This is a genomic window from Microcoleus sp. bin38.metabat.b11b12b14.051 (assembly GCF_013299165.1).
Lineage (GTDB): Bacteria > Cyanobacteriota > Cyanobacteriia > Cyanobacteriales > Microcoleaceae > Microcoleus.
Genome location: NZ_JAAFKD010000018.1, coordinates 1 through 57671 on the forward strand (window position 1 = coordinate 1; position 57671 = coordinate 57671).

Here is a 57671-nt window from a genome sequence, read left to right on the forward strand (position 1 = left end):
ACGCGAGCTCTTCTTCAGGCTATAAATATTTGCCTTTTCAGTACATCGGGGGTTAGCAGTCGTTTCCAACTGTTGTCTCCGTCCTGAAGGTAGATTCTCACGCGTTACTCACCCGTCCGCCACTAAAGTATTTCTACTTCCGTTCGACTTGCATGTGTTAAGCAGACCGCCAGCGTTCATCCTGAGCCAGGATCAAACTCTCCGTGTTGGATTGTTTTTTTTGGCTTAGAGTCAAGGTCTCAGAGTTTTGCATTTCTGCTTGCTCTTGCCCTTGACTTTTTTCTCGTTGTTTGTGATATTAAGTATCAGCGATGCTTTTACTCTCAATCCTTCATTTTTTTGACGAGGTTAATAGTGCTTTAAGCTTTCAAACTATTCTTTTTTCTAGGTTCAGTTTTTCTGTGCCTTAAGTCCGCGGTGTGAACCGCCTTCTCTCTGGCGCTTTATTAATATACTTATTTCGCAAGGGGTTGTCAAGCGTTTTGCGAAAATAATTTTGAGTTTTTTTGAAGGCTATACACCGTAGGGGTTTGAGCTGTTAATGGATGCTCCGGTCTCCGATCGCCCACTTTTCTTTAGGGGTTGGGGCTGCTTTTTGACCGGGAAAGGGGGTTTTTGGTAGCGGTCTGTCATGAAGGGTAGGTAGAATCCTTCAGAGGTGAAAGATGATGCGGGTTACTCAGAGGTAAGGCTTTCCTTAGGGTGTGAGGCTCGATCGCCCGCTGCGCCACCAGACAGTCTCGTGATTGCTGAATCCGAGTCATATATATAAGTAGTGTCTGCATTCGCTAGACTTGACGCTCAAGAAGGTTGCGTAGGTCATCGATCCGCCTGATAGATCGCCCGCGTGCAAGTCCTTGCTGCATCAATCGCCCGCGTACAAGTCCTCGCTCCCTAACAAGGAACAGTTCCGACAACCCCGCTCAGGTACTATAATTCGCCTCACGGTTCGGGCCTGTGTCCAAAAGAACTCAAAGCCCAGACGCAAGATCGATCGCCCGCAACTACACTCTCGTTAATTACAGCAACCCCCACACACCTTCAGTTACCCCAGCGATCTGCCTTTGAGGCTCATCGCGAATTAGTCTCCTCAACATCTACATCTAAAAAGTGCAAGTGAGTCTCGGACTCAGTATTGGCAGCAATCACCAAACCAGTATTTCCCCAGGGGGCGATCGCCCCTTGTGCGACGGGGCTGCTAAAATTGCCTACTTGAATCCCTTGACTGTTTAAAACGAGAATCTGCCCCGCAACATCAGCCACAACCCATCCCCAATTAGTCACACAAGCAGACACGGGCAAACTTTCAAGGGGAATTCGCGCTACCTTGAGCGGCCACAATTTCATCAACAGCACCGCCGCTTTGCCACCTTGGGGAATTCCCAGCAAAGTATAAGGCTCAGGTGTCAACAGCATCTGTCCGATGCTCGCCGACAACCGTACAGAACCCACTGGCGTGCCGCGGCGAGTGTAAACTCTAAAAATAGTTTGGGGATTTTTGGGTTCGTTGTCCGGCCAAACTGCTAAAACGTGTCGCCGATCCAAAAACATTAATTCTGGTAAATAATGTTCCGGTAACGGCACAGTCGCGATCGGCTTCAGGGCTTTTTCTCGATCGCCCGCAGCGCCTAGCGCAGCTAAAGCATAAAAACGCAGTTCCCCCGGAACAGCTACTGTCAACCAGCGGCCGTCAGAATCAACAGCAGCTTTAAAAGCATCGGGGCCTTGCCTTAAACCAATATCAAGCAAGCACTGAGGCTCCCAAGAGCTATAGTTGAGCCAGTATAGTTTTTGCTGAGTGAGAACGCAGCAGCCACCGGCAGCAGGTAGAATGCCGCGTACGGTCTCCGGCATTAAGATAGAAGTCGGCATTTCTGCTGTAACCGGCTGTTTTCCCGGCTGACACCAAACCTTCACCTCATTACGTACAGCAGCGTAGAGATAATTTTCAGTGGCAATTAAAGCCGTCAGCGGTGCAGGAAGTATCAGCGGCTTGGGCTGCGAAGCCGAATAGCGCACAGTCCGAAGTAAATTAATAGTCGGTTTTGATGCTCTTTCATCTTCAACTTCCTGCAAAGACTCAGTTTCCGGATTCGGAGTTTTAGCGCCGCTCGTTGCCAGGTTTTCCCAAGGAACAATGCAGTCCCCCAATTGCCTGACAGCAGGATCGTACATGATCAGCCGCAGAGCTTGAGCCATTTGGGAAGCACTGGCAAAACGGCGGGCTGGCAGCTTTTCCAAGGATTTTTTGACTATTGCTTGTAAAGGTTCGGGGATGGCGTCGGGAAGTTGCAAGCGTTGATTCAGATGTGCCCATCTCAAGTCCCCGGGGGTGCCGCCGAAAGGGCGGTAGCCCATTAGCAACTCAAACAGCAGAATTCCCACTGCATATATATCTGACATGGGGGAATAAAGACCGTAAAACCGCTCTGGGGCCATGTAAGCGGGGGAACCTACGGTAGCGTCGGGAGAAATTTCTTGGTGGAGGCGAGTTGTACCGATTTCTGGCAGCCTGCGCGCGATACCAAAGTCAGACAGCCTGGGGGACCAACCTTTGGAGCCTAGAGTTAGGAGGATATTTTCGGGTTTGATGTCGCAGTGAACTACACCTCGGCGGTGGGCGTAGTCTAAGCCTGCTAAAAGTTCCATGACTAGCTGCAAACCTTCGAGCAGCCGCAACGGGCGGTCTTGTTTGAGCAAGTTGCGGAGGGTTCCTCCCTCGCAGTAGTCCATCACCAAGTACCTGCCTGTAGCTGTGTGTTCTAGAGCTCGGCACGTTACTATGTTGGCGTGCTGCAAGGTGATCAGAAACCACAACTCTCGCAAGAATTCGCTCGTTGGGGCTTTTTGATGGCTGAGTTCTTTGAGAGCAACCAGTTGGCTGGTAAGACGGGAGTCCTTAGCTGGACTTTCTCGAACGCTGGCACAAAAGACTCGACCAAATTGCCCTTGTCCGACTAGCCCTAAAATGCGGTACTTAGAATGTTGCATCAGTCTAATTATAGGAAATGCTTGAGCTAGTATTAAAATATGTAAAGAATTCTGACAAAAATTCAATTTTTTGAATCGATCGCCAGGTACAGCCTATGTTATCTCAGGTTCACTCTCAGCCTCGCACGAGCGATCGCACCGTCGCACCTACTAAAATCCTAGAGTTTCGGAGTCAATATCAATCTTGCCGGATTCGGGTGCCGGATCTGGAACTACCTGTGGCTGCTATTTTAGTCGATCGCGAGTATTACAGTTTTTTCAAGGCTGTCCAAGAACCCTCTAAGGTTTTAGCCATCGTGGCAAAGCTGGGGAATCGGGGCGACTCAACAGCGATTACCAAAACAGCTAGCGGTTATGCAATCTGGGTTCTAGAACCCGAAGCCGACGCCCTGAAGCCATCTTAACTTTTTTGAGTGAAGACCGAAAATTGTTTTAGCTCTCAAAATCTCACGCTTGCTAGCATATAGAACTCGACAAAATGAAAAATCAATATGGTTAAAATTATTAGACTAGATCCAATTGCTGAAGAAATGGCAGTGGAAACCCGATCGAATATCCTGGCTGCTTTACTTTCCAAAGACTTAGACGTTCTTAAAGAATGCGGCGGGCGGGGAATGTGTGCTACCTGCCACGTTTACATTAAAGAGGGTATGCAAGGCTTGTCGGACATGAACCGCCGGGAGAGGAGGACGCTCGAAGTCATTACTACAGCTAAAGCCAATTCGCGACTTGCTTGTCAGGCTCAAATCATGGGCGAGGGTGTGGTTGTACAGATACCTGCGGGGATGTACATTAATGCTATTGAAAATGTAGAAGCTCTGATTGGCCGTCGGGCGCAGCAAGATTTGTTGCACCCAATTACGGGTCAAGTGGTTGTGGAATCGGGAAAGTTGATCACTCGTTCGATCGTTACACAGCTTAATGAAACCCGCTTCCAAGTAGGACAGTATTTAGTTCGGACTAAAGAAGCTTGAACTATCAACGCCAATTATTAATATAGTTGCGGATGGGGGGATGGGGCGCCAATTCAGTTAAAACTTGATATGTTGGATTTGAACTGATTGTTGCCCAAAAGAAAAAAGTCATATGTTGAGCCAACTTGCACGTTTGAGCACGGAAGCAGACGGACGCTACGCCACCGCTGACGAGCTCCAATTTTTGAAAGACTATTTTCAGTCTTTGAATCACCGGATAAGTGCTTATAAAAAACTTCAAGCCTCTGAAAAAGAAATTATTCGGCAAGTAGAAGCACAAATGCAATCTCTAGATCCGAGTTTATTTCGCCGCGGCTCTCAAGATGTGACGGCTAAGTGGCGCGTCGATGCTGTGCGCGTGTTGAGGCATTCGGCGACAGCACTGTTAATTAATGATACTGAACGGTTGCGCGATCGGCTGCTGCTTTGGTTTCAAACTATTTTAGGCGCTTTTCAAGCTCGAAATAGTTCTGCCGTAACCTACGATGTGATGAAAAAGGTACTCAAACAATATCTGACTGCTGAAGAAGTCAGCCTATTTTTTCCAATTCTCGACATCAACCGCACTGTACTCGGCAAATAATCGACGAGGATGTGATACCATTCGAGATTTTTGACGGGAATGACTGATTGTATCCAAGGTTGGAACAGGGGGCGACAGTTAGTAGATTATTTTGGGGAACTGGTATCATCTTAACGGTGATAAATTGTGCCGTTAGGAAGAATCGCTCCCATCAATTTCGCTCCTCTCAAATCTGCCTCGCCCAGAATGGCTCCGCGGAGGTTGGCTCCTGTCAAGTCAGCTTTCCGCAAGTTGGCTTTACTCAGGTTAGCTTTGCTCAAGTCAATTTCATGTAGGCAAGAATTAGAAAGGTTGGCATTGATCAGGTAAGCCCCGCTCAAGTTAGCTTTGCTGAGGTTAGCGCCGCTCAAGTTAGCTTCCATCAGATAAGCACCGCTCAAGTTAGCTTCGGTTAATAATGCCTCCGCCATGTTGATTCCCGTTAAAAGTTTGCGGCTCAAGTCTACACCACCCAAATCTGCCCCGCTGAGGTTGACACCGCTTAAGTGGCAGCCATTCAAACTAATCTTTCTGAGGTAGGTTTTGCTCAGGTCTGCTTTGCACAAATTAGCTCTGTCCAAGCAAGCTTCGCTGAGGTCTGATTCGCTCAAACACGCGCCGTTTAAATAGGCTTGATTGAGGTTAGCTCGCCTGAGGTTAGCTTTCAACAAGTTGGCTTTGCTGATGTTGGTTTTCGTTAAGTTGGCTCCGGCTAGGTTGGCTTTAGACAATTCGGCGCCGATAAGCTGTGCTTCGGTCAAGTCTGCGTCTTTGAGATTCGCTAGAGTCAAGTCTGCATATTTCAAGTTTGCCCCGCTGAGATTGGCTTTAATCAGATAGGCTTTACTGAGATTTGTCTCGCCCAGATCGGCTTTGGTAAGGTTGGCGGTGCTCATGTCTGCTCCGATGAGATTTGCCTTGAAGAGAATGGCTCCAGTTAGGTTAGCCCAGTTAAGGTGAGATCCGGCTAGGTTGGCGTCTGTGAGATTGGCTGCTGTGAGATTGGCTCCGCTGAGACTGGCTGCCATCAGGTTGGCGCCGGTCAGATTTGCTCCGCTGAGGTCTGCTTTGCTGAGATTTGCTCGACTCAGATGGGCTTTGGTGAGGTCGGCTTGACTGAGGTTGGCGCCGATTAAGTAGGGTCGGTGCTGGTGCTCGTTGAGGTTTGCTAAACGTAGAGTTGGGGCATCGCTGGAACGGTATAAATCGATCGGACTCAACACAATGCCGCGCAGGTTTGCCTGTCTAAAGTCTCTTTCGCCTGCTGCATATCGATTTAGAAGTTCATTGGCGTCCATTAAGTTCGAGCAAAAAGTTTGAAGTTGTGATATTTTTATATTTTTGGGAGTTACTCTGGTAAGTTAAGAATTTTAGAGCTGCGAGTTTCGATTTTTTTATAGCTAAAACCCTTTTAAAAACTGGTAGCTTTTTGATAATTTAACTCACTATTTTGATAGTATGGTAGCTGTAATGGTTGCGGGACAATCTATCTGATACCTGTATTCCAAAAAATTAACTTTAGGCCTGTGTTCCCGACCATAGGCGTAATCATACCATGTCCGCTCAATTCCGGGCAATTTGCATAGGTTTGTAGTGAGAACTAAAGTCCTCAGTGCCAAATAATTTTATTATTATAGTCGTTTTCTTTCGACAGGTTCTGTCATTTCCGTCTAAAATTTAAAATCAAGAATGGTTTGACAGCTATTAACAACATATTAATAGCTGTCAAACAACTCAACTTTTTTGGCAAAGTTGACTGAGAATCGCTTCGTGATCTTGTCCTTCTTCGACCAGAGAATCTGCTAGTTGGAGGCGATCGCGCAGCCCTAAAATAAAGCGGTTGCAGTCGGCACCCAAGGATTCGCAGGACGTTTGGATGCAGTGCAGTTCTCGACCTGTAAGCTGACTGAAGAAGGAACTTAAGATGCCTGCTTCTAGAAAACAGGCGGGTCGCTTCGATTTTGGAGCTGTTTTAGCAAACAGAGAGTTGCCAATTTTTACTATTAAAAATCCCTGGTCGGAGTGGCTGGGGTCAAAATCAAATGTACCCCAGCCGTGAGTTTTCCAGCACTGTTGCAAAGACTGAAGAAATTCTACCATTTCCATTTCGGAAACTGGCTGACCGTAGTATTCGCTGACTTCTTCACAAAAACGCACGTAGAAGTTTTTCCCCCACCAGCGACCGCAGTTGAAAAGCACGAGGCGGGATGCTTGGCCGGTTTCTTGTTCTAAACCGATATAAATGGCTTGAATAAGGGTTTCTGGCAGTGCTATGAGCCGATCGCCCCGGCGGTTTTCCAGCAGACCTAGTTCGAGGTCGCCTCGGACGTAGGCATCGCTGGCAAAGTAGTTTCCAGGGAGTCGGGGCTGTTTGAGCAAGTCGGCAATATTAATCATCGGTAATCGTTAATCGGGAATTGGGATGTTGAAGGAAGAAGGAAGTTTGGCAACGAGCGAGGTACGGGATGTAACGGATAGAAAAAAAATGTAAATTCTAGTCGTTCTTCTAGATGATTGGTAATTGGTAATTTCCCAAAAAATAGCGGTATGGGTTAATTTGAAAATGATATTTTTAGTGATAACTCATAATTTACCTTGTCTAAATTACCACTTTTTTGATTAATTACCCTTGCCTATTCTTGAGCATTGCTGTCAACAATCATGGACTTTGCTTGGTCTAAAAATGGTTGCAATATAGCCCTAGCTTGCTCCGAAAGCAATTCTTTTAAACGAGTTTCCAGCAGAGTGCAAACAGTTGCTTCGACTTTTTGAGTTTGGTGGGCTTCGACTATGCCAGAAACCCAGTCTTGGAGTCGCTGTTCTAGAAAATTTAGATCGTTGAGCAGCATCGCCATAGCGCAGTACCGCAAGACTAATACCCAGTGTTTGAGCGATCGTTCTAAGGTTTCTTCTTTTTGGTTAGGGAAGCTTTCTTGTAGCTTATTGGCTACTGGTTGGAAGATGGTTGCTTCCTTCTCTCGCAAAAATTCGTAAATTTTCAAGCGCTGGGCAAGGGTTGCAGCTTGACGCTTAAAAGCTATGATTTCTTCGCCTTTTAGAAAGCGGGTTTCTGCCTGATCCAGCAGCGCCTCAATCTCAGGGTGCATGATTTTAACTAATTGGTAATTGATAAAAGGAAGGAAGGAAGAAGGAAGAAGGAAGAAGGAAGAAGGAAGATGGTAGATGGAAGATGGTAGATGGAAGATGGTAGATTGTAGAAGAAAGAAGGAAGATGATAGAACGAAGATGGTAGAACGAAGATAGTAGATGGTAGATGGAAGAAGGAAGAAAGAGGATGAGAGACAGCCCTATTTTTTGTTTTGGATTTCCACAAAAATTAGAAGAGGTCAAATAAATCGTCAATAGTGACTTCTGCTGGTTCAGAAATAGAAATTGCTGGCAAGGGTGGCGGTAGGGGTAAGGCGCCCACTTCGGGAATTCCTTCCCAAGAAATAGCTTGAAAAAAGTCTGCTACTGGCCGGGTTAAAGTCAGCACTTGACTGTGGGTTGAGCCATTTTCGGTTTCTAAAGGTTTTCCCAGCCAATTATAGTAACCAAAGAAGTCTTGGACAGACTTGTCCAACCATGAAGTTTGACTTTTCATCTTTCTTCCTGCCTGGAGAACCCCACGATTGAGTTTCGCACTGGCGAAATTAGTGGGAGGAAAGGCAGGGCAGGGGATGTGCCTTTCCAGGTTGTTTATCGCAATATTTCACCGTGTTGCAGTCGATTTTGAATATCGCGGGCGTTGGCACCTTCGTTGAGCCAAAATGCTGCTGCATCAATTTTATCTGGGTTGCCGAGGAGGAATTTACAATAGGTTTCTCCCATCGAATAACATTGGAGTTCTATACAACTCAGAGGCTTTTTGACTAGAGCTCCGAAGAAACCGGCGAACAATCCGGCGTATAGGTGACAAACTGGTTTACCTACATCGCCTAAGGTACGAGCAACTGCTGAGTCAAAGAGGTTGATGAAGATGCAGCCGTGTTTGCGATCGCTCATGTCAACTTCCCAGCGTCCCCAACCTTGAGCAGTGAAAGGCCACCACCAAGTTTCTAGCAGAAACATCAGATTCGACTGGCGAATGTTCTGGCTGAATTCGGCGCTAAACCATTTTTGAAAGAATTCGGAATCTTGCAGCCCCCACTGGCAACCAATAGTATACATGATGACAGAGGAAGCCGGGCCTACTTCTTCTTCGAGTCCCTCCACCAAACCGATAATGAAGTCTTCGCTGGTAAAAATGTTGCGCGACTCATTCCAGTCCTTAATTGTACCAATCTGGCGATCGAAGGCAAAAAAGTCCTGAAACCTATAATGGTTGTGACTTTTAGGATACTTTTGCTTCAGTAGCGATTCGCTGCCGACGGAGATTTCTTTTTGGGCGGTAGAGACCATTGGCGGGTTACTCCTATTTTGTGTAGTTTGCGGAAAATTAGGTTCACATAGAACAAATAGACCGGCCTGTGTATTCAATTTAACGTCATTTTTCTGAATGCAGGCACAGAGATATTTTTTTTCTTCTATATAAAAAATGCCCGTTTTACAGCCCTCCATTAGGGCGATGGTTGGGACTTCTACCTAGGGACAACAGCTATCTGACTGCTGGCGAAAGTGGGTATAACGTTAAACGACTATGTGTTATCGTTTTGTGCAAGCTGTCCACTATATATATAGGGCATATGGGATGAAACATCACGCTTGTATTGCAATAGGGATCAATCAATATCAGTTACTCCAGCCTTTGAGTTATGCCCAGGAGGATGCAGAAGCACTGCACACTTTTTTGGTTGAGGAGGCGGGTTTTGCGACGGATGGATGTCTGCTGATGACCGATAGCTCGCCATCGCTGTGGGGTCAATCTACGTATCCGAATCGGGAAAATATTTTGAGGTTGACTCAAAGCCTGTGCAGGGATCACTTGCAACAGGGAGATTTACTCTGGTGTTTTTTTAGCGGCTACGGTGTCAGCTATGAAGGTAAGGATTATTTGATGCCGGTTGACGGGAATCCGGCTGACATTCAGGGTACGGGGATTCCGGTGGAGTTGTTGTTGAATACTCTGAAAAACGCTCCTACCGAAACGGTGTTGGTGCTGGTAGATATGAACCGCAGCCAGATTGTGAAAGCGGGGGAAACGATCGGCACTCAAACGGCCGAGCTGGCGCGAGAACTGGAAATCCCGACGGTGCTTTCTTGCCGCCCAAATCAAGTTTCACGGGAAACTTCGGCTTTGCGTCAAGGATTTTTTACGACAGCGCTTTTAGAGGGGTTGCGATCGGGACAGTGTTTGACGATTAAGGGTTTAGACCGTTTTTTGAGCGATCGGCTCCCGGAACTGTGCGACCATCATTTGCGCCCGAAACAACAACCTTTGATGGTGGTCAATCCTCCAGGAAAGACTCATTTGGTGATTTTGCCGGATGCTGTTGGGGTGCCGGCTGCTGCGTTGGCCGGACGCAACGGGAATATGACAGTTGGTGCGGCCGAGGGGATCGAACACCCGCAAATGGTGGCGGCACAGGCTCGCACGGATTTGCCTGAAGCTACTCGCAACGCGGTTGATGCGCCGGTGCAGAAGCCGCCGCTTGATCGGTCGAATGCTGTCGCGCCGGATGGTGGGGGCGATCGACCGAACTTGCCGCCTCGGGAGGATGTCGATAGCGCGGGTTCTGACAAATCGTTTGTACAGCAGCTAATTTTGTGGAGTGGAGCTACGGCTTTGGTGTTGCTGTTGGGTGTTTTTGTCACCAACAGATCGATTTTTATGGGTCAGCAGGAAGGAGACCCCCGATCGCCTGCTGAGAATGCTCAAAACCCAGGTCTGCAAAACTCTGCTGGTGGTGGAGTGCCAAACCAACCGCGGGCGGTGCAAGCAGGGAGTGGAACCAAGCAGGCGCCGTCGAGCCAGCAGGTATGGGCTGAGGCGAAAACTTTCCTCAAGGGTGGTTCGGCTTCTAGTTTTAATAGAGCGGTGGTTAAGGCTAGAACGATTCCGCCTAGCGATCCGTTCTACCCGCGGGCTCAGGAGGATATTGAGCGCTGGAGTTTGACGATTTTGGATATAGCTAACGGGCGGGCTGCTCGGGGCGATTATCAGGGGGCGATCGGCGCGGCTAAATTGATGCCTGATGTAAATAAGGCGGTTTACAATCAGTCGAAAGAGGCGATCGCTCAGTGGGATAATTTAGCCAAAGAGCAGCAAGTAAATGCTACTTTGCTATCGGCGGCGAAGAGTCAAATTAAGCGCGGGGCAGCCTCATCTTACAGTAAAGGCATCCAGCAAGCGAATAAAATTAAGCCCGGTCAGCCCAAGTATGAAGAAGCACAGCAGTTGATTGGAGAGTGGAGCGACACGATTCTGAAAATTGCTCAGTTGCGGAGTTCTCAGGGAAGGCTGAAAGAGGCTGTTGAAGCTGCTTCGCTGGTGCCGTCTGGTACCAAGAGTTATCAGACAGCACAGGCGGCGATCGCCACTTGGAAAACTAAGCTGCAACGCCAGAAAAAAGGTTGATTGAGTTGATAATTTCCCGGCTTCCCACCGGGAAATTATCTTAGGTATAAAGTTCTGATCAGATCCGTAGCTCGCTCCCTACCTCTTAACACTTCAATATAAGAGCGATACATCCAATTTGTTAAAGCAATAACTTCAGGCACCATTTTCCCTCCCCACAGCCAGCTTCAGGCGATTTAATCTGTCTGGTCGATGCGTTTTTGGAGAATTAAAGCTCTCCTAGCTCCGGGTTGATTAATATCTTTAAACCAGATACCCGATCTCGATAAACCTGCCAGTCCTAAGTCAAAAACCTGGTTTTTTGACCGCAAGGATGGCTGGCTAGATATTTTCTGCCTAAAAATCACTAACAAAATTTTCAATAAAGTTTAGATATTAAGTAATAAAAATTTGGTGCTTTATTACTTAAGGTTATCAAGTTAAGTAATATGAGATATAAACTTTATTGACTAAAAGATTGGGATAGATAACTTCTATTCACCACCCCGACGCAGACAAAATCCCCACTTTTCAGGTGACGGGCCAGGGATTACCGCATTAATTTTTTTGACTGATATTTTGGGTTGTTAGGAACGAGTAATAGATGGAATACTTGGAGAAATTATGCGGTTTTTACATTGTGAGGATAAACTGCTCTGTTATAAATTATACAAAATGAGCAGTTGCTGGTAATTCTCCTGTGCGATCGTTCCCAATTAATTCCCAAAACAGATTCACCACTACGGAGCGCAAAATTTCGGGATTCGCCAAGTGCAAGTTTTGGTTGGCGCGGACATCATCAAGCTGTCCTAATTAACACCAACCAGGGATTTGCAACAAAAACAAAAAATATATGATTGACAAAAAACAATCAAAACTTGCTGGCTGATGGTAGCCCACGTAACAATACGTATACCTGAAGTTATAGGCGACAGCCGGCACTAGGGACGGATTGAAATTAATAGGGTGATTTGAGAGTGTGTGCGTGTCAAGGGGGCGATCGAACAGGAATGTTCGGCGATCGATCCCTTCCCAATGGGGGAGGCTAAAACCTAGGAAACCAAGGATCGGGAGACAATGCTGAACTTTCGGACTATAGGAAAGTAGCTTTAGCACTAAACTCTGCATTATTGTGGGAGGTGCGCCAAATTTGTAACAGTTCTTAACTATGAATAATTATGGCAAAACTGCTAGCATAGTGACACTTTTGCTAGCAAAAACAGATAAAGTAAATAAAGTTGGCTAGCTCTAGACGCCCCGATCCCCATATAGGGGATGTTGAATCAATTTGATTCGTACCAAGTGCTTTTAGAGTTACAATTGGAATCAAAGCATCGCTATTTAACTGAGTTCTTTAGTTACTTTTACTTTCAGCTATGAACGTGGATTTTATCAAAGCCCAAGTCAGGTTGCTACAGGGTGCAAGTTCATCGGAGCGAGAAACCCTGATTAAAAACATCGGCGTCTGTGCAGGCGTGATCAGACCCGGAGAGTACGTGACTCCACAGCGGAAGCACGCCATCACTCTCTGGCTGCAAACAAATGCGGTGCGGCTCCGGCTTCCCCAACTTCCTTTGGATTTATCGGGTCAAAAGCCTTCACACGGAAGTAATTAAGGACTAGCGACTTCCATCACATAAATTAGTCAATCTTGCTTAAAAGTGCTTTTTTATTGAGCTGTACGGCATCAATAAGACACAATTGAGATTGAAAAAATGTTTCTACGGAGAGTTGCGCCCCAAAAAACGCCTGCGGACAACAAGCGGCCGATCGCTCTGGTACCGGCGGGAAGTGAACCCCAAACCTGCTCGCAAAGTAGTTTTGACTGAGTTTCACAGAACGGATTATTGCACACAACTATAACCTGGGTTATTTGCTTTTAGATTTGAGATTCACGATTTAGCTAGTGCTGCATAAATTTGCTATTTGTGGAGCGGCGGAAAAATCAACCCTATTCAATAGGTATAACTAATTACAGGGGCAGTCACTGAACTGCCCTTAATTTTGACCCCCAGGGCGTAACGGCTACCAGTGACAATAAACGCATCTACTTGTGGATAGAGCTTAGCTGTGATGTTAGAGGGAAAGAGCACAGGAGGAGAGTTGACAGTTGACAGTTGACAGTTGACGGTTGACAGAAGAGTCAGCGACCTTTACCTGCAAGGAAGAGGATTGAAGCAACGAAAAGTCTGATTTTAATTTCTCCCTTACAGGGATTGGCTTTAAACCAATTCTTTCTAGTAAGAGTGTGAACCAGGCAACGCTCTTTACCACTAATTGGCTATAAAGGTTGAAATTGGGAGCAATTTTTATTTATGATTAATACCATCAAACAGAACGAGTTATGACAATTAACTTGCTTTCTCATATATTTTTTGTCAAAATACTGTGCCTAAAAAACAAAAATTTCCTTATTTAGTTGGTTCCCGATGGACTTCCCACCAAAAAACTTGGGGCTGGCGCCACTTTCAAGTAGTCAACCGCAAAAACGAAGGTAAATGGGTATTTGCAGAAATGGTGGCATCTTGCGATCCGAATGTCCGTTTTTGGATGAACGCCCAACAGCTTAAAGACCGATCGCTCTGGCAAGCTGGATGGCAGTCTACACAAGAATTAGAGGATTTAGAAGCTGTAGAATAAAAGAAAGTGCTTTGAGGTAAGGCTTGGTAATCGGTCGTAGCAACAGGTAAGATCGTGAAAAAAAAAGTTGTGTTATTGGTGTGTTTGCTAATTAGTGCTGCATTGGGCCGTGCAGTTGGCGAAGAGCCGATCGCAACTCCAGTTCGTTCTAAGACCAATCACCTCTGGGCCGATATTCCATAACCCGCAGCGGACTTGTAAAACCTAGTCCTAGCTTTGGAAGACTTACCCCCGGGTTTTACAAACATACCAGTTGACGCTCTCAATCGATCGCAATAATTGATACCAAAATACCTATGACTGCTGCTGTTTCCCTGCAAAATGCCTGCAAAATATACAATAAAATCCCTGTTGTCAATGACCTTTCGTTCGCGATTGAATCCGGAGAAATGTTCGGGCTGCTGGGCCCCAACGGTGCTGGAAAATCGACGACTATTCGGATGCTGACTACCCTGACTAAACCCAGCAGCGGTCAAATTGAGGTAGCTGGATATGACGTGATGCGCCAAAGCTTGCAAGTGAAACAGTCTATCGGCGTTGTGCTCCAACAAACCAGCGTTGATACTGAGCTTTCAGTCTGGGAAAATATGGAGTTTCACGGGCGGATGCACCACATCCCCAACCCGAAACGGCAACAGTTGATTAAACAGTGGTTGGGATATGTAGAATTAACAGAAAGGCGAGATGATTTAGTTAAAACTTTGTCGGGCGGAATGAAGCGGAGATTGCAAATTGCCCGAGCGCTTTTGCACGAGCCGCAAATCTTATTTTTGGATGAACCAACTGTAGGGTTAGACCCGCAAACGCGGCGCCGGTTGTGGGAAATTATTCTAGACTTGAACAAGCAGGGAATGACGATGCTGTTGACGACGCATTATATGGATGAAGTTGAGTATTTGTGCGATCGCATCGGGATTATGGACGGCGGTAAGTTGATTCAATTGGGAACGCTGGCTCAACTGCGACAGGAACACGGTCAAGGATTGGTGATGAAGCAAATAGGCGATCGCTGGGAATACAAGTTTTTTCCGACTTTGGAAGCAGCTAATTTATATCTGGATGCCAAAGAAGATAAGACGGGGATGATGGTTCGTCCTTCTAATTTGGAGGATATTTTTGTAGAACTGACTGGACGACAGTTAGATTGATTGCTAATTGTTGACAGCCAGAATGCGCCAATTTTAACCTGCCAAAATAGGTGATTGCCAATTGAAATTGAAGAATCAGAAATTTGGTAAATAAGTGGTTGAATGTGCTAGTTATAATGCTAAGGTACGCAGTGCAGACCCTGCGGATAGAGGTGCCACGATTGTCATAAAACTGAAAAGTTTTGGTTTAATTACTTTACTGATCGACACTCTCGGTGGTTGGTGTAACCGTTGACAGTTGGCAGTTGATAGTTGACAGTTGACCCAAGAACCCCCAGCTTCGGCTACGCTCAGCTACCGCGCAGTCGTTGGGTTGACACCTACCTCTGGTAAAATGAAGAGGATGAAACAGTGAATAATTTTGTTTTATTTCCCCCTAAAAAGAGGAGGTTTTTAACCCATTATTCTTAGTAAGGAAGAGCTGTTTTTTTTCTTGTGACTTCGGCGCTCTGCTTTCTTTGTAGTCTGTCCGTTCTTCCTTAAATGTTTCAATTACCAATTTTCCAATGACTCGCTTAGCCACAACCATAGAAGCTATACTTTACCTCAAAGGTCAGCCGGTGTCGATCGCAGAAATTTCTGAGATTGCCCAGTGCGATCGCTCCGACGCTGAAGATGCCATTATCGAACTGATGTCTGACTCCGGACGCCGCGACAGTGCCCTAGAAGTCGTGGAAACGCCGACGGGATACAGCCTGCAACTGAGAGAAGAGTTTGCCAGTTTAATGCAAACTTTGATACCTCCAGAATTAGGTGTGGGAGCTTTGCGGACGCTGGCGGCGATCGCCCTCAAAGGCGGCATCGCGCAGCCAGATTTAGTTAATTTGAGGGGTTCAGGAGCTTACCAACAAGTGCAGGAACTGGTGGAAATGGGTTTCGTGCGGAAGCGGAAGCCAACAGAGGGGCGATCGTATTGGCTCCAAGTGACGGATAAGTTTCATCGGTACTTTCAAGTGGATCAACTCCCAAAACAATTGCAAATTGACTTTCAGGCAAATTTGTACCCAAGCAATGACGAGTAGTTTGAAGTAGAATGTAGCAAGCCAGAAATTAAGAATCGCCAAATGGTTTTTCACCCTGACTTTGAAAGTTCCAATGCCCAACAAACCGCAACCAATCCACTTCTGAAGTACCTCCAACACCAATCTCCGGAGGTTCTAGCCCGCATCGCCAAGTCCGCCAGCCCAGAAATCAAAGAGATTATCTCTCACAACGTTCAAGGACTTGTCGGTGTCTTGCCTTCAGACAATTTTAACGTTCAAATTACCACAGACCGCGAAAACTTAGCAGGTTTGCTAGCTTCAGCGATGATGACAGGCTATTTTCTCAGACAAATTGAGCAGAGGATGCAGCTAGAAGAAAATATAGCAAGCACGAGTTCGATTCAACCAAACTCTTCCAAAGAAAAGTAAAAAAATCAACGAGTTCCGGAAGAGAGAAAGATGAAGGTTGTTCAAAAAACAAACAATCCTGAACGGACAGGGAATTAAAAAACCGGGTTTTTAATCACAGACATCCGAGCCATAGAGGGAGGATTTCGATGAAAAAAACCCGGTTTCTGCGTCCAAGACTATCCTGCATGAGATTCATCTTCGCAAAGCTTAGGCTGCTACCTAACCACCGGCGGGGCTACCGGATAAGGGAAAAGCCTCTGGACGTACTTTAAGTTTCTGAACTTGACCAGAACGGTTAATTTCTACTTCGAGTTCTTTGCCCACAGCGGTGTTTTCCACCCGTTCCTGCACGTCTCCGGGGCTGTTAACCGCAATTCCGTCAACTTTTTGAATTACGTCTCCGGCACGCAGGTCGGCTTTTTGAGCGGGGGAATTTTCCACGACTCGCGTCACGGCTACGCCTTTGTCGATCGTAATTTTATTGTCGAACTGTTTGTTAACTTCTGCCTTGGTGGCGGGAGTCAAGCTCAGCATTTGAATGCCGAGATAAGGATGTTCGGCTTTTCCTTTGGCGAATAGCTGGTCGGAGACTCGTTTGGCGGTTTCGATCGGAATTGCAAATCCCAAGCCTTGAGCGTCGGCGCGGATGGCTGTATTGATGCCAATGACTTCGCCTTGGTCGTTGAGCAAAGGGCCACCGGAATTGCCGGGGTTGATGGCGGCGTCGGTTTGGATGAACCGGACTCGCTTGTCGGGGATGCCGACTTGAGAACTGGTTCTACCGGTGGCGCTGATAATGCCCACAGTCACGGTATTGTCGAGACCTAAAGGATTGCCGATCGCGATCGCCCACTGTCCCGGTACAATATTGTCCGATCGACCCAAAGCCACCTGCGGCAATTCCTTACCATTAATTTTCACAACAGCCACATCCGTCAGCGGATCTACGCCCTGCACCTTACCCTCAAACTCGCGGCCGTCTTTGAGAGTCACCTTAACAGTATCCGTCCCCGAGACGACGTGAGCATTAGTCACGATGCGTCCGTCAGGAGTGAGAATAAACCCCGAACCAGTACCGCGCTTGACTCGTTCTTCCGGCTGCGGCAAATTGTCCCCAAAAAACCGGCGAAACAAAGGATTTTTGAAAGCTTCGGGCACTTGATTCGTCACCTTGCTGGATGCGTCAATGCGCACTACAGCCGGGCCGACTTTTTCGGCTGCTTCAGCAATAAAATTGGGATTGGTGCGATCGACTGGGCGATTTTCCTGAATTGGAGGAGACGCATAGGGCGGGATTTGCTGGCGCACCACAGGTAAAACAGATCCGGTTTCTAGATTGTTGGAGTCTTGCAGATAGCGATTCCCCAACCAGCCGATGCCTCCCCCAATTGACAGCAAAGTCACATAAAGGGTCAACTGCTTAAAAGATAAACTCATATTTAACAACTCCGGCTGAATACCTCATCCCCGCAGACACCTTCGGCATCAAGCATTTTTGTCTTGGCGACGGTTCGGAAGCGGGGCGGGGCGTACCGCTTCCTCTCCTAACATAGCTAGGGGCGTCACGGGCAAAAATTGCCTGATTAGCCAAGAGCCACAAAAACTAATAATTCTCATCCTAACTTGGCCGGGGCTGTGATTTACAAGTCACAGCCCCGGCTCAAGCTCTCAAATATACGCTTTCACTAGGCTATATAGTTGTCAATTGCCCGAAATGAATAATTTTTTTTGTACGTAATGACTTTTAAACGTTGATTTGTGGTGATTTCTCCATTCCTCAAGGTCGATCGCCCCTGTTGGGGAAACGGCGGCAAATCTTCCTTCTGGCGCAGCTCGATCGAGCTTTGATCCGAGTGGCGACTGTCTTATTGGGGGCGATGTGTCGATCGAGCCGCCACACTAAAAAACCCTAGGAACAACCTACGGGCGAGATGAGGGAAAAATGAGTGGAAACCGTTAACGAGAGTATTGAGTGAGATTTCTCAATGGCACAGCCATCATGGTTAGAAAAATAAGCCCGTGGCGAGATTTGAACTCGCGACTTCCTCCTTACCAAGGAGGTACTCTACCCCTGAGTTACACGGGCATAAAAGATTAAAAATCCTCAATTAAAGTTTTCAACTTTTAATTTCTAACTTTTAACTTTTATGTGAATTGTGGTGGGCCGGGCTGGATTTGAACCAGCGTAGGCGTAGCCAGCGGATTTACAGTCCGCCCCCATTAACCGCTCGGGCACCGACCCATTTGTACCCACAGTTAAACACCTTAGCACCTTCTTCTGGTTTTGCAACATGATATTTGAAACTCTATTCACTAACAACGGAACGCATAAGTTACATTTATGATTAGCCGCAACATAGAGCTTTCAAGGCTAGGTTCGTAGTGCGGACTTCAGTCCGCAGCTTAAGAACGGACTGAAGTCCGCACTACGAACCTAGCCTGTGGTTAATTGAGCGGAGGCGATATGATGCACTCGGACTGATGAAACCCGGTTTTTTACGGACGGACGCCAGGACGCACTACGAACCTGTGCTTATTGCACCCGAAGTCTGGAAGCGGGGGGAATTCCTACTTAATTAATTCGCCGGTTTCTTGCAGCGAGTGCAGGCGGCGGTAAATGCCTTTTTGGTTCAGGAGTTCGTCGTGACTGCCGACTTCGACGATTTTACCGCCGTCGAGTACGACGATCGCATCGGCTTCGCGAATTGTACTCAGGCGGTGGGCGATAATTATGGTGGTGCGCGTACCCAAGATGTTCTGCATGGCTAGCTGGATCGATCGCTCCGACTCGTAATCCAAACTAGAAGTAGCCTCGTCAAAAATTAACACATCCGGCTCCACCAACAGCGCCCTAGCAATCCCCAACCGCTGGCGCTGACCGCCGGATAACCGCATTCCGCGTTCCCCGACAACGGTATAGTAACCTTGGGGCAACAAGTTCACAAATTCGTCAACTCTGGCGATGCGGGAAGCTTCCTCAACTTGCGCGAAACTTGCTTTGGGATTTCCATATTTCAAATTTTCCAGCAAAGTACCGTTAAACACGTCTACTTCTTGGTGGACAATGGCTAAACGCTTGCGGTAACCAGTGACATTTAAACTGGAAATATCTTCGCCGTCGATCAGAATGCGGCCGGAGTTTGGCTCGAAATACCGAAACAGCAGTTTCACTAATGTTGATTTCCCCGAACCCGATCGCCCGACTAATGCTATGGTTTGACGGGGGATGAATCAATAAATTTACATCCTGCAAAACAGGTTTTTGCCGATCGTACCCAAATGTCAGCCCGCAAAACTCAATTTTCCCGCTAAATCTATAGGGCGACGCGGATGCAGCATTTTCTGTTGCTAAATTCACCGCATCTATACCATCTGGTAACTGGATAAACTCGTGGAATCGGATCATTGAAGAATAGCGGCGGGCAAATAATTCGGCGATACTGCTAATCGGACGCAGTTGGGAATAGGCCATACTTGCCAAAGTGTAAACCGTCACAAAATATCCCAGAGATATTTTACCTGCGACTGTGGCGGCTAGGCTAAAACCCAGAACTGAAAACAAGCAAAGCTGGACGATTGTTTGTCGGTATATCCCCAGGATGATGTATCCTTTGTGAATGCGGTTTATTACAACTTTCAATTCGCGATCGAGTCTGGTTGTTTGCCTTTTGAGTTCTTCAGTTTCAGTGGCGAAAGCTTTGACTGTTTTAATGTTGGTGATAATTTCCGAGTTGCGGCTTTCGGTATTTTCGATATATTCATCCAAAATTTCTTCGCGCCGCGTCAGCCCTTGGAGGCCTTTGAGAGTGAAACTGAGGATAAATAGGAAGGAAACTGAAATTAATAAGCCGATGCGCCATTCAATTAACCAGATAACTGCAAAGATGCCGATTAAGCGCACAACTTCTGGGATGAATTCAGCGGCAATTTCTGGGTATGTCCAAGTATGGTTGGTGATGCCTTTGGCGATACGACTGGAAATCCGACCGGCGTTGTTTTCGTCGTAGAATTCTAAGGGTAAGGTGAGCATTTTGCCGATCGCTCTTTTCATCCAATCCCGCCTTGCTCTCAGGGGGACTACCCAATGAAACCAATATCCCGCCCAAATTTCTATGGGTGCTTTGGCGACTGTTACAAAAAAAATCAAGCCCAGCAAGACGGATAACGAGAATATTTTGCTGGGTGACTGTTGGGTAAGTGAGGCGATCGCAGCGATCGATTTTTGGGTTATTATGTCTGGAGGTTGACCCGACAATACGTTTAAGAGTTGCCCGATCGCGTAGGGTACAGCTAAATCGGCGATCGCAAACAGGCTGGATGCACCGATGCTGAGAGCTGAGATTTGACTGTAGCGGGTGTAGTATTTAAGGATGTCCCGAAAACTTGCCATAAATTTCTGTTGCGATACAACCCTTGTAAACACTTGAGTCTGATAACTGCGCGCGATGGCGCTCGCATTACAAGTATACTACAAAAGTAGTCGCTCGGGGAAATCTATGGGACGCTCTGAAGCAATTGAGCTAGCTCAGGAGTGCGATCGCTGATTGATTGGGAGTAGATATAGCCGAGTCTCAGAAAGATGAGGTACTATCCGGCATAAGGCATGGGGCATAGGGCATAGGGCATAGGGCATAGGGCATAGGGCATAGGGCATAGGGCTATCCTCACCACGCTTGAGAACCGCTATATGATTGGGAAGGGGCGATCAAATGCAGCAGATTTATCGATCGTCGGCAATGATATTTCAATCGTTGATGCAGATAGAGGAAACCGCAGATTAACGCAGATAGTTTCAAAAAGAGCGATCGAACTTAACGCAATGCCGAACTTAGTTGTGGCGTCGCAGAATTATTTGTGCTGGTACTTTTGGGCAACAATTGATTTAGCGCACCACACAAGTATTTCTTCACAGTGTCCCTGCTGGCACCCACCCCACTCGGAAGAGTAAAAATCATCTCTACATTTAATAGATTGCCATCTTGTGAGGCAAATACATCGATCGGCAAAGCACGCTGAAATGCTGTTGCAGGATTTTCTGCTTTCATCGTACCCATACTTACATCGGTGCTGACAGTCTTGATGCCCTCGCGGGCTAAAATGGGTCGCAATTGGGAAAATGCTTTCTCTACCGTTAACCCCTCAACCTGAACACGCGCCGAAAATGCAGCGCCATTGAAAAAGTCCCCTTTTTTTTGAAAGCTTTCTTCGCAGGTTGTGCCAAAAGCAGGGGTGGCTAAACAAAGAAGAGCTACGGTTGAGAGAATCGATCGCATATTAACTAAGTTACGAGTATAAAACCGTCATCAAGACCAGGATAAACACCCTACAACTGTTTGGCAAGCGCTGTCTAATGGCCAAAAAATACAGAAGACAGAATTTGCTTATATTCTGTCTTCCGAGCAATGCTTTCTAATTTTTAGGTTTGAGCAGTCTGTTAGCTGAAGGCGTAGGCTGATTGCAGCGCCCACCAGATGAGGCAGCCGATTCCGCCAGCAATGACGATCGCCGAAATGGCGATGACGATCGGGCTGTCAGCTCCCTTGAACTTCATGATTCCGCGATTTAAGTCTGACATGAGCAGTGTTCTCCCACAATTGCAGCTCGATTGTAGCTTTGCCCTGTGCCGGATGGCGGTCAAAACCAATGCAATTACTGATTTATTTAAGAATCTGGGCCAGGCAATTTCAGGCTGGGAGGGGCATTGAGGCGCTTTGACTGAGTTTCTGAAAAAAACTTACAAAAAACACTTGACAAATCCTCAGAACTAAGAGAATATTGTTAAGACCGCAGGAAATGCGGGTGTAGCTCAGTGGTAGAGCGTCACCTTGCCAAGGTGAATGTCGCGCGTTCGAATCGCGTCACCCGCTTTAAAAAGTCGAGTAAAATAAAAAAGCTCGCAAAGTAGATAGAGAAGCTGTGCGACATACTCCTAACGGTTGTTGAGAATAGCTCAGTTAGTGGTAGAATTGAAACCAGAACTTGTAAGTGAAAATTGCCGATCGGGCGATCGCTCGCCACAGGCAGTTGAAAGCCTGAAAAAAGCAGCACAGACAAGTTTGATTTAGTCGATATGTTAACGATTATTTTTGCACAAACGCTTTTTTTATCTGATCGCTCGTGCCATCTCAAAAAGCTCTAAAAATTGACTTGAACGATGAGTACCCCTGCCCTTGCCGGCGCCGGGGCCGTATCGTTCCCATCACGCTTACAGAAGCCTTTGGCTGCAACCGCTGTCAGCAAATATTCGTATTGGACGAAAGCGGACACGTCATCGAGCAACTATCAACGAACTATCCTTACAAGCAGGCTTGGCGGTGGACGGGGAACCAGTGGCACAGGGCGCATCCGGGTTTGAAGGCGCACTACTTGCCGCTGGCTCTGGGGATGATTTTGGTGCCGCTAGTGATTTGGTTGCCCCTGGCGCTACACTCGCCGGGCCCGAATGTGATACTGTGGGCGATGGTCGCCGTGCTGCTAGCCATGCTGCCGGCGCTGATGGTATGGCTGGCTTACAGGCGTTAGCTAGATGATAATACAGGATTTTAGTCATTCATCAGATGGGGCAAATGTCGCCCGCCGCGCTTATCAAGCTTCTTTGGAGTTGGCGGCGACAAAGAGTGGCGATCGCGCTGCTGCTTTGCAAGCGATGGCGATCGCGCTCAAACGCCGACAAAATGACATTTTAGAAGCGAATACTCTGGATCTCGAAGCCAGTCGCGATATGGCGATTCCCGAGTTGATTGTGGACTGGCTGAAGCTGACACCGGAACGGATTAAGACAACTGTCCAAATTCTGCAACGCTTGGGGGAAATGCCAGATCCGATCGGCAGGGTGATCAATGCTTCTTATCAAGTTGATCGCTGTCAAGTGTACTGTCAATCGCTGCCGCTGGGCGCGATCGCCTTAATTTACGAGGCGTTTCCCGAGTTAGGGGCGATCGCGGCCGGTTTGTGTCTCAAAAGCGCTAACAGCTTGATTCTCAAAGGTGGCAGCGAAAGCTGGCAAACTAATGGTGTAATTGGAGAAGCTTTGATGTCGGCGATCGATGAGGTTGGTTTGCCCTCAGGATGCTTGCAGGTACTGCCGCCGGATCGGGGCGCTTCGATTCGGGATTTAGTCACTCAAGACCAATATCTCAATTTAATTATTCCCTACGGCAGGCCGAGTTTGGTGCAGCAGGTGGTGAGGCTGTGCACGGCGCCCGTGTTGCGATCGGCAATGGGCAATTGCTACCTGTATTGGTCGCCGACTGGTAGTTTGGAGATGGCAAGGTGGATGATTTTGGACAGCCATCAAAGCGTCCCCGATCCGGTAAATGCGATCGAGAAAGTCCTGATCGATCGCAATCAAAAGCCTTCTTCCTTAGTCAGGCTGTGGAACAGTTTAAAAGAAAAAGGCTTTCAAATTAGCGCCGACGCCGATTTGATAGCAGATTTCCCCGAGTTGAAGCTGGCTGAACCTTACGAGTGGACTCAACCGTATTTAAACAAAACCATCGCCTTTAAAGTTGTCGATAGTTTAGAAATTGCGATCGGCTGGATCAACCGCTACAGTAGCGGCCACGCTGACGCCATCGCCACAGAATCTTACCTAGAAAGCCGCCAATTTGCGTTGGATGTGAACAGTGCCTCAACATTCATTAATGCCTCGCCTCGGTTTTGGCGCTATCAAAATCGCGGAGATGCGATATTTTTGGGAATGTCCAACCAAAAAGGTTATCGTCGGGGATTAATTGGTTTAGATACACTCACAACAATTAAAGAAATTGTTCAAGGAAACGGACTATTTTAGTGACTTACATCCGGCGGCTTTGCTGTTGAATATAATTTCAGGCATGGCATCTTTATTTGATAATTTTTGTCGTAAGGAACGATATCGTGTTCGAGCGATTAACCGCAACAAAATTCGAGATCCGTCTGTGTGATGGTAATTGAGCGGACATAAGATCAGAGATGATATTATACCAAGCGCGAACAATCTATGTAACAATATTCGTAGGGTGTGTCGTCGCGATTAATAGCAAAAAAATACGAAAAATAGACCCACCGACGCACCAGCGCGACATAATTTGACTAAACCTTCCTCAATTAAGATTATTGTAGCAGGGATTTTTTTAATTGGTATTATCTGCAAAATCTCTAAGAATAGGAGATTTTGTGGCGACTAGATTTGATTGCTATCAAAATAGATAATAATTACAATTTTTTACTAATTACGTTTTTAGGATAGGGAAAATATTCGGAAAAAACTTGTATTTCTCCTAAAAAATTTGCTCGTTCTAAATTATCCCAAACCAGATATAATTAAAACAGGAAAAACAATCTGACTGAAATTACGGTGTTATTAGCAAACAATGAATTCTGAACAAACGCTCATTTCTTTAGACGAGACAGTCGATCGCGAAACGCTAATTCACCAATCGGCATACATTAAAAAATTGCGTCCGCTGCTGCCGCCAGAGGCCTTTGAACCAGACTCTAGCAAGTTAGCAATCCTGTTAATCAATCTGGGAATTCTCTTGCTGGGATGGGGAATTGCCGACAATCTCGATCGCTGGCCTGTCTATTTTTTATGGCTTTACTTACCTTTAGCCGCGATTATGGGCAATAGTATCATAGTTTTGCTATTTAGCTCCCACGATTTGATGCACGGCAGCGTTCAGAAAAAGTCTGCCCTGACTTATCCGATCGCCTTTTTGGGCCTAAGTATGCTATTGATGCCACCTACTCAGTGGAAATCGCTGCACAACCTAGTACACCACAATACCACCAATTCCCTAGCAGACCCCGATCGCAATTACCTGCACCAACAGCCGGATACTTGGGGAAAATGGATTCAAAATCTATTTGTACCCTCGGTAGAAGTCAATCCGCTGTGGTTGATTGTCGGGATGGCTGGATCGTGGGCGGTGCATAACTTCCGCAACGTGTCCTCGGTGTTGTTATTCAACGATAAATCTGTGGATTACGTGCCGGCTGCCTTTACAGTTAGCAAAAAAGATAGATTGACGATCGCCCTAGAGTGTTTGGGCATCTTGGCAATTCATCTGTGCATCTTGTTCTACCTAGACTTTAACCCGATTAAAGTTACTCTGGCATACATTTTGCCGATCGCGATCGGTCATGCAGGAGCAATGTTTTACATCTTTACCAACCATATGGGTTGTCGGATGACTAGCATTAACGATCCGCTGATCAATAGTGCTTCGTTGCGGGTTCCTAAAATATTTGACCTGCTGCACTTCAATTTCTCTTACCACACAGAGCACCACATTTTCCCCAGCATCAACTCAAACTATTACCCAATGGTGCAAGAGTTGTTAGAAATTCACTATCCCCAGCGGATGAATTTAATCGATGCTGGGGAAGCTTGGCGGTTGCTGAGGGAAACGCCGCGGCATTACAAAGATGAAGTTACCTTCACTGATTCCCTAGGAAAAATATCAGTTAATTGCAGTATTCTGGAAGAATACAAAGGCTAATTTAACGATGTTTAAAAAGCCGTAGGTTTGCACTGCACACCTACGGCTTTTACACAGTTATATTATGTTTTAATATTGGTTTGTACTGACAAATGATAGTCAAGCTTCATGGATGCGGACGCCAGGACGCACTACAAACCTTTTTTACGGAATTGAGCTGTATATTGCAATACGGTTCACTTAAAGTTTTTTTGTCATTGCGAGCGTACCCGCGAAGCAATCGCAGTGTTTATTTTTCACATGATTTTATAGACTGAACAGTCTTAAGTAAACCGTATTGCTGTATATTGGGTTTGTCGTGAGGACTAATAGTCAAGGTTGATGAATGCGGACTGAAGTCCGCACTACAAACCTTTTTTACGGAATTGAGCGGAGATAATATTCTCACGTGAAAAATTACTGAGGTTGATCTATGGTTTTTCACGCAGATTCGGTATTAGATGCTGATGCTATTGATCACTAAAGAAGGTTTGAGAGCAACATATGGCACTAATCGCTTTTTATTGTTGGCATCAATTTTCTGTTCGGCCACATTCAAATCTTGCTGGAATTGCCTGACCAACTGTGGGATCGGAGTTCCATCAAAAACCTCGTCGAAGGTGGCACGGTAGAGGTCTCGAAAAGAGCGATCGTAATAACCCAAGCGGTCATATTTATAAGCTGACAGAGTAAACAGAATCCGCAGTTGTTCGGCAGCTTTTTTGAATGGTGGCAGCAACTGGAGAATATTTATTTCCGTAATTACTTCCGGAACACCTGACTTGGTAATTCCCGGAATGTCGCGGTAGGCAGCCAAAGGCATATTGGCGGCAAAACTCATGTATTGATGCTGGGTATAATTCACAGCAGAATGCTGCGGCCCGCAGGTGAAAATCACTGTGGTGGCAATATCAATCAATTGTTGAACATCGTCAATGCGCGGCGGCATTCCTTTGACTTTACCTCCAGTCTTGGAGGATAATTCTTGCGCCCAGCGTTGCAGTTCGCTATCATCAGTAATTTTCTGTTTTGTCGGGTAAAAGAATTTGAGATAGCCGGAGACAAAGGTTTTAATCGCGTTCCACAGCAGCAATCCGTCATCTCGGTAAGGATAGTGAGGCAATTGAGTTGTGTTTTCCATGCCGCGATTTTTTAGTTCCGCCGGGAAGGCAAATTGATCTAGGCTCCAGTTAGTGCAAGCTTCTCTACCTATTTCTATTGTCTCTGGCAAGGTTCCTGCCAGCAACTCATCGACGGGGCCTCCAGGGGCGATCAATTGAGTGCGTGCGAGATTGTTGTTGGTCAACATGAAGCGAAAGTGGGGTTTGAGCAGTAAGCTGAGGGGATGATTTTCAGCTAGCTGTCGGGCTGTGACGATCGCGATCGGTTCCATAACCAGATGAGTTCGACCTAAATGCGAGCTCATTTCGTGGTGATTGGCATCTGCTGTTTGCACGCAGAGTTTGGCAAACAACCAATTGAGCGGCGGATCTGAAGGCGTGTAGATATGGCTGCCCGGTTTAGGATCTAGTTGAATGGCAATAGGTACCATTTCGCCGCGATCGCGCACTCCCGTCCACCGCCAAGCGAAGAAAGCACGGGGTTTCGGCAAGTATTTCCGGCCTTTTTCATAGGTTCCTCCTTGAATTCGAGCAGGGGCGCGATAGTTTCCATCAGTACCCGTGTAATCGGCAACGTAAATACATTTATCTCGCAACAGTTTGGGGAGTTCCAATAATGGCTGTGCGGCTGCCACTTTGGCGATCGTCTCTGCCCGAGCGTCGCTGGGATCTAAGAGGCGAAGCACCATCGGATTTGCCCCGGATAAGCGCTGTTCGGCAAAAGAGCGATCGGTTTGGTAAGTCTTGGCAACTTGAGGCAGCCGGAATACGGGAAAGAAGTCTTCATAGTCTTGGAGCTCGTCGAGAGGATCTAGAAACGATCTCGCTTGAACGGCCAACATATTTATAGCAAGTTCAGAGGTTGCTATTATCCGTTCTCCAATATAGTCGCTCGAAAAATTCTCAATCGCTGGCACAGTTTTTAATAATGCCAAAGGCGACAAACTGTTAAAGTCAAACTGATAAGCTTGTTGCTGCTGATTTAAGTAATCGCTGCGCTGTTGTTTGTTGCTATCGTCTTGAGGAAGGGAAGGTTTCATGATTTTTAAGATTTATTAACTTTTACCTTTGTTTTGTAGTAAAATAGTTTTAGCAATTACCACAAGTGGGGAGTGCAGGCATCAAGTCTTGTGACTGTATAATAGAACTGCGTACAATCATAGTTCTGCGAGGGCTAATGGCGCTCCGGACAGTTTCGATTTATGTTGCTGATATTCGTTGCAGCTTTCCAACCTCAGGGATTATCGCATTCGGGAGTCTAGCTTCATCCCGAACTCAAAGCCTCGTAGCAAAGCGAAAGTTATCATGATTTAAAAAATAGTGAAAATATAGGGCTGTTGCAGGTAATTGAACAACGAATTTATTGGGTTTGAGGCTAGGCTCAATTGATTAAGAATTATGTCAGTCCATTTAGGATTTGAGATTTACCCCACAGCATTTACTGGGGAATTGAATAGGGCTGTTTTCAGCGTGCGATCGCCTATTTAAGGCTGAGCCATAGCATTCTAGATTTGAGATTGCAGAATTGGGAATTTAATGATGGGCGTCTGGTTTGGCTCGCGGAGTGCGGGGCTACAGTTGGGTTATTTTTTAAACTGGTGTCTGTTTAGCCGTTGAGGTGAGGGCAGGGGGAGCAAGTGTCGATCGCCACTTATCGGAAAGTTGGGTCTAAAACCCTGTGCTTTTAGCACGGCTTTAAGTTAAAATAGAAGTGGTTGAAATTCCCAAGGTGGGCGGTTGTGAAGCGGCTTTGAGTCGGCACCCTTGAACCTGAAAGCTTCAGAAAAGCACAAAAAAGGGTAGCGAAAACCTTGTAAAACAGAGCTAGAGAATCACCGCATTCTCATACCAGAAAATACATAATTTGGTTTCATTAATCAAGTAGGGCGGGGCACGCCCAAACTCTAGGTCGTATCCTAGTACGCTTTTGGAGATAGACCCTCTGGGGTTGCTGTAAATCAGGCTCGTCAATTGGTGTTTGTTCACGGTTGAAAGGTTTGAAGATTGCTCGCAAGAGATACGGTGCTTAAAGGTCAGTCGCTGAATTAAGAATCTCCGTCGCCCAGAGCGCGGAGAGTGTCAAACTGAATAAATCAGGGAATGCAGAAAAAATATCGAAAAACCGGGTTTGCATACAAGTTCGCTGCAATAACAGATGTCCGCGAGATCGATCGCTACAAACGCTAGACGCGCCATATATGCCATATATTCACTATCTGCCGGACGATCGCGCGATCGAGATAGACGACGACGATATAATTCTGGAAGCTTCGCGGAGGGCAGGCATTCCCCACACCCACATCTGCGGCGGTAGCGCCCGATGTTCGACTTGTCGCGTCTTGATTGTCGAAGGTTTGGAATTTTGCTCGCCCCGCAATTCAGCGGAAGATGAGCTGGCGAAAAAATTGCGTCTAGAGCCGGAAATTAGGCTGGCGTGTCAGACACAGGTGGCGGGCGGGAAGGTGATTTTGCGCCGACTGGCGATCGATTCTGAAGACTTGGAATCATTTAACGACGAAATGGCCGGAAAGTTTATTCATGCTCCGGTGGGTCAAGAAAAGAAAATTGCAATTTTGTTTGCCGATATTCGAGGGTTTACGCCGTTTGCAGAATCGCTGTTACCCTACGATGTAATTTATGTTTTAAATCGCTATTTCCAAAAAATGGGTTATGCGATCAACCGCAACGGCGGGATGATTAATAATTATATGGGCGACGGTTTTATGGCGCTGTTTGGGTTAGAAAATCCTGACAAGGCGGCGGAACAAGCGGTGAGGGCTGGGGTGGATATGCTGGAGGAACTAGAGAAACTCAATCCCTATTTTGAGACTTTATACCGTCACCGATTGCGGATTGGGATTGGGATTCACTGCGGTTTGGTGGTTGTGGGGAATCTGGGGGCCGAGCAAAATCAGTCGGTTACAGCGATCGGGGATGCGGTGAATTTGGCCAGCAGGATTGAATCTGCGAACAAGCAAGTGGGCACAAGTCTGTTGATTTCCGAGGAGACTTATCAGGAAATCAAGGATTTGGCGATCGTCAACCAGCGCGTATCAGTTAAAATCCCCGGAAAGAGCGGCGAATATCCGCTTTACGAAGTTGTCGGGATGCCACCGATACCCGTGGAAATTGAGGAGATTTCCGAGGTTGAGAGAAGTTCTATTTGGCAGAGTTTTGTCAAGAGATTAAAGCGTTCTTTTGCTGCGGTGCGAAATTGGATAAGGAAATTATTTGGATTGTAAAACTTATACCAATTATGAAAAAAATTGCTACTACGGAACTTAAACAATCTAATTTGTAGGGAAACGGCATTGCCGTCTCCGGCCGGGACTTATGCCAATGATATAATTTCCGGTCGATTACCATGAAAAACGGTTCGTAGTGCGGACTTAAGTCCGCCCTCCGGCTGCGGACTTAAGTCCGCACTACGAACCTTACTTATTGTGATTAGACCTCTTGCAAAAATAGTTAGGAACGGGCTCTTCGGCCCGTTCCACAAAGATATTTTTTATGTGGAACGGGCCGAAGAGCCCGTTCCAAAAGTTGATAAAAAAGATTTTTGCAAGAGGTCTATTAATCGCACCGCAGATATCCGCGTTCATCCCCGTGCATCTGCGGTTAAAAATGCCCCAATCTAAGCCATCACCATGCCACCATCAACATTAAAAACCTGCCCGGTAACATAGGCCGCCGCCGCATCCGCTGCCAAAAACTTCACCATCCCCGCAACTTCCTCAACTTCGCCGTATCTTCCCAGCGGAATGTACTTTAAAATCTCATCAGATTTGACATCTTTTGTCATATCTGTGGTGATAAATCCAGGTGCAACCGCATTCACAGTAATTGCGCGACTCGCCAACTCTTTCGCCACAGTTTTAGTAAATCCAATTACTCCAGCTTTTGCCGCACTGTAATTAGCTTGTCCGGGATTTCCCATTTGACCGGCAACCGAAGCAATATTAATAATTCGGCCGCTGCGCTGTTTCAGCATGATTTTGCTGGCAGCTTTTGTGCACAAAAATACGCCGGTGAGATTCAAATCAATCACGGCTTGCCAATCTTCTAGCTTCATCCGCAGCAGCAAAGTATCGCGGGTGATGCCGGCATTGTTCACCAAAATGTCAATCCGTCCCCATTTTTCCATGACTTTGCTGATGAGTGCATCTACTTGGTCAGTTTTGGAGACATCTGCTGCAAGGGCGACAGATTCTCCGCCCGCTGCGATGATTTCTGCTACGACTTCATCAGCCGCAGCGCTGGAACTCGCATAGTTAACAGCGACTTTAGCGCCTTCTGCTGCTAAGCTTAAGGCGACGGCGCGGCCGATGCCCCTGGATGCACCGGTGACGACGGCAACTTTACCCCGCAATCTCTGATATGACTCTGGCAATAATTCCATAATTCTGTCCTCGCAAATCTACGCTCACAGAATTCTGCCCTAAAATTGATCCAGAACCAAAAAAATTTATACTGACTTACCGAGTTCAGTTGTCACAAGTCCCTACTCGTTAACCCTTCGGGTATAATGGGCGTCCCTTTACCACATTTTTAAAATGGCAGTTCAAAAACAGTTCAACAGTTTTGAGGAGTTACTATCGAGCTCTGAGTTGCCTGTACTGGTAGATTTTTATGCTACTTGGTGCGGGCCTTGTCAGATGATGGTGCCGATTTTGGAGCAGGTGAGCGGTCAGACGAAAGATAAGCTGATGGTTGTTAAGATTGATACGGATAAGTACGAGCAGTTGGCGTCGCAGCATCACATTTATGCTTTGCCGACTTTGGTGCTGTTTAAGAATGGTGTTGAGGTCGATCGCATCGAGGGAGTATTGCAACCGGCGCAGTTGATCGATCGACTGCAACCTTTCTTGTAGATTCGTAGTCAGGACTTCACTTTGCTCTGAAAGAACTAAAGTCCTTACTACCAACGATAAAGTTAGGTTCGTAGTAAGGACTTTAGTCCTCTTTTGGCTACCAACGATAAAGTTAGGTTCGTAGTAAGGACTTTAGTCCTCTTTTGGCTACCAACGATAAAGTTAGGTTCGTAGTGAGGACTTTAGTCCTCTTTTGGAAGGACTAAAGTCCTCACTACAAACCAATTGTGCATTTTTGTGTCATGAAAACTCCCAGCCACGCTATTATCAATCTGGCTATTCTGGGTAAACCGGAACTGCCGCAATTTAATCTGATTATTGCGATCGGCGGAATTTTACCGGATCTGCCGATATTTTTATTTTACTTTTGGGCGAAGTACATTGCTCGCTTGCCGGAAGCTAAAATCTGGTCGGAAGCATACTATGAGCCTTTTAACCAAAATGTTGTTGCTTTGTTTCATTCAATTCCGCTAGCGGTGATGGGCTGGCTAATTGCTTATTACTTTGGCTGGCAAAATCTACAAATTATGTTTTTGAGTATGGTTTTGCACTCTTTGGGGGATTTACCGCTGCATAATGATGATGCTCACAGGCACTTTTTCCCGTTTAGCAATTACCGTTTTATCAGTCCGATTTCTTATTGGGATCGGAATCACTACGGGTCAATTGTTTCTGTGGTCGAAATGTTGTTGGTGATGCTATCAAGTTACCATGTTTTTGGTTTTGTTGAGTCTTATGTTGGCAAGATATTGATGATTTTGGTGAATTGTTTTTACTTAATTACTTCTGTATTGTTTTACGTTCGCGGTCTAATTACTGTTTAATTATTATGCTGCAATTGGTATCCAACTCAAATGCTTTAAGGTACGTCACCCAATGTTTTACTAATTGTGGATTGAATTCTGGTAGCTGACTCACCCTACTAATGACCAATAAATAATGACCAATAACTAATACCATTTTGACCAATTCTTGCTACATTAAGCACATATAAATGATCTGTCATTATCATGAATTTCCGGAGACGGCAGTGCCGTGTCCCTAGGGGTAAAAACCTCTAATTTATTTGTTGTAGCAATGTTTTTTTAAATTGGTATAATGACCAATGACTAATGACTAATGACTAATGACTAATGACTAATGACTAATGACTAATGACTAATTATTAACTGCGCCGAATATTGAAACAGCACCAATCTTGGCGCTTCCAGAGAGTAGCGACAATCCAGCCGTGCTGTTCGAGAGTGTCTGCGATTGGTTTAGCTTGGTCGAGCAAAATGCCGCTGAGAACTGCCCAAGTAGTCGGCTTGCTAATGGCGGTGAACTGCGGTATCAAATCTATGATTACTTCTGCTAAAATATTGCACATCAAACCGTCGATCGGGCCGCCGGTCATTTCTATGAGCCGATCGACACTTCCGAGCTCTGCAACCAACTGTTGAGGGTTAATGCGGTTCAGTTGTCGGTTGCTGATAGTCGATCGCACTGCCAAAGGATCTGTATCCAAAGCATAAACCTTTGTCGCGCCCAGCAAAACGGCGCCGATCGACAAAATACCAGATCCGCAGCCGATATCAGCAACTACACATTCTTTGTCATCAAAACCAAGACGCATTTCCAGCGACTCCAAACACAGTTGAGTCGTAGCGTGAGCGCCCGTACCGAAAGCGACACCGGGATCTAAACGCAAGACAACGCGATCGATATCAGTCGGTATGGGGAGCCAAGCTGGATTAATTAAAAAGCGATCGCCCACTTCTTGAGGCTGCCAGTGCATCTTCCAACTGCTGCCCCAGTCCTCCTCTTCAATCAAATTCCACTGCATCGCAGGTACGGGCACACCTGCACACAGAGCATCTTGGCGCAGCCATAGAGACAGGGCGGCCAAATCCAGCAATCGGGCCTGTTCTTCGGGCAAATAAGCCGAAATCAGGCAGGAATTACTTTTGATCTCAGTCGCAGTCCCGCGACAATTAAATTGTTCCATACGCCAAAAGATGATATCTTCCAGCGCCGGATCGCAAAGAATTCTAATTTCCCACCAGCTATGTGCCATGACTATTTTAGATTTTAGATTTTAGATTTTAGATTGGCCCGTCAGGAACTGAAGACTGGGAACTGGGGAGTGAGGAATGAGGATTGACTAATATAAAAATTCCAGCTTTTTTGCCAATTAACAATGACCAATCACCCATTACTAATTATCAGTCCTTGCATCCAAAATCTAAATTCCAAAATCCTTCAAAGAGTTACCGTCTAGCGATTTTAGATTTTAGATTTTAGATTGGGGAACGTAAAATCTAAAATCCTTTAAAAAGTTACCGTTTAACGATTTTAGATTTTAGATTTTAAATTTTAGATTGGGGAACGTAAAATCTAAAATCCTTTAAAAAGTTACCGTTTAACGATTTTAGATTTTAGATTTTAAATTTTAGATTGGGGCTACCTAAAATCTCAAATCCTTTAAAAAGTTACCGTTTAACGATTTTAGATTTTAGATTGGGGAACCTAAAATCTCAAATCCTTTAAAAAGTTACCGTTTAACGATTTTAGATTTTAGATTTTAGATTTTAAATTTTAGATTGGGGCTACCTAAAATCTCAAATCCTTTAAAAAGTTACCGTTTAACGATTTTAGATTTTAGATTGGGGAACCTAAAATCTAAAATCCTTTAAAAAGTTACCGTTTAACGATTTTAGATTTTAGATTTTAAATTTTAGATTGGGGCTACCTAAAATCTCAAATCCTTTAAAAAGTTACCGTTTAACGATTTTAGATTTTAGATTGGGGAACCTAAAAAATCTAAAATCCTTTAAAGATTCACCGTGTAAGCATCCCGAATCCCAGGGACTTTCATGATCTCGGCCAATATGCCCTCTGGTAGAGGGTCATCCAGGCTCAAAACCATCACCGCATCGCCTCGCACGATTTTACGGCCTACTTGCATACTGGCAATATTGACATTAAAACTGCCCAATTGGGAACCAATTTTGCCAATAATCCCTGGCATATCGCGGTGCAGGGTAAACAGCATATGGTTAGTCGGGGAAACGTTGACTGGGAAATCGTCAACGCTAGTAATCCGAATTTCGCTTTCGCCAAGGACTGCACCTGTTACGGTGTGTTCGCCGAGACTTCCCTTGGCCGAGAGGCGCAGAGAGCCTGTGTAGTCGCGGATTGAGGCGTCTCTGGTTTCAACGACGCGAATTCCGCGTTCTTTGGCTTCAATGCTGGCGTTGACGTAGTTAACGCGCTCTCGCAGGGCTTGGGAGAGCAGGCCTTTGAGGGAGGCGACGACTACGGGCTGGCTTTGGTTGCTGGCCAATTCGCCTTGGAGTTGGACGTTGAGGTAATCGACTCGGCCTCCGGCTAGCTGGCTGACGAGGTTGCCGAGGGTTTCGGCGAGTTGCAGGTAGGGTTTGAGTTTTTCGATCGAATCTGGGAAGATTCCTGGTATGTTAACAGCCGATCGCGCCGGCAGTCCCAACAACACATCACGAATTTGTTCGGCAACATCGATCGCCACATTCACCTGAGCTTCAGCCGTAGAAGCTCCCAAGTGAGGCGTCAGCACGATGTTTTGCCCGACATTCCGCAATGGAGAATCAGCTTCCAGCGGCTCATGTTCGTAAACATCGATCGCTGCACCGGCGATTTGACCTGATTTGATAGCTTCTGCGAGGGCTGCTTCGTCGATGATGCCACCTCTGGCGCAGTTAATGATCCTGGCCGTGGGCTTCATCTTCGACAGCACCTCAGCGTTAATTAAGTGCAGAGTTTCCGGCGTTTTGGGGATGTGCAGGGTGATGTAGTCGGATTCGCGCATCAACAGTTCGAGCTCTACCAAGCGGCAGCCCAACTGTTCGGCTCTTTCAGTAGAGATGAAGGGATCGTAAGCGAGCAGTTTCATGCCCATTGCTTTGGCTGCGGTGGCGAGGTGGGAGCCGATTTTGCCCAAACCGACGATACCGAGGGTTTTTTTGTAAACTTCTACGCCGATAAAGCGGTTGCGCTCCCATTTACCGCCTTTGACGGAGGCGTTGGCTTCCGGGATGTGGCGGGACATCGATAGCATCATGGCGATCGCGTGTTCGGCTGCTGCGATCGTGTTGCCTTCGGGGGAGTTGACGACTACAATTCCTTTGCGGGTAGCGGCGGGGACATCGACATTATCTACGCCAACGCCCGCTCTACCGATGATTTTTAGTAGATTTCCGGCTTCAATGATTTCTTTGGTAACTTGGGTGCCAGAACGGATCATTAAAGCATCGTAATCTGGAATAATTCGCACGAGCTCTTCGGCTGAAAGCCCTGTGTTCACGTCAACTTGTGCGACTTGGGAGAGGATGTCAATACCGGCTTGGTCGATCGGATCGGATACTAGAACTTTAGGCATAGCAAGCAATTGAGTGCAATAGTAAAAATAGGCCGAGCGTTGGCGAGCTCAAAGTTGAGACTTATGACTTAGAGCAGAATCTAACAGCTCAGCTCAAGCTTGCCTTTGTGCAGTTTGAATTGTATCTGTATTCGGTCAAGGTCGGTCGTTTTTGCGAGAAATATTTTACCTTTGCGGGCGATCGAATGGGAGCGATCGTCTGAAAAACGTCCAATTCCTTAGCTAGCAAGTCTTTTCAGGCTATAATGAATTCCGGGTATTGAAGCCTAACTATCAGGAATTATTGTCAATGAATTATCTTATCGCCGTATTGCCCGATCGAATGCAAGCCGAAGCTGCCTATTGCGCCCTCGAAAAAGAAGGCTTACCCATGAAGCAAGTCAGCATTTTGGGCCGCGGCTACAAAACGGCTGATGAATTTGGCTTAATTGACCCCAACCAGCAAGCGAAGAAACAAGCTAAACTCATGGCTGTTTGGCTGATACCGTTTGGCTTTATTGCCGGCGTTACTTTTAGCTTGATGACAGAGTTGAAGACTTTTGCATGGGCGGGCGAAATTGGCGATCACGCGATCGGCGGAGTGCTAGGTGCGATCGCAGCCGGAATGGGCAGCGTATTTGTCGGCGGTGCGGGAGGAATGGCCTTTGGTAGCGGCGATGCTTTGCCCTACCGCAACCGTTTGAATGCGGGCAAATTTTTGATTGCAGTTAAAGGTAATGACAATTTAACCAATCAAGCAGCTAATATCTTGCAGCAATTTGAACCGGAAAATATGCAAGGTTATACAGAGACTTAATTCTCATCTGCGTTCCTCTGCGTTCCTTTGCTGTTAAAAATTAAAATTTAAAGTAAGGTATGTGAGGTACACAAAACAGGTAGGGACGATCGGCTCAGTGGCGTCCCTACAGGACTCTGGAATGTAGCGAATAAATCTGCAATCTGCTGCTTCCTTAATTTGACAATCTTAGAGTATAATCAAAGTAGTGCAACTGTTAAGAAAGTAGAGTTTTTAGTTACAGCAAGGTTTGGTAATTTCAAATTAGAATCAAAAATTGACTGATGTTACAAAAAGAAGAACTGTTAAAAGGTATCGAAAATCGCGAATGTGTAGCGCGGGCATTAGACCAAGCGGAACAAGCAATTAAAACTTGGGAAGTTACTCTGACTGATTTTCTGTCGCCGCCGGAGTTGGCGGATACTCTGACGGTATTTAAGCGCTTAACTGATGTGGAATTACTGCCTTGGGGCGGCTACCCGCAAGCTGAAAGACAAAGAATTGCGATCGCCCGATCGTCCATCCCGATCGACTCTGCGAGTGTTAGCGTTACTGCGGTGGAGATAGCCGGCAATTTCTTGTTCGACACCGCCAGTCACCGCGACTTCTTAGGTGCCATGCTGGGTACGGGAATTGTCCGCGAGAAAACCGGCGACGTGATTGTGTTGGGTGAACGCGGCGCGCAGGCGATCGTCATGCCGGAAATGGTAGAGTATCTGGAGATGAGTTTGCAGCAAGTGCGATCGGTTCCGGTGAAAACTCGGCGCATTGAGTTGAGCGAACTCAAAATTAGAGAACCGAAAAAGAAAGAAATGACCACTGTTGAAGCATCAATGAGATTGGATGCTGTAGCCTCCGCTGGATTCGCCATGTCTCGCAGCAAAATGGTTGAATTTATTGACAGAGGCGACGTGCGAGTTAATTGGAAAGACATCACCCAATCTAGTTATCACGTTAAATCTGGAGATTTAATCGCTGTTAGCGGCAAGGGAAGATTAGAAATTGGGGAAGTTATGGTAACAAAAAAAGAACGGTATCGAGTGCAGTTAACTCGATATTTGTAACTCGGAGAATTTACGCACTCCGACTCTAGAAACCGGGTTTTTTCCGAAATTTAGGGCGACAACCAAGTATACGCGTGAAAAACCCGGTTTCTGGCCACCTCGTTGAGCTCAAAGAAACCGGGTTTTTTCCGAGATTTAGCATGACAACGAATTATACGCGTGAAAAACCCGGTTTCTGGCCACCTCGTTGAGCTCAAAGAAACCGGGTTTTTTCCGAAATTTAGCATGACAACGAAGTATACGCGTGAAAAACCCGGTTTCTGGGCACCTCGTTGAGCTCAAAGAAACCGGGTTTTTTAGTAGATTGAGGGCGACAACGAAGTATTTCGTAAAAACCCGGTTTCTGGCCACCTCGTTGAGCTCAAAGAAACCGGGTTTTTTACGAAATTTAGCATGACAACGAATTATACGCGTGAAAAACCCGGTTTCTGGCCACCTCGTTGAGTTCAAAGAAACCGGGTTTTTTACGAGATTTAGCATGACAACGAAGTATACGCGTGAAAAACCCGGTTTCTGGGCACCTCGTTGAGCTCAAAGAAACCGGGTTTTTTAGTAGATTGAGGGCGACAACGAAGTATTTCGGAAAAACCCAGTTTCTAGTCGCCCTACCCTTTACTCATAAACAGCTTTGCTACCGAGTTTACCAAAAGTTGTCGCGGCATGAATCGAGGCATATTTACAATTATTTTATTGAGAAATCCGCCAGTCACGACATTAGACTGTTTTTTGTCTAAAGCTTTGAGTGCATCTCGGACAACTTCATCAGCAGAAACGAGTTTTTGTCCGCTGCTGGATGCCAAACCAGGGGGGAATTCGGCTGCTGTGAAAAAGTCCGATTCTGTGGGGCCCGCACAAACGGCTAAAACGCGAATTCCTAAATCTTTGTTTTCCGCCCAAAGTGCCTCGCTAAAACTCAACACAAAGGCTTTGGTTGCGGCGTAAATTGATAAGTAAGGCATTGGTTGAAAGGCTGCAATAGAAGCAACATTGATGATACTTCCCGATCGCCTTTCTCGCATTCCTGACAAAAATAAGTGCGACAGCTCAACTAATGCTACAATGTTGAGTTGAATTATTTCTACTTGTTTGGCCAGCGGGCGATCGGCAAAAGCACCGTAATCGCCAAAACCCGCATTATTCACCAACAAATCAACCGTCCAACCTTTTTGCACAACCGCATCAAATACAGCAGTTGTGGCTCCTGGTGCGGTCAAATCTTGAACGATAATTTCGACCAAAACCTTGAATTCCTGTTGCAGTTGAGCAGCTAGCTGCTGCATTTTGGCTTCCGAGCGAGCTACCAAAATTAGATTGTGCTGGCGTTTGGCTAATTCGACAGCAAAGGCTGCACCTATTCCGCCAGAAGCACCGGTGATTAAAGCAGTTGGCATGAACTTAATTTTGATTATTCGATCGCGTCTTTAGATATTTTAACAATTATTTGGTCGAGCAGGCTGTAGAATTATTAAAAGGGCAGAGGTGAGTTTTATGGGCCGTCTTAGCGATCGAGCTTTTGACATTTTGCGGGCGGAAGTTGACAAGTGCGCGGCTGAAGATGCTATAGCGGGTACAGTTTACCGGGGGATGGTAATCAAGCGGTTGGAGAAATTGCGATCGCAAAACGGTACTTTCGCATCCACAGAAGAAATCCGCGATACCTTTAAAGACGAATTTCCAAAATTCAGCGAACAAGCTCTGAAAGCTGCTGTCGAAGCCAACCAGCCGCCCGGATTGTTCAATAAAATCATCTTGGCTGGCGGTTTGCTGGGTGGCGCAGCCGGGATAATTTGGCTGATTAACCTGCCTTTCCCGATGATTCGCTGGCCCGTGGCGAACACCATGCCGATATTGCTGTTGCCCAGCTTTATCAGTATGGATTACGATTACCGACAGGCGATCGCCCTTGTGGAACAATCCGATCAACTGGTTAACAAAGCTACTGCTGCGGCAGATTTCGACTTGGGCGAAAGTAAAGTCAAACAAGCCCAAAAACACCTCGATGCTTTACCAGTGTGGTTCCTCGGCTACTATCCACAAACTTACTGCTCTTTTTCCGGTTGCACTTGGCGCTTTACAGTCGATGAATTTCAAGCAGCCCGCAAAAATATCGGGCGGATGGATGCTCAAATTTTTCAGCAAAAAAATGCTTTTATTGAGTTAAATAGAGTCGAAGAAAGTCTCAAGGCGGCGAAACAGCAGTACCAGCAAGGAAAAACTGCCGCCGACAGGCAAAAAGCGACGGCAAATTGGCAAAGTGCGATCGATTTACTCAACCAAATTCCCGCCGAAACCCTCGCCGGAAAAACCGCTAAGCAAAAACTGCAAGCAGCAGAAAGAGACTTTCAAGCAATGGGAGGAATCGCCACCGGTTCCGTGCGCGCCGACAACTTAATCGAAGCAGCTAAAGAATTTGCTCTTTCCGCCGCCGTCGCCTCCCAAAAACCGCCGCATCCAGCCGCCCAATGGGAGCAAATAGCAGGATTGTGGACAGAAGGAATTAACCGATTGAAAATGGTTCCTCTGGATAATCCGGGCTATCTCGATGCTCAAACTAAACTCGCTGAATATCAGAAAAATCTCGGAATTTCTCAGATTAGACTGCAAGCAGAAAAGGATTCTGAAAAAGCTTTTATCGAAGCTAAAAGCTTGTTTGCAAGTTTGCAAAATAACTTAAATTCTCCCAGTCAAAAAGCCAGTAACTCCCTCGGTCAATTGCAGCAAATTATCAATCAATTAGAATCGGTGAAACCTGGAACAACTGTTTATCCCGAATCTCAAAAATGGCTGCAATCTGCTCGGAAAAAACAGCAAGAATGGCAAAAATAATTAAATAGTAGTAGGTTTGTAGTGAGGACTTTAGTCCTGATTTCTGCGGACGCCAGGACGCACTACGAACGAATCTGATTGCCCTTAATCGAGTCCTGATTTTTGCGGACGCCAGGACGCACTACGAACCGATAAGATTAGTTTGTAGTGAGGACTTTAGTCCTTCATGAATGCGGACTCAAGTCCGCACTACGAACGAATCTGATTGCGGTTAATGGAGCGGACATCATAGCAGAGAATTTGTACTCGCGCACCACGCAAAATCAAGGTGTATCACGATTGAAATATTTAACGCTACGATCGCATTTCTGCACTGTCACACACCCTACCTTAAAATTGCTAGGTTCTCACAACTAACGGCGGATCAGTCGCAAAGCTCGATCGCAATACCGCATCGGGCACCGACGGAAATAACCTCATGAATAAAAAATAGATCCGTTACAGATAAATGCTTTGATTCCCATACTTAACTGTCAACTGTCAACTGTCAACTGTCAACTGCTATATATCGATTACCAAGTAGGATCGACATACAGATTAATTGTAACTTGCTTTTTCCCGGAAGGAATGCCGGAAATACAAGCACAAATCGTATCTCCGCCGTCAATTTCTACTTCGCAAGCGTGACAAGAACCCATCATACAACCAGTAGGAATAGAAACCCCTGCACGTTTTGCAACATCTAGCAACAGCTCTCCCGGTTCTGCTTCCACTGTCACATTATCTGGTAAAAAAACAATCTTTGTCATTTAATTTTTACTCCTGATATAATACCATTTTTTCAAAGGTTTTCTAGGCAAGTATCTAAAGTTACTTTACACGAAAAACACAGGTGCGTCGCTATGAGATTGTCGGTGTTTAGCTAGGGATTGTTCGTGGCGACGCACTCTACGACTTTGATCTACTACGCAAATATCTAAAGTTGCTTTACATGAAAATTACAGGTGCGTCGCTATGAGATTGTCGGTGTTTAGCTAGGGATTGTTCGTGGCGACGCACCCTACGACTTCGATCAACTGTCTACACAGGAAAAGCACAGGTGCGGATCTGTGAGATTGTCGCTATTTAGGTAGGGATTTTTCGCAGAGCGATGCACCCTACGACTTCGATCAACTATTTGCAATGTGCGGAGCTGTGAAAATTTCGATATTTAATTAGGGATTTTTCGCAGAGGGACGCAGCCTAGGGCTGATGACTAATGACTAATGACTAATGACTTCTTTTTAACCTAAAATATGCTTGATATCTAAATGCTTTTCCACTGTGTCTGCGAGAGTTTCTAACAGAGTTTCTCGGTGCTCCCGGTAATTCGGAATACCAGTGGGTAAGGCGCGGAGTCCTCGCTGTTGCCGCAAGTGATTTAACCAAGCCCGCCGCCAAGCTCCATTATCAAAAATGCCGTGCAGGTAGGTGCCCCAAACTGACTGAGAAGTGTTGACCATTCCTAAGCTCGGATCGTCAAATAGGGGTTGAGTCAAATCAGACTCCATCATTTGCGTTCTTCCTTGATGAATTTCGTAACCTGCAACTGGTAAACCTGGTTGAGGATAGTTAGATGTTACGATTCTTTGGCGGGCAATTTTATTCGGGGCGATCGCAGTTTTCACCGGCAGCAATCCCAATCCTTCAAATTCTCCCTGTTCTCCCTCAAGCCCTTCTCTATCGCTGATACTTTCTCCTAGCATCTGAAAGCCGCCGCAAACTCCCATCACTGTACCGCCAGCTACTAAGTAATTTTTAATAGCTTCTGCCATCCCAGTTTGGCGCAGTACGTGCAAATCGGAAATGGTAGTTTTAGAACCTGGTAAAATCACGGCGTCTGGATGGCCTAACTGCTCTTTGGGGCTGATATATTTGACTGTGACGGTGGTTTCCGACTCTAGGGGGTCAAAGTCGGTAAAATTGGAAATTCGGGGCAAGCGGATGACGGAAATATTCAGGTCGGTTTGAGAATTGGGAGAACGCCGATCGAGTAAATCGAGAGAATCTTCGGAGGGAAACACTTCGTCTATCCAAGGAATCACCCCAACTACCGGGATTCCCGTCCTTTCTTCCAGCCAAGTCAGCCCCGGATCTAAGATTGATTTTTGTCCTCGGAACTTATTAATGATGAATCCTTTAATTAAAGCTCGTTCGTCTGGATCGAGCAATTCCAAAGTGCCGATGATGTGAGCGAATGCGCCACCGCGATCGATATCAACGACTAGCAAAGTCCGAGCATTCAAATGTTTTGCTACCCGCATATTTGTTAAATCGCGGTGTTTGAGATTGATTTCTGCGGGGCTGCCGGCTCCTTCGCACACAATCATGTCAAATTCTTGCTTGAGAAATTCTAAAGATTCCCGAATAGCTTGCCAGCCGATATCAAAATACTGCTCGTAATATTGAGTTGCTCGCACGTTGGCGATCGCCCGCCCCTTGACAATCAATTGAGAAGTCATGTCTCCTTGCGGTTTGAGCAAAATCGGATTCATTTCTACCCAAGGTGCGACGCCCGCAGCCCAAGCTTGCACTGCTTGAGCGTAGCCAATCTCTCCGCCAGCAGCGGTGACATAGGAATTCAGTGCCATATTCTGACCTTTAAACGGAGTTACCCGCCAGCCGCGTCGAGCAAAGATGCGACACAATGCTGCAACCAGTAAAGATTTTCCTGCGTGAGATGTTGTTCCCACGACCATAATTGCTTTCATAATATTTAGGAAGAAGGAAGAAGGAAGAAGGAAGAAGGCAGAAGGAAGAAGGAAGAAGGCAGAAGGAAGAAGGCAGAAGGAAGAAGGAAGAAGGCAGAAGGAAGAAGGAAGAAGGAAGAAGGCAGAAGGCAGAAGGAAGAAGGAAGAAGGAAGAAGGAAGAAGGAAGAAGAAAGAATGTAAAAGGCAGAAGATAAAAGGCAGAAGGAAGAAGAAAGAAAGAAGAATGTAAAAGTAAGGATTTACGGGATTACAAAATTCGACCAAAGAAACGGTTTTTTTACTGAGTATGCGGGTGGCAACGAATTATTTCTTTTTGGGAAAACCAGGTTTCTCGCCACCCGCGCCTAAGTCCTAAAAGGAAGACGGAAGAAGGTAGAAGGCAGAATTTTTTAAATTCTGGTTTCTACCTTTTACTTTTTGTCTCAAGATGACGGTCGATCTTCGTCTGATACATTCTCAGACTTGGATTCAGCGGCCTGTTTAGCTGATTCTGCTAAATCGGGCTGTTCTCGATCAGGAGAGAGTTTTTGATCTGTGGATTCGATCGAGATTGTTGATACTGAAATTGTTTCTACCTGCACGCTCAACCCAGGTTGTCCCGGTATTTCTATCTCTACAGGCGGTTCTGAAACAATTTCCACCACAGTCATTTCTATAGATGTTGGGGGAGCTTCTGGTTCGGTTTCCGTTACCCCTGCTGCTGGTTTCGGTTCCTCTGCTGCGGGCGCAGTTGTGTCTCCAGCCAAGGGCGCTGTCTCGCGATCGGCGATCGAGCCATCTAAAATCGCAGTTTCCTCTTTTTTAACAAAACTACTAGCGATTTCGGCCGCCATCAAATCGGCCATTGCTTCAACATCGCTGGGAAACGGCACTCCTTGACGGCTTTCTACAGCGGTGTTGCTGGTTTCGGCTGCCGCTTCTCGGGCGGCCTGGGCTAGTTCAGATTCGAGAATCAGGTCGATATCCGGTACTGGAATTGCCACTATTTTAGATTCAGGGGCGATCGGCTCGGGAGTCGCTGGGGGTGTTGGCTTTGTCTGGGGAGTTGCATCAGACTTGTTTTTAGCCGCACCCCGTCCCAACATACCGCCGAGACTATTTTTGAGATTGTCGAACAAAGTTCCGAAACCGCCTGATTTTTTAGCTGTTTTAGCAGCAGTTGAATTTGCTGCTGGGGCTGCTGGGGCTGCTGGGGCTGTCTCCGCTGGAGTTGGGGAAGTAGCAGCAGGCTGGGACTCTTTCGCCTTCGCCCTCCACATCAAGTCAAAATCATCGTCTTCTGGATCGTTTTGAGTTTGTGGCTGAGCCTCTGCTGGCTCCACTGTTGCTGCGGAGCCAATTTCTAACTTTTCTAGAGGTAGGGGTAGAGGTAGAGGAGTGAAGCTGGCTGCTGGTGGTGGTGCTGGGGGTTCGGAAGTCTCCACAGCAGCAATTTCGACTGGAAAAACGGGTATTTCTGCGATTGCGGGTGCTTTGGCGTCGAGAGTTGTCAACTCAGGGCCGATCGCACTTTCGGCAATAATTTCTGCGATTGAGGGAGCCGCCGCTGGTGAAGCGGGCTTTACCTCGCCCTGATTCACAGGTGCTGGGACAGCATCAGCTTTTGGTTTGGGCGATCGAACAAACTTCGGTTTTTTCGCTGCGGGCTCTTGTTTCTTATTACCAAACAAACCTGAGAGCGGTGCGCCCACCGCCCCGGCCAAATTCGCCGCCTGAGGAATCGGCGTTTGCTGAGCGAGTGGCGTCACCAGCCTTCGCAAAGTCAAAGTTTCCCAAGCAAACCAGCCCAGCAGAGCCACGCCCGCCATTTGACCAAGCAGGAGAGCACCGGTAATTCGCCCCGCGCAAGTCCATAAAATTAACGCATAAAAAAGTCCTATCCCGCTCCAGGTAAAATCACTTTTGCGGTGAACTTCTGGAAAAAAGAAGGCAGCCATGTAAATACTGAAGCTGCCCAGACCGACCGCCAACGCCAGAATGTATGCAAGCATCTTGTCGGTACCTCCGCTGTGTCAAATAACTTCTACGCGCTAATTCTACCTTTGTAAGACACTCAACGGCTTCTTTCTCAAGGACAATTCCGGATTTGGAAAGAACTTCGGTACAGGATTTTGTACCAAATGTAACGGATTTACAGGATTTAACGCTACAAGTCACAGGAAAAAAGCAAAAAAGAACAATCAACAAGTCCGAGCAAATATTTCCCCCTCATCCCCCTCACCCCTTCTTTCCCTCACCCCTTCTCCCTCTCCTCCTCACCCTCTCATCGATCGTGATATCTATCACTTAACTCTGTTGGTACGATCGCACCTGTGGCAGACGATGTTTTGTATCTTATAGGTGTAAGAGAATTTATGCCTTAGGGCATATGTATTGGAGACAGTACCATGTTAGAAAAACTATTCTTAGCAGCGAGCTTAACCTTATTGGTTCAGATATTTGCCGGAGTCAGCACTGCCCCGAAATTACCGATGAATTTCGTTTTGCGATCGAGCGATCGTCCGAGTGAAACCCTGAAACTTCCATTAGTTGCAGTACCTGCGGGCTTCAAGTCGGGCCTGGAATCCTAAGTTCATGCGTGTCAAATAATACGTGGAAGTGCGATCGAAGGCAAGGCAGAGCCTGTCTAATATTTTTTTGAACCTGTGCTATTTTTTATTTGACGCTTCACAACTCATGACTTTGTAATCAAGACTGAACTCCTGATTAATATCGGCGAATAAGAACGGAAGTGCTTGCTACGAACCCTAGGTGAATAATCAGTAGCAGCTCCGATATTAATTGGCATCACATACTCAACAAATCTCAACATTAGATTGTGCAGTAAAAATATTCAAACATTAAAAAAAATGTCTAACCTTGAGGAAACTATCGAAATAGATATATAATCGGTAGCGGTTAGTTTAACATTTTTTAATATCGGCACAAGCAGAAAGCAATCGCACTATCTGTTTTGCCCAGTCTTTTGCTTCCGGGACTATGTGAGCCGAAGCGTATTGATATATAATCGCCAGAGGAAACTCAAAGCTAATCAGCAAATTCACCGTTAAATCAAGGAAAAAAAAATGGGACTTAGCGATATTCTATTGAATGAAAACAAGAGAGACACTATTGTTGATGACTGTGTAAAGTTGATAGACAAACAAGTTGCAGCAGCGCCAGGATTGGGCGGGCTGGCTCTGAAAGCGGCCTACTCTACTGTCAAGGGGATACGGGCTGACTATTGCGCCCAAGTCGTCGATCAACTTTTGCCCGAAATCTCGATCGCGCTCGATCCAATGTGGGCTGAAGCAGTAAACAATGGCAGCCCAGTCGCATATCTGACAGAAAGAAAAACTCAAGTAGCAGATCAATTGCTCCAAATCAGTGACAAAAAAGCCGAAAATAGCACAAGAGCAGTTGTTAAAGGCGCCTATGCCAAACTCCGCCCCTCAGCTAAGACTTACGTGGAAAACGGCATCCCAGATTTAGCCGAAATTATTAATAAACATAGCGCGAGCTGATGTTGAATTGGTGGGGATTTCCCGCTTGAATAAATCTACTCGTTACCAGCACTTCCTGCTACAACAACCGTAGGGTGCGTCGCTATGAAAATTCCTCGGATTCAAGAGACAATCTCATAGCGACGCACCAAACAAACAGGATTAGCTAAAAATACCTAAAAATTCGTTTATATAGCAATCGCCACAGCGGTGAGGACATAAATAACCTCATGAATAGAGCCTATAGCCCATAGCAGAAACCGTTTGATTTCCTTGACGAAGCAACTCTTCGACTTCGCTTTTCGCGCTCTTCTGTCAACTGTCAACCCCTCGACTCCGCGGGCGGGCTCTTCTGTCAACTGTCAACTGTCAACTGTCCACTGCTACTGATTCGCCACCAATATTTTAAAAATAGCCTCTCCGGTAATCCCCAACCCCAAAAACATTACCAACACCGCACTAATTGCAGGCATAAATTTGACTGCTCCGATATGTTTCGGTAGTTTATTAAAATGTTGTTTAGCATAAACTAAGATTAATCCGATCGCGCTCAGCACCACAGCCAGTCCCAAACTAAAGGCTACCACGAGTGTCATCCCCAAGCCTACATTGCCCAAAGCCGACGCGCTCAACAGCATCACCAAAGCAGAAGGACAAGGCAACAAACCGCCGGAAATCCCCAACACTAACAAGCTTTTCCAAGTAATTGGAGAACCGTCAGATCCAGGTGGCAAATGGGAGTGAAGGCGGCCATCTCCGTGATGGTGGTAGTGCTGAGATACAAGGGGTTTTACAGGCTTGTATTCTCTTTCCCAAGTTCCTCTATTTAACAGATTTACTGGTTCCTCAAGGTTCGCAGTAAGGAGTTTAGTCCTTGGTTTTTTGCGGACTAAAGTCCTCACTACGAACCTGGTTTTTTCGATGAGGTGATTTAAGTTGATTCTGCTGCGGACTGAAGTCCTCACTACGAACTTGGTTTTGATTCTTTCTGAAAGTAATTTGATGCCGATGATGGCTACTAATAAGCCTGAGATTAAATTTAGCCACGGATCTAATTTTTCTGGATCGACTAAGTTAGAAGCGAAAAGGGTAATTCCGCCGACTGCAAACACGCCCGCAGTGTGAGTTATTGTGGTTGTTGCTGCTAGAAATAAAGCGTGTACTGGAGTAGCCCGCGAACCTACTAAATACGCGCCAACTATTGTTTTTCCGTGTCCGGGGGACATGGCGTGCACGCATCCCCACGCAAATGCTCCTGCTACTGCTAGCACTAAACTCCAACCTGAAGCCCAAATTGATTCATTTCCAGTTAACAAAAAGTCTCGATTTTGTGGCGTAAATACAACGCTTTTGACAGCACCGGCTTGTACAATCGTAGCTTGACAGCTTGCGGTGGAAACTCCGGGCAAAAAGAGATTGTAGTTAATCCGCAATTTGTTGTTTTTTGAATTTACATTAGATGCAGGCCAGGTGTAGTTTAAGATTAAGGTGCTGTGGGTATTAGGCTGCTGGATTAAGTTGGCGGTTTTAGCTGCTATTTCTAGCGGTGCTACTGTTAATGAGCCTTGAATGTTGCTGCTGTTTGTGATGCGTATTTGTTGGCTGAGAAACTTTTCTAGTTCGATTTTGTGGATGCGAATTTCAGTAGGCTGTAGCTGGCTGTCTTGATTGTCGTCGGCGAATTTGGTTAAGCCGGTTGGGAAAGTTAATGTGACTTCGGTTTGCGAGTCGCTGACGGCGATTTCTGCTACTGATAAGTCTGACCAGTGCGAGTAAACTGGTTGGGTTGAAGTTGTGAAAAATAGTAAAATTGTGAGAAAAAAAAGAATGAGATGTTGGCAAATTCGGCTTATTTTTTTCTGCATGATTGCCTCTTTTTTTATTACTTTATTGAGAAATAACTGGGTAGTTTTGGTTGTTATGACAGGGATTTTTGGGTGATTCCGACAGTCCGCCAGGGGTTTAAACCCCTGTCTCATAGTGAAAGTCGGTTGAAACCGACTGAAAAATTTTCTACTTTTTATTTAAATTCTTTCAGTCCTCTTTCAGAGGACTTAAGCTTTGAGCCAGGGGTTTAAACCCCTGGCGGGCTGGGAACTAACGAACTCGGCAGAATGGGAATAACAGCTAAATCTTTGCTCAAAATTCATAACTTCCTAAACCCAATGCTTGACGGGATCGATCGCCAAAACTAGGATCGATTTCCTTGGACTTTTGAAAATAAGCGCGAGATTCGGCATCTTTTCCTAAAGTCCGGGCGATCGCCCCAGCCCGGTAAAACATACCTGCATCACGAATTCCCGATCGCACAATTTCGGCCATTACCCGATCGGCTTTTTGCCATTCCCCAGCGCCCGAAAGCGCCCAAGCGTAGATATCCAGCGTCACTGCATCCCTGCGAATTTTCACCTCTTCCTGCATTAACAGCAGCGCTTCGGCGACATCCTGCGATCGACCTTTTTCCAGCAGCAAACTCGCCAAATCCCTGCGGTGTCCGAAACCGCCAGAAACCTGTTCCTGTCGCAGCCCAGCTTCTGCTTTGTCGCGCAGTCTCCCGGAGGCGATCGCATCTCCCTGCAACTCCTTCACCCTCGCCATACCGCGATCCACCAGGCGATCGAACACCGTCGCAGCCCCGCCAGAATAGGCAGAAACCTTGCTGTAATTAGCCTCTGCTTCCCGATAATTTCCCTGCCGCGTCTCCAAATCCGCCAAATAAATCAGCGCCAGCGGGTATCGCGGCACCAACCGCAAAGCTTCCAAAAATAGGGCTTTCGCCTGCACAAACTGCCCACGACGGGCGTAAAATCGACCCAAGAGCGATCGGGCCCGCGCCGATCCAGCAATCTCTCCCGGTTCCTCCGCCGCCATTGCTTGCCGGTAATCCTGCAAAACCTCCGCATCTTTGCCCTGCGCCTCTCTCACTAAAGCTCTTAATGTGAGAGAACCTAAGTTGGGAATCCTATTAACTATAGTTTCTGCGGCTATACTTGCCTCACTAACTTTTCCAGTAGCTAAGTGAGATGTGACGGAAAGGGCGATCGCATCTTCATTATCAAAACCCACTTGTTTAGCCAAGCGCAAAGCCGTAGCAAAATCGTGTCTAGCCTCGGCAATTCTAGCTAAAACTAGCAGCGCGCCTTTGTTGTCAAAAGGTAAAAGGGCGATCGACCTTTCGGCCGCTTGTTCTGCTAATAAAAACCAACCACCCTCCCCAGTTGCGCGAGCCATTTTTAAATAAGCACTCGCCAGTCCCGCCCGGTTCAAACCGCTTTTTGAATCAACAGCCAATCGCTGCTGATAAAAAGCTATTTCTTGCTGAATAGCTTCCTTTTGATTCGGATTACTCCTCAAAGTTGCCGAGAAATTATAGCGGTAATTAGCATCGAGATTTTTCGGGCTTGGGTTAGCAAATTTATCTGCAATCAAACGCAAGCTCGGAGGCAAATTAACCACGGCAATTCCGACAATCGGCAATCCGATTAGAATCAACCACCAAACAATATCTGATTTGTTTTTTTCTGATTTATTTGCAGTCATAATCTCGTAGGGTGCGTCATTTTTGGATATATCATGAAAAACTACGGTTTAATTCGATGACGCACCTTACGAATTGTGCTAGTTGCGTCCAGATTGTAGGGTGCGTCATTTTTGGATCTAGTACGAAAGATTTGGATTTTATCCCATGACGCACCTTGATAGGTTTGTGTCAAGCATCTAATATGAAACGTTCAGTTTGTTTCTACAGCCGAGAGTTTGTGAGGTGCGTCGCTATGAGATTGTCGATGTTTCTTTATAGATTTTCGATGGCGACGCACCCTACCGATGGCGAACTACAGCCGAGAGTTTGTGAGGTGCGTCGCTATGAGATTGTCGATGTTTCTTTATAGATTTTCGATGGCGACGCACCCTACAAATAACAAATAACAGTCAACTGTCAACTCTTCGACTCCCCTCGACTTCGCTCGGGGCAAGTCGCTCAGCGCAAGCTGTCAACCCCTCGACTCCGCGGGCGGGCTCTTCTGTCAACTGTCAACTGACTAATTCGGCAAAGCCAGATAAGGAAAATTCGGTTCTAACGGCTTGTGTCCCTGAGCCGGATTCCCCGGAGTTCCGTTATAAGAAACGTTATCGCCCACCGGAGAACCCACCAAAGCTCCCAGAGTGATATCAATAACATCGTCCAAAAGCAAACGACCTCCGATCAAACTTCCTTGAGTATTTGCCGCGCTACCGTAGCCGCTGGGCTTTGTGGTATCGATCCGCATGACATCCGGTAAGAAAGCTTGGGCGATCGCATTTGGATCGACATTTTGCCTACCGTCCAAAAGATCGACAGCCTTCAAAGTAGCAACAGCTTCCTGCCGCACCGGAGCAGCAGCAGCGCTCAAATCCAATCTCGGAGAAATAGTATTAAATGCCTCCATAAACGCGGGAGTCACTACCAAACCCTCATTAATTGCAGGTCTCGCCAAACGCTCGAATTGTTTGAAACCACCAACTCCATCCCTGACAGAAACAGTTGACCAAACATCAAAAGTATTCGCCCCAGTTCCTGCTTGCAGAAATGCCTTCGGAACCCGCACCGTAATGCTATTGACGTTGTAGCCTTTAGCAAAGTCGATCGCCTTACTCGGTTCCTTGAAATTTACTTTCGGCCCCGTTCCCAAAGCCCCAGCCCGGACTCTAAAAAATTGTTCCACATCAAAGAAAAAAGGATCTTCCCGCAAACCAGCAAATACAGTCAAGTTAGAACCACCGACAGGTACTGTATTCAAAACAGCATTAGAATTTAGCGGAGTTGTGGCAATTAAACTGCTATTAACTGTAGTTTTAGTCGTTGTTTCAGAACCACCGCGAACAACAGTTATCGCCATCGCTTGCATACCTTTACTGTTAGGCGGACTGAAAGCAAAACGCAAGATAATATCAGCGCGTCCGGTCGGAGTAGAATTTACATCACCTACCTGCGTGATGTGAAATTGGTAAAGCGCTGTAGTGCTGAAATAATATTGATAGCGGGCTACCGATCGCGGATTTGTATTCATGGTGAATACTAAATCCCCGTCGGCTGCACTGGAATTTTGGTCTTTTTCGCGATATACGTATAGGTCAGTTAAATTGACAGTGCGACCTTTGATATCGACTTCGCCGTCGTCGTGATCGGAAGCGGCAATTATTCCGGGAGTTAATACAACAATTAGAGCTGCTTCAATCGCTAGTATGATGCGGCGAATTTTCTTGGTGAGTTTCACAGTTAACACCTATATTTCAATGAGATTTTTACAGAACTTCCAGATGTAGCACCTTACCGCGTTAGAGTTGCGTGTAAAAGAAATTTTTCTGTAAGTCCTAATGAGTATACGAAGGAGGTGCTATTTTGGATCTCTGCTGTAAGATTAGGTATGAACAGCTATACCCAGGTGATAAACTACAAGAGACCTCTTGCAAAAGTCTTTTTAATTAACTTTTGGAACGGGCAAGATCCCCGTCCCACAGAAAAAGATATATTTGTGGAACGGGCAAGATGCCCGTTCCTAACTATTTTTGCAAGAAATCTAAGATATATCGGGAAAATTGTAATTTAAATCATGACAAAATTAGCCCGCAAAGGCATACTTAAGATCGCATCCTCAATTAGCTGACAATTATGTTCTATAGTGATATACGCCGAATATTTAATTTTGGATCTGTGCACTCAAAACAATTTTTTTTAGGTACACTGAGATGACAGGGGAAAAGTCAGGCGATGAATCGCTGCTCTTAGTGCAGATTGCCCAGAAAGACCAAGCAGCATTAGCTAAACTGTACGATCGCTACGGTGGTGCAAGTTACGGTCTCGCTTACAAAATCTTGGGTTCGGTAGAAGAAGCTGAAGAAGTGGTACTCGATGTTTTTTCCCAAATTTGGCAAAAAGCAGCAACTTACGATCCTAGTCGCAGTCGGGCGGATACGTGGTTGTTCATGCTGACTCGCAGTCGTTCCCTCGATCGCCTCCGAGTGCTTCAGCGCACAGTCCGCGCGGCAGATGCTTGTCTGGAAGATGCTAAAATTCCGTCTTCTAGCCTTGCAGAACCGATGGAAGATGCAATACTCGAAGAACGCAGCGCCCAAGTCTATGCAGCACTAGAAAAACTGCCAGCAGAACAGCGAATTGCGATCGAACTAGCTTATTACGAAGGATTGACTTGCGCGGCAATCGCCACTAAACTCGGTATCCCGACAGGCACAATCAAAACCAGAATTCGGTTGGGGATTTCTAAATTGCGCCAAGCTTTGAGTGAAGACTTTTAGATTGTTAAAAAAACAAATTTTAAATTGTTTAAAATCAATCTAAAATCTTGCTATTTTCCATCTTTAGTGCAGCAAGAAAATCTAAAATCTAAAATCTAAAATCTAAAATTGATCGTGCCGGAGAACTGATGGAAATGATGCCAGACGAGGATTTTAATCTGCTTGCAGCCCTTCAAGCTCTCGATACCCTCGATGAGTCAGAACGCCGTGCACTTGCCGAGAAATTGCAAGCATCCCCAGAACTTCAAAGTGAATTAGCAGCTTTTGAAACAGCAATTTCTGCGATCGCCTATACAGCCCCTGCCGTTCCCGTCGCCCCCGACCTCAAAAACCGCTTGTTGCAACGCATAGCGGAACTGCCACCAACAGCAGAATCTGTAAATTCACAGCCAATTGTGGCGTCGCCCCCAGACAACAATCCGCCATCTCTAATTGTGCGATCGCAAAATGTCAAATGGAAACCTTACTCAGTTCCGGGAATCTCGATCGGCAAGCTGTACATTGACAAAAAAAAGCGCCAAATTACCTGTTTGATGCGACTGGAACCGGGAGTAACTTTTCCCATGCACCGACACGCGGACTCGGAGGAGGTGTTTGTATTAGAAGGAGACTTAATTGTAGAAGGGGAAGTTTGCTATCAAGGCGATTACATTCGATCGGTTCCCGGTTCCACACATTCACCAGTTACACAAGGGGGATGTTTGCTGTTAATCAAAAGTTCCACAAACAACGAAATGCTTGTTTGATATCGACAATTAGGTTCGTAGTAAGGACTTTAGTCCGGGCTTTTTTGCGGACTAAAGTCCTCACTACAAACCTAAATAGGTTCGATCGTTCGGAATGCGAGTCCGGGCTTTTTTGCGGACTAAAGTCCTCACTACAAACCTAAATTAGGTTGGTGGCACGGGCCGGAGAGCCCGTGAAGCATCAATTAACAATTACAAATAAAGGATAGTGCCATGCTAAATTACTGGCGTTTAACTGCTGTGATGTCCGCCGTTATTATACAATTTGTCCCGGCAAAAAGTGCGATCGCCCAAGAACGCGAAGGATGCTTTCTAGTCAACTCAGCGGGAGAGGTGATTACTTTAAATGAGTTGTGCACGCCCCAAGACTCAGGAATCAAGCTAACAGGAGACGACGGGAAGTTTATCGAAGACTACAAACGCTTAGCAAAAAGCTACTCTCCAGACGCAACAGGTGCTTTACTGCAAGGAATCCAAAGTAACCCCGGTCAAAAAATTGCCGCAGCGAAAAGGATCTGTGCCCAAGCCAAAGCAGGAGTTTCTCTACCGGAATTTAAATTAAGGGCGATCGGGCAAGCTGGTACTATCGAAAATCCCACGGCTAAAGAAAGTTTTCTCGCCGATGCTGATATTATCACCACCCTTGCAGCCAATCATTATTGCCCGGAATTGGCCAGCAAGTAAGATTGTAAAATCGGTAGGGACACGGCAATCCCGCGTCTCTACTTGCAGTTAAAATAATATTAAAAGTCCTCTTGTCGCGCCACGACTCAGGAAATTACCCGGCATGAAATGAAACATTTAAAATCAAGTTCCGCCGATTTGCGGGATTTATTCAAAGACAGCATCACGGTTAAATATCTCGCGGAACCGCTAAAATCTGTCCCGGCGGGCGAAGATGCTGCTAAATTGCGATCGTGGATGGAGGCGCGGGATTTTGATGTGCTCGGGATCGAAGAAAACGGCATGGTTTGCGGCTATGTAGAAAAAGCGCACTTAATCACAGGTAAATGCAGCGACTACCAGCAAATTTTCCACCCATCACAGCTAATCGCGGCTTCGACTCCGTTGATGGAATTGCTGCCGCTGCTGCGAGAAAAACCGAGATTGTTTGTCTTGGAAAGCAACCGCATCAACGGGATTGTCACCTGCGGAGATTTGCAAAAAGCACCGGTGCGGATGCTGCTGTTTGGGTTGGTGACGCTGCTGGAAATGAATTTATTGCGGATTGTGCGGATCTATTTTCCCCAAGATTCGTGGCAGAAGTGGCTGAAGGGCGATCGTATTTTAGCAGCAAAACACCTGTGGGAATTAGGGCGATCGCGAAATGAGGCAATTGACTTGATCGATTACCTGCAATTCTGCGACAAGCGAGATTTAATCCTGACGAATGCCGAAATAGTCGATCGACTCGGGCTCAAATCCAAACGTTACGGGGAGCGTTTTTTAAAGTCAGCAGAAGCATTGAGAAATAAATTAGCGCACGCCCAAGATTTAATCAACGGTTCTTCTTGGCCGGAAGTAATTCTTCTCGCCCAGGAAATAGAAGCGCTGTTACAGCGCTGCGAAGAAATTGAAATTGCCGAACCACAGAATTAGACAAGATTAAATCAATATTGCCTTAATTTCTTAGTCCGCGGAGGCGGACATTGTTTGTATAGCAGCGATTTCAATCGCCGAGTTTTATCTAGATTTCTTAGTCCGCGGAGGCGGACATCGTTTGTGTGCTCGCGTTGCTAGCGATTTCAATCGCCGTCTGATATTTGATTTAATTTTTAATTTTCAGTTTCCTATTAGTATACTGAGGAACCCAGCCTTGAGCCGTGGTGTAATACTGCACAGCTTTTAAATACAACAAAGGAGTGAGATAAAACCAATGTTCAGTATTAGGCGGTACTTTAATATATTCTTCAGCTTGCAACATTAATTGTACCTGAGAACCGTTAGGATTCACAAACCCAAACACACATTCCCCAGCTAAAACGTGAAGAACTTCGGCATCTGCGTGGGTGTGAGTGCGATCGCTTTGAGTCATCAGCGGGTAAATCTGTGGCGAACCGGGATGCAGCACTTTTAAGTCGCACCACTGACATCCGCTAGCGCGCTTGAAGTATTCAAACTCGGTCTTAAATACTGCCAGAATCTGCTGTTTTTCCGTTACACTGAGAATATCTTGGAGCAGGATTTCTTGAACCCGAGGATTTTTTTTTGTTCCCAGGCGATCGACTTCAATATTTAAAACAGCGAGTTGGCGATCGATCGCCCCGAGATCCGTATATGTCCTACCGTCTTCTAGTTGCAGAACAGCCATCGTACACCACCTGTTTATAGGACTTAGAGGATAATTTAGTTTCCTGTTTCCATATACTGTTACAGACTAAACTCCTGCTTATTTTCCATAATAGCCGATCGCTAAAATGAGATGTTTTGCCTCTTCAATTTTCAATTGAATATCACGGTTTAACTAAAAAATCTTAAATTTTAACTTTTATTTAATAACTTTGAGAGTAGGGTGCGCGCTACGCACCTTACAAAACTCAAAACTTTTAAACCAGCATTCCCGCAATGCAAGCAGTCATGAAACAAGCCACAGAACCAGCAATCATCGCCCTCAAGCCCAACCGAGCCAAATCACCCTTACGCGACGGCGCCATCGCACCAATTCCCCCAATTTGAATCCCGATGGAACCAATATTAGAAAATCCACACAAAGCATAAGTCGCAATAATTGCCGATCGTTCCGAAATCGCCTGTTGCTTCACCAATTCCATCAAATCCAGATAAGCAATAAACTCATTTAAAATCGTCTTCTTCCCCAAAATAACTCCTATTTTTCCGCAATCCGCCCAAGGCACTCCCATCAACCAAGCCATCGGAGCCATCAAATAAGAAAAAATCCATTCCAGCGACAACTGAGGCACACTAATCAGCCCGCCAAACCAACCCAAAAGCGCATTAAAAAATGCCAATAAACCCAAAAAAGCAATCAGCATCGCCGCCACATTTCCCGCTAACTTCAAGCCATCGCTAGCACCAGAAGCAGCAGCATCCACGGCATTTGCATAAACCTGTTCCACCTTAATTTCCACCTCGCCAGCAGTCAGCGACTTTTCAGTTTCGGGATACATCAATTTAGAAATAGCCAAAGCAGCAGGTGCCGACATCACCGACGCAGCAATTAAATGTTGAGCAGACACCCCAAAAGAAATGTAAGCAGCCATAACTCCGCCGGCAATTGTCGCAAAACCGCCCGTCATCACAGCGTGAAGTTCCGAGAGCGTCATCGTTGCTACATAGGGTTTAATTAACAGCGGAGCTTCTGTTTGACCGACAAAAATATTAGCAGCACAAGAAAGCGTTTCTGCACCAGAAGTTTTCATGGTTTTAATCATGCCCCAAGCGACTGCTTGCACCACCCGTTGCAAAATTCCGTAGTGATACAGTAGAGTGATAAACGAAGAGAAAAAGATAATAGTCGGCAGCACTTTAAAAGCGATAAAGTGATCGGTAAATTTCTCACCAAATATGAACTTAGCCCCAGCATCAGAAAAATTGAGAAATTGGGTGACTAAATCTCCCAAAAATTTAAATACCGCCAAACCGGGAGCAGTTTTGAGAATCAAAATTGCAAAAATTAGTTGCAAAGCAATTCCCCACAGTACGGGCGGCCACTTAACAGCACGCCGATCGACTGAAAATGCGTAGCACAAACCGACAAAAACCCCTAACCCCAACACAG

Annotated in this window: 49 protein-coding genes, 3 tRNA genes, 1 rRNA gene and 1 pseudogene (1 of these 54 running past the window's edge); 28 read left to right on the forward strand and 26 right to left on the reverse strand. The window is 46.1% G+C overall.

Annotated features, from left to right (window positions below; genetic code table 11):
- A 16S ribosomal RNA gene (locus QZW47_RS18955) occupies positions 1–208 on the reverse strand; the annotation flags it as partial.
- An 863-nt stretch (positions 209–1071) separates the two neighbouring features.
- A complete protein-coding gene (locus QZW47_RS18960) occupies positions 1072–2991 on the reverse strand; it encodes a serine/threonine-protein kinase (RefSeq protein ID WP_293129703.1) in 1920 nt (639 codons plus the stop codon).
- Positions 2992–3086: 95 nt separating this feature from the next.
- Here QZW47_RS18960 and QZW47_RS18965 point away from each other — a divergent pair, with 95 nt between their 5' ends.
- The 3 genes from QZW47_RS18965 to QZW47_RS18975 all read left to right on the forward strand — a co-directional run bounded on the left by QZW47_RS18965 (position 3087) and on the right by QZW47_RS18975 (position 4548).
- Positions 3087–3395: a hypothetical protein gene (locus QZW47_RS18965; protein ID WP_293129706.1), complete on the forward strand. Its 309-nt coding sequence runs from the start codon at positions 3087–3089 to the stop codon at positions 3393–3395.
- Positions 3396–3482: 87 nt separating this feature from the next.
- Positions 3483–3965 carry a 2Fe-2S iron-sulfur cluster-binding protein gene (locus QZW47_RS18970; RefSeq protein ID WP_293129709.1) on the forward strand — a complete coding sequence of 161 codons (483 nt, stop codon included), beginning with the start codon at positions 3483–3485 and terminating at the stop codon, positions 3963–3965.
- 112 nt (positions 3966–4077) lie between these two features.
- A complete protein-coding gene (locus QZW47_RS18975; protein WP_293129712.1) occupies positions 4078–4548 on the forward strand; it encodes a phycobilisome protein in 471 nt (156 codons plus the stop codon).
- Positions 4549–4658: 110 nt separating this feature from the next.
- On the opposite strand, the gene QZW47_RS18980 is transcribed toward QZW47_RS18975, so the two are convergent.
- The 5 genes from QZW47_RS18980 to QZW47_RS19000 form a co-directional block, all read right to left on the reverse strand.
- Positions 4659–5825 carry a pentapeptide repeat-containing protein gene (locus QZW47_RS18980; protein ID WP_293129715.1) on the reverse strand — a complete coding sequence of 389 codons (1167 nt, stop codon included), beginning with the start codon at positions 5823–5825 and terminating at the stop codon, positions 4659–4661.
- 436 nt (positions 5826–6261) lie between these two features.
- Entirely contained in the window at positions 6262–6924 is a 663-nt protein-coding gene (locus QZW47_RS18985; RefSeq protein ID WP_293129718.1) for a V4R domain-containing protein, read from the reverse strand.
- Between the two features lie 236 nt (positions 6925–7160).
- Positions 7161–7634: a phycobilisome protein gene (locus QZW47_RS18990; protein ID WP_293129721.1), complete on the reverse strand. Its 474-nt coding sequence runs from the start codon at positions 7632–7634 to the stop codon at positions 7161–7163.
- Between the two features lie 230 nt (positions 7635–7864).
- Complete coding sequence (locus QZW47_RS18995; protein ID WP_293129724.1) at positions 7865–8131, reverse strand: hypothetical protein; 267 nt, start codon at positions 8129–8131, stop codon at positions 7865–7867.
- A 95-nt stretch (positions 8132–8226) separates the two neighbouring features.
- The gene (locus tag QZW47_RS19000; RefSeq protein ID WP_293129727.1) at positions 8227–8928 is read right to left on the reverse strand and encodes a V4R domain-containing protein; all 702 of its coding nucleotides are present in this window, start codon (positions 8926–8928) and stop codon (positions 8227–8229) included.
- A gap of 289 nt (positions 8929–9217) precedes the next feature.
- Between QZW47_RS19000 and QZW47_RS19005 the strand changes: the two genes are divergently transcribed.
- The 7 genes from QZW47_RS19005 (at position 9218) to QZW47_RS19035 (ending at position 16223) form a co-directional block, all read left to right on the forward strand.
- Complete coding sequence (locus tag QZW47_RS19005; RefSeq protein WP_293129730.1) at positions 9218–11044, forward strand: caspase family protein; 1827 nt, start codon at positions 9218–9220, stop codon at positions 11042–11044.
- Positions 11045–12399: 1355 nt separating this feature from the next.
- Complete coding sequence (locus tag QZW47_RS19010) at positions 12400–12639, forward strand: hypothetical protein (RefSeq protein WP_293129733.1); 240 nt, start codon at positions 12400–12402, stop codon at positions 12637–12639.
- A gap of 772 nt (positions 12640–13411) precedes the next feature.
- On the forward strand, positions 13412–13663 hold the full coding sequence (locus QZW47_RS19015; protein ID WP_293129736.1) for a TIGR02450 family Trp-rich protein: 252 nt from the start codon (positions 13412–13414) through the stop codon (positions 13661–13663).
- A 54-nt stretch (positions 13664–13717) separates the two neighbouring features.
- Positions 13718–13846 (forward strand): hypothetical protein, encoded by a 129-nt coding sequence (locus QZW47_RS19020; RefSeq protein ID WP_293129739.1) that lies wholly within the window; start codon positions 13718–13720, stop codon positions 13844–13846.
- A 113-nt stretch (positions 13847–13959) separates the two neighbouring features.
- Positions 13960–14811, forward strand: coding sequence for an ABC transporter ATP-binding protein (locus tag QZW47_RS19025; RefSeq protein ID WP_293129742.1), 852 nt, complete (start codon positions 13960–13962; stop codon positions 14809–14811).
- Positions 14812–15317: 506 nt separating this feature from the next.
- Complete coding sequence (scpB, locus tag QZW47_RS19030; RefSeq protein ID WP_293129745.1) at positions 15318–15833, forward strand: SMC-Scp complex subunit ScpB; 516 nt, start codon at positions 15318–15320, stop codon at positions 15831–15833.
- A 42-nt stretch (positions 15834–15875) separates the two neighbouring features.
- Positions 15876–16223, forward strand: a complete 348-nt coding sequence (locus tag QZW47_RS19035; protein ID WP_293129748.1) for a DUF760 domain-containing protein — start codon at positions 15876–15878, stop codon at positions 16221–16223.
- 201 nt (positions 16224–16424) lie between these two features.
- Here the strand turns inward: QZW47_RS19035 and QZW47_RS19040 are convergent, their stop codons facing one another.
- The gene (locus tag QZW47_RS19040) at positions 16425–17642 is read right to left on the reverse strand and encodes an HhoA/HhoB/HtrA family serine endopeptidase (RefSeq protein ID WP_293129751.1); all 1218 of its coding nucleotides are present in this window, start codon (positions 17640–17642) and stop codon (positions 16425–16427) included.
- A 314-nt stretch (positions 17643–17956) separates the two neighbouring features.
- Between QZW47_RS19040 and QZW47_RS19045 the strand changes: the two genes are divergently transcribed.
- Complete coding sequence (locus tag QZW47_RS19045; protein WP_293129754.1) at positions 17957–18118, forward strand: hypothetical protein; 162 nt, start codon at positions 17957–17959, stop codon at positions 18116–18118.
- Positions 18119–18219: 101 nt separating this feature from the next.
- Here QZW47_RS19045 and QZW47_RS19050 read toward each other — a convergent pair.
- The 5 genes and pseudogenes from QZW47_RS19050 to QZW47_RS19070 form a co-directional block, all read right to left on the reverse strand.
- Positions 18220–18291, reverse strand: a tRNA-Thr gene (locus tag QZW47_RS19050).
- A gap of 71 nt (positions 18292–18362) precedes the next feature.
- Positions 18363–18447: transfer RNA gene (locus QZW47_RS19055), tRNA-Tyr, on the reverse strand.
- Positions 18448–18773: 326 nt separating this feature from the next.
- A pseudogene (locus QZW47_RS19060) lies at positions 18774–20595 on the reverse strand (ABC transporter ATP-binding protein).
- Between the two features lie 421 nt (positions 20596–21016).
- Positions 21017–21478 (reverse strand): hypothetical protein, encoded by a 462-nt coding sequence (locus tag QZW47_RS19065; protein WP_293129757.1) that lies wholly within the window; start codon positions 21476–21478, stop codon positions 21017–21019.
- 161 nt (positions 21479–21639) lie between these two features.
- On the reverse strand, positions 21640–21780 hold the full coding sequence (locus QZW47_RS19070; RefSeq protein WP_293129760.1) for a hypothetical protein: 141 nt from the start codon (positions 21778–21780) through the stop codon (positions 21640–21642).
- Positions 21781–22000: 220 nt separating this feature from the next.
- Here QZW47_RS19070 and QZW47_RS19075 point away from each other — a divergent pair.
- The 4 genes from QZW47_RS19075 (at position 22001) to QZW47_RS19090 (ending at position 25687) form a co-directional block, all read left to right on the forward strand.
- A tRNA-Gly gene (locus QZW47_RS19075) sits at positions 22001–22072 on the forward strand.
- 250 nt (positions 22073–22322) lie between these two features.
- Positions 22323–22727, forward strand: coding sequence for a hypothetical protein (locus tag QZW47_RS19080; protein ID WP_293129763.1), 405 nt, complete (start codon positions 22323–22325; stop codon positions 22725–22727).
- Between the two features lie 4 nt (positions 22728–22731).
- Positions 22732–23997 carry a glutamate-5-semialdehyde dehydrogenase gene (locus tag QZW47_RS19085; RefSeq protein ID WP_293129766.1) on the forward strand — a complete coding sequence of 422 codons (1266 nt, stop codon included), beginning with the start codon at positions 22732–22734 and terminating at the stop codon, positions 23995–23997.
- A gap of 562 nt (positions 23998–24559) precedes the next feature.
- Positions 24560–25687: a fatty acid desaturase gene (locus tag QZW47_RS19090; RefSeq protein WP_293129769.1), complete on the forward strand. Its 1128-nt coding sequence runs from the start codon at positions 24560–24562 to the stop codon at positions 25685–25687.
- A gap of 436 nt (positions 25688–26123) precedes the next feature.
- Here the strand turns inward: QZW47_RS19090 and QZW47_RS19095 are convergent, their stop codons facing one another.
- A complete protein-coding gene (locus QZW47_RS19095) occupies positions 26124–27827 on the reverse strand; it encodes a lipoxygenase family protein (protein ID WP_293129772.1) in 1704 nt (567 codons plus the stop codon).
- Positions 27828–28985: 1158 nt separating this feature from the next.
- On the opposite strand from QZW47_RS19095, the gene QZW47_RS19100 reads away from it, so the two are divergent.
- The gene (locus QZW47_RS19100) at positions 28986–30029 is read left to right on the forward strand and encodes an adenylate/guanylate cyclase domain-containing protein (RefSeq protein WP_293129775.1); all 1044 of its coding nucleotides are present in this window, start codon (positions 28986–28988) and stop codon (positions 30027–30029) included.
- A gap of 392 nt (positions 30030–30421) precedes the next feature.
- Here the strand turns inward: QZW47_RS19100 and fabG are convergent, their stop codons facing one another.
- Complete coding sequence (fabG, locus tag QZW47_RS19105) at positions 30422–31186, reverse strand: 3-oxoacyl-[acyl-carrier-protein] reductase (protein WP_293129777.1); 765 nt, start codon at positions 31184–31186, stop codon at positions 30422–30424.
- A 154-nt stretch (positions 31187–31340) separates the two neighbouring features.
- On the opposite strand from fabG, the gene trxA reads away from it, so the two are divergent.
- Together trxA and QZW47_RS19115 are read left to right on the forward strand one after the other, a co-directional pair.
- On the forward strand, positions 31341–31658 hold the full coding sequence (trxA, locus tag QZW47_RS19110) for a thioredoxin (protein WP_293129779.1): 318 nt from the start codon (positions 31341–31343) through the stop codon (positions 31656–31658).
- Positions 31659–31900: 242 nt separating this feature from the next.
- Positions 31901–32482, forward strand: coding sequence for a hypothetical protein (locus tag QZW47_RS19115; RefSeq protein ID WP_293129782.1), 582 nt, complete (start codon positions 31901–31903; stop codon positions 32480–32482).
- 341 nt (positions 32483–32823) lie between these two features.
- On the opposite strand, the gene prmA is transcribed toward QZW47_RS19115, so the two are convergent.
- Both prmA and serA read right to left on the reverse strand, forming a co-directional pair.
- Positions 32824–33714, reverse strand: a complete 891-nt coding sequence (gene prmA, locus QZW47_RS19120; protein ID WP_293129785.1) for a 50S ribosomal protein L11 methyltransferase — start codon at positions 33712–33714, stop codon at positions 32824–32826.
- Between the two features lie 756 nt (positions 33715–34470).
- A complete protein-coding gene (gene serA, locus QZW47_RS19125; protein WP_293129788.1) occupies positions 34471–36054 on the reverse strand; it encodes a phosphoglycerate dehydrogenase in 1584 nt (527 codons plus the stop codon).
- A gap of 289 nt (positions 36055–36343) precedes the next feature.
- On the opposite strand from serA, the gene QZW47_RS19130 reads away from it, so the two are divergent.
- Positions 36344–36850 carry a hypothetical protein gene (locus QZW47_RS19130; RefSeq protein ID WP_293129791.1) on the forward strand — a complete coding sequence of 169 codons (507 nt, stop codon included), beginning with the start codon at positions 36344–36346 and terminating at the stop codon, positions 36848–36850.
- Between the two features lie 263 nt (positions 36851–37113).
- The gene (locus QZW47_RS19135; protein WP_293129794.1) at positions 37114–37893 is read left to right on the forward strand and encodes a photosystem II S4 domain protein; all 780 of its coding nucleotides are present in this window, start codon (positions 37114–37116) and stop codon (positions 37891–37893) included.
- 605 nt (positions 37894–38498) lie between these two features.
- Here the strand turns inward: QZW47_RS19135 and QZW47_RS19140 are convergent.
- Positions 38499–39284 (reverse strand): SDR family oxidoreductase, encoded by a 786-nt coding sequence (locus tag QZW47_RS19140; protein ID WP_293129797.1) that lies wholly within the window; start codon positions 39282–39284, stop codon positions 38499–38501.
- Between the two features lie 97 nt (positions 39285–39381).
- Between QZW47_RS19140 and QZW47_RS19145 the strand changes: the two genes are divergently transcribed.
- On the forward strand, positions 39382–40719 hold the full coding sequence (locus QZW47_RS19145) for a hypothetical protein (protein ID WP_293129800.1): 1338 nt from the start codon (positions 39382–39384) through the stop codon (positions 40717–40719).
- A 512-nt stretch (positions 40720–41231) separates the two neighbouring features.
- Here the strand turns inward: QZW47_RS19145 and QZW47_RS19150 are convergent.
- The 3 genes from QZW47_RS19150 to QZW47_RS19160 form a co-directional block, all read right to left on the reverse strand.
- Positions 41232–41468 carry a 2Fe-2S iron-sulfur cluster binding domain-containing protein gene (locus QZW47_RS19150; RefSeq protein ID WP_293129803.1) on the reverse strand — a complete coding sequence of 79 codons (237 nt, stop codon included), beginning with the start codon at positions 41466–41468 and terminating at the stop codon, positions 41232–41234.
- A 474-nt stretch (positions 41469–41942) separates the two neighbouring features.
- On the reverse strand, positions 41943–43409 hold the full coding sequence (cobQ, locus tag QZW47_RS19155) for a cobyric acid synthase CobQ (protein WP_293129806.1): 1467 nt from the start codon (positions 43407–43409) through the stop codon (positions 41943–41945).
- A gap of 423 nt (positions 43410–43832) precedes the next feature.
- The gene (locus tag QZW47_RS19160; RefSeq protein WP_293129809.1) at positions 43833–45401 is read right to left on the reverse strand and encodes a Ycf66 family protein; all 1569 of its coding nucleotides are present in this window, start codon (positions 45399–45401) and stop codon (positions 43833–43835) included.
- Between the two features lie 396 nt (positions 45402–45797).
- Here QZW47_RS19160 and QZW47_RS19165 point away from each other — a divergent pair, with 396 nt between their 5' ends.
- Positions 45798–45980, forward strand: a complete 183-nt coding sequence (locus QZW47_RS19165; protein ID WP_293129812.1) for a hypothetical protein — start codon at positions 45798–45800, stop codon at positions 45978–45980.
- A 495-nt stretch (positions 45981–46475) separates the two neighbouring features.
- The gene (locus tag QZW47_RS19170) at positions 46476–46913 is read left to right on the forward strand and encodes a hypothetical protein (RefSeq protein ID WP_293129815.1); all 438 of its coding nucleotides are present in this window, start codon (positions 46476–46478) and stop codon (positions 46911–46913) included.
- Positions 46914–47275: 362 nt separating this feature from the next.
- On the opposite strand, the gene QZW47_RS19175 is transcribed toward QZW47_RS19170, so the two are convergent.
- Positions 47276–48757: a sulfite exporter TauE/SafE family protein gene (locus tag QZW47_RS19175; protein ID WP_293129818.1), complete on the reverse strand. Its 1482-nt coding sequence runs from the start codon at positions 48755–48757 to the stop codon at positions 47276–47278.
- A gap of 274 nt (positions 48758–49031) precedes the next feature.
- Positions 49032–50432: a hypothetical protein gene (locus QZW47_RS19180; protein ID WP_293129821.1), complete on the reverse strand. Its 1401-nt coding sequence runs from the start codon at positions 50430–50432 to the stop codon at positions 49032–49034.
- Positions 50433–50614: 182 nt separating this feature from the next.
- Between QZW47_RS19180 and QZW47_RS19185 the strand changes: the two genes are divergently transcribed.
- Positions 50615–50782, forward strand: coding sequence for a hypothetical protein (locus tag QZW47_RS19185; RefSeq protein ID WP_293129824.1), 168 nt, complete (start codon positions 50615–50617; stop codon positions 50780–50782).
- 150 nt (positions 50783–50932) lie between these two features.
- On the opposite strand, the gene QZW47_RS19190 is transcribed toward QZW47_RS19185, so the two are convergent.
- The gene (locus tag QZW47_RS19190; RefSeq protein WP_293129827.1) at positions 50933–52147 is read right to left on the reverse strand and encodes a DUF4331 domain-containing protein; all 1215 of its coding nucleotides are present in this window, start codon (positions 52145–52147) and stop codon (positions 50933–50935) included.
- A gap of 472 nt (positions 52148–52619) precedes the next feature.
- Here QZW47_RS19190 and QZW47_RS19195 point away from each other — a divergent pair, with 472 nt between their 5' ends.
- The 4 genes from QZW47_RS19195 to QZW47_RS19210 all read left to right on the forward strand — a co-directional run bounded on the left by QZW47_RS19195 (position 52620) and on the right by QZW47_RS19210 (position 55531).
- Entirely contained in the window at positions 52620–53186 is a 567-nt protein-coding gene (locus tag QZW47_RS19195) for a sigma-70 family RNA polymerase sigma factor (protein WP_293129830.1), read from the forward strand.
- A gap of 134 nt (positions 53187–53320) precedes the next feature.
- Positions 53321–53932 (forward strand): cupin domain-containing protein, encoded by a 612-nt coding sequence (locus QZW47_RS19200; RefSeq protein ID WP_293129834.1) that lies wholly within the window; start codon positions 53321–53323, stop codon positions 53930–53932.
- Between the two features lie 213 nt (positions 53933–54145).
- Entirely contained in the window at positions 54146–54616 is a 471-nt protein-coding gene (locus tag QZW47_RS19205) for a DUF732 domain-containing protein (RefSeq protein WP_293129837.1), read from the forward strand.
- A 108-nt stretch (positions 54617–54724) separates the two neighbouring features.
- A complete protein-coding gene (locus QZW47_RS19210) occupies positions 54725–55531 on the forward strand; it encodes a hypothetical protein (RefSeq protein WP_293129840.1) in 807 nt (268 codons plus the stop codon).
- A gap of 169 nt (positions 55532–55700) precedes the next feature.
- On the opposite strand, the gene QZW47_RS19215 is transcribed toward QZW47_RS19210, so the two are convergent.
- A complete protein-coding gene (locus QZW47_RS19215; protein ID WP_293129843.1) occupies positions 55701–56243 on the reverse strand; it encodes an acireductone dioxygenase in 543 nt (180 codons plus the stop codon).
- Between the two features lie 235 nt (positions 56244–56478).
- A protein-coding gene (locus QZW47_RS19220; RefSeq protein ID WP_293129846.1) for a NupC/NupG family nucleoside CNT transporter crosses the window boundary here: on the reverse strand, positions 56479–57671 show its 3' portion. 16 nt of this gene lie beyond the right edge of the window; only the last 1193 of its 1209 coding nucleotides appear in the window; its start codon lies off the right edge, out of view — the gene reads right to left on this strand; its stop codon occupies positions 56479–56481.

What these genes read in the sequence shown, in the direction of transcription:
- trxA (WP_293129779.1), top strand. Translation starts at nt 31,341, where the DNA reads ATGGCAGTTCAAAAACAGTTCAACAGTTTTGAGGAGTTACTATCGAGC.
- QZW47_RS19040 (WP_293129751.1), bottom strand. Translation starts at nt 17,642, where the DNA reads ATGAGTTTATCTTTTAAGCAGTTGACCCTTTATGTGACTTTGCTGTCA.
- QZW47_RS19000 (WP_293129727.1), bottom strand. Translation starts at nt 8,928, where the DNA reads ATGGTCTCTACCGCCCAAAAAGAAATCTCCGTCGGCAGCGAATCGCTA.
- QZW47_RS19145 (WP_293129800.1), top strand. Translation starts at nt 39,382, where the DNA reads ATGGGCCGTCTTAGCGATCGAGCTTTTGACATTTTGCGGGCGGAAGTT.
- scpB (WP_293129745.1), top strand. Translation starts at nt 15,318, where the DNA reads ATGACTCGCTTAGCCACAACCATAGAAGCTATACTTTACCTCAAAGGT.
- QZW47_RS19065 (WP_293129757.1), bottom strand. Translation starts at nt 21,478, where the DNA reads ATGCGATCGATTCTCTCAACCGTAGCTCTTCTTTGTTTAGCCACCCCT.
- QZW47_RS19170 (WP_293129815.1), top strand. Translation starts at nt 46,476, where the DNA reads ATGGGACTTAGCGATATTCTATTGAATGAAAACAAGAGAGACACTATT.
- QZW47_RS18970 (WP_293129709.1), top strand. Translation starts at nt 3,483, where the DNA reads ATGGTTAAAATTATTAGACTAGATCCAATTGCTGAAGAAATGGCAGTG.
- QZW47_RS19165 (WP_293129812.1), top strand. Translation starts at nt 45,798, where the DNA reads ATGTTAGAAAAACTATTCTTAGCAGCGAGCTTAACCTTATTGGTTCAG.
- serA (WP_293129788.1), bottom strand. Translation starts at nt 36,054, where the DNA reads ATGCCTAAAGTTCTAGTATCCGATCCGATCGACCAAGCCGGTATTGAC.
- QZW47_RS19175 (WP_293129818.1), bottom strand. Translation starts at nt 48,757, where the DNA reads ATGCAGAAAAAAATAAGCCGAATTTGCCAACATCTCATTCTTTTTTTT.
- QZW47_RS18975 (WP_293129712.1), top strand. Translation starts at nt 4,078, where the DNA reads ATGTTGAGCCAACTTGCACGTTTGAGCACGGAAGCAGACGGACGCTAC.
- QZW47_RS19115 (WP_293129782.1), top strand. Translation starts at nt 31,901, where the DNA reads ATGAAAACTCCCAGCCACGCTATTATCAATCTGGCTATTCTGGGTAAA.
- QZW47_RS19200 (WP_293129834.1), top strand. Translation starts at nt 53,321, where the DNA reads ATGATGCCAGACGAGGATTTTAATCTGCTTGCAGCCCTTCAAGCTCTC.
- QZW47_RS19035 (WP_293129748.1), top strand. Translation starts at nt 15,876, where the DNA reads ATGGTTTTTCACCCTGACTTTGAAAGTTCCAATGCCCAACAAACCGCA.
- QZW47_RS19135 (WP_293129794.1), top strand. Translation starts at nt 37,114, where the DNA reads ATGTTACAAAAAGAAGAACTGTTAAAAGGTATCGAAAATCGCGAATGT.
- QZW47_RS18995 (WP_293129724.1), bottom strand. Translation starts at nt 8,131, where the DNA reads ATGAAAAGTCAAACTTCATGGTTGGACAAGTCTGTCCAAGACTTCTTT.
- QZW47_RS19210 (WP_293129840.1), top strand. Translation starts at nt 54,725, where the DNA reads ATGAAACATTTAAAATCAAGTTCCGCCGATTTGCGGGATTTATTCAAA.
- QZW47_RS19090 (WP_293129769.1), top strand. Translation starts at nt 24,560, where the DNA reads ATGAATTCTGAACAAACGCTCATTTCTTTAGACGAGACAGTCGATCGC.
- QZW47_RS19100 (WP_293129775.1), top strand. Translation starts at nt 28,986, where the DNA reads ATGCCATATATTCACTATCTGCCGGACGATCGCGCGATCGAGATAGAC.
- cobQ (WP_293129806.1), bottom strand. Translation starts at nt 43,409, where the DNA reads ATGAAAGCAATTATGGTCGTGGGAACAACATCTCACGCAGGAAAATCT.
- QZW47_RS19180 (WP_293129821.1), bottom strand. Translation starts at nt 50,432, where the DNA reads ATGACTGCAAATAAATCAGAAAAAAACAAATCAGATATTGTTTGGTGG.
- QZW47_RS19185 (WP_293129824.1), top strand. Translation starts at nt 50,615, where the DNA reads ATGAAACGTTCAGTTTGTTTCTACAGCCGAGAGTTTGTGAGGTGCGTC.
- fabG (WP_293129777.1), bottom strand. Translation starts at nt 31,186, where the DNA reads ATGGAATTATTGCCAGAGTCATATCAGAGATTGCGGGGTAAAGTTGCC.
- prmA (WP_293129785.1), bottom strand. Translation starts at nt 33,714, where the DNA reads ATGGCACATAGCTGGTGGGAAATTAGAATTCTTTGCGATCCGGCGCTG.
- QZW47_RS19130 (WP_293129791.1), top strand. Translation starts at nt 36,344, where the DNA reads ATGAATTATCTTATCGCCGTATTGCCCGATCGAATGCAAGCCGAAGCT.
- QZW47_RS18980 (WP_293129715.1), bottom strand. Translation starts at nt 5,825, where the DNA reads ATGGACGCCAATGAACTTCTAAATCGATATGCAGCAGGCGAAAGAGAC.
- QZW47_RS19025 (WP_293129742.1), top strand. Translation starts at nt 13,960, where the DNA reads ATGACTGCTGCTGTTTCCCTGCAAAATGCCTGCAAAATATACAATAAA.
- QZW47_RS18960 (WP_293129703.1), bottom strand. Translation starts at nt 2,991, where the DNA reads ATGCAACATTCTAAGTACCGCATTTTAGGGCTAGTCGGACAAGGGCAA.
- QZW47_RS19095 (WP_293129772.1), bottom strand. Translation starts at nt 27,827, where the DNA reads ATGAAACCTTCCCTTCCTCAAGACGATAGCAACAAACAACAGCGCAGC.
- QZW47_RS18990 (WP_293129721.1), bottom strand. Translation starts at nt 7,634, where the DNA reads ATGCACCCTGAGATTGAGGCGCTGCTGGATCAGGCAGAAACCCGCTTT.
- QZW47_RS19005 (WP_293129730.1), top strand. Translation starts at nt 9,218, where the DNA reads ATGAAACATCACGCTTGTATTGCAATAGGGATCAATCAATATCAGTTA.
- QZW47_RS19010 (WP_293129733.1), top strand. Translation starts at nt 12,400, where the DNA reads ATGAACGTGGATTTTATCAAAGCCCAAGTCAGGTTGCTACAGGGTGCA.
- QZW47_RS19160 (WP_293129809.1), bottom strand. Translation starts at nt 45,401, where the DNA reads ATGCTTGCATACATTCTGGCGTTGGCGGTCGGTCTGGGCAGCTTCAGT.
- QZW47_RS19205 (WP_293129837.1), top strand. Translation starts at nt 54,146, where the DNA reads ATGCTAAATTACTGGCGTTTAACTGCTGTGATGTCCGCCGTTATTATA.
- QZW47_RS19085 (WP_293129766.1), top strand. Translation starts at nt 22,732, where the DNA reads ATGATAATACAGGATTTTAGTCATTCATCAGATGGGGCAAATGTCGCC.
- QZW47_RS19195 (WP_293129830.1), top strand. Translation starts at nt 52,620, where the DNA reads ATGACAGGGGAAAAGTCAGGCGATGAATCGCTGCTCTTAGTGCAGATT.
- QZW47_RS19215 (WP_293129843.1), bottom strand. Translation starts at nt 56,243, where the DNA reads ATGGCTGTTCTGCAACTAGAAGACGGTAGGACATATACGGATCTCGGG.
- QZW47_RS18965 (WP_293129706.1), top strand. Translation starts at nt 3,087, where the DNA reads ATGTTATCTCAGGTTCACTCTCAGCCTCGCACGAGCGATCGCACCGTC.
- QZW47_RS19140 (WP_293129797.1), bottom strand. Translation starts at nt 39,284, where the DNA reads ATGCCAACTGCTTTAATCACCGGTGCTTCTGGCGGAATAGGTGCAGCC.
- QZW47_RS19150 (WP_293129803.1), bottom strand. Translation starts at nt 41,468, where the DNA reads ATGACAAAGATTGTTTTTTTACCAGATAATGTGACAGTGGAAGCAGAA.
- QZW47_RS19070 (WP_293129760.1), bottom strand. Translation starts at nt 21,780, where the DNA reads ATGTCAGACTTAAATCGCGGAATCATGAAGTTCAAGGGAGCTGACAGC.
- QZW47_RS18985 (WP_293129718.1), bottom strand. Translation starts at nt 6,924, where the DNA reads ATGATTAATATTGCCGACTTGCTCAAACAGCCCCGACTCCCTGGAAAC.